We start from the raw sequence: 54,713 nt of genomic DNA, 5'->3' as shown, positions 1-54,713 counted from the left end.
ATGCGGTCCGGGATGGGCCAGTTGCGGTTGGCCAGCAGGGCGATGCCGATCCGCCGGGCCGGCACGAAGGCCAGATAGGCGCCGAAGCCCCTGGTCGAGCCGGTCTTGTTGAACAGCGTCTCCGGCGCGGCGGGGCCACGGCCGGGCAGGGGATGCGCCGGCTGCTCCTCCAGGGCCATGGCGGCGGAATTGCCGTCGAGCAGCGCCGCGAGCGGGACGGGCCAGGGATACTGCTCCCATCCCAGGCCCTGCACCATGGGGCCGACGCGGAACAGGCCGGTGCGGGTGGTGGCGATGGCCTGGCGCAGATCCGCTTCCAGGGCTTCCGGCTCCAGCTGCACGGCGAGGAAGTCCAGCAGGCTGTCGGCCGAGGCCTTCACGCCATAGGCCGCCGCGTCGAAGGCCCCCGGCGAGGCACGCGCGGGGCGGCCCTGCGCGTCCAGCCCCCAGGCCTGATCGCCGGCGGCGGCGGCGGGCACGCGGATATGGCAGCCGGTTAGGCCGAGGGCCGGGAACAGCGCCCCCTCCGCCGCCGCCGTATAGTCCGAACCCAGGGCCTGGCCGGCGAGGTGCCCGAGCAGCCCGATGCTGGGGTTGGAGTAGCGCCGGCGCGTGCCGGGCGGGGCGGAGGGGCGCCATGCCGCCAGGTAGCGCAGCGCCTCCGCATCGCTCGTGACATCGTCGGGGAACTGGAGGGGCAGGCCGCCGGCGGTGTAGGTGCCGAGCTGGCGCAGCGTGGCGGCGTCGATGGGCCGGCCGCGCAGCGCTGGCGCGTAGCGACCCGGATGCGCCCCGAGGTCGAGCCGCCCGCGCGCCTCGGCCCAGGCGGCCAGGGTGGCCGTGAACACCTTGCTGACCGAGCCGATCTCGAACAGCGTCCTCGCCGTCACCGGCGGCCCGTCGCCCGGCGCCGCGCGGCCGAAGGTGAAGACGTGACGCCGCCCCCCGGCGAGCAGGCCGACGGCCATGCCGGGCACACCATGCCGGGCGAGGAGCGGGCGCAGATGCCGCTCCAGGGCCTCGGCCCAGCCGGACGGTCGCGCCGGCGCCGGCCCGGCGGCTGCCGTCGCGATGGCGGTGGCGAGCAGGCCCCGCCGGCCCAAGGGTGCGCGCCTCATTCGGCCGTCGCCGCCCCGGGCAGCATCAGGGCCATCGCCATCCAGTCCCGCCTTCCGCGCATCGCGCGTCTCCCGTTGTCGTCAGGCGGCGGAGACTGCCGGCGCGGCCTGGGCTGGACAAACGGGCAATTCCCGGGGCAAGCCCAAGCAAAACTTATGGATCCGGCCCGTGGCGTCCCATCTTCCCCTGAACGCGCTGCGCGCCTTCGAGGCCGCGGCACGGCATCTCAGCTTCACCCGCGCCGGGCTGGAACTGCGTGTCACCCAGGCGGCGATCAGCCAGCAGGTCCGCTCGCTGGAGGATATCCTGGGGGTGCCGCTGTTCCGCCGGCTGCCGCGCGGCCTGGCCCTGACCGAGGAGGCGGAGGCGCTGCTGCCGGTGCTGACCGATGCCTTCCGCCGCATCGGTGCGACGCTCGACCGGTTCGAGGGCGGGCGGATGCGCGAGGTGCTGACACTGGGCGCGGTCGGCACCTTCGTCACCGGCTGGCTGCTGCCGCGCCTGCCGGCGTTCCGCGCGGCGCATCCCTTCATCGACCTGCGGCTGATGACCAACAACAACCGGGTGGACCTGGCGGGCGAGGGGCTCGACCTCGCCATCCGCTTCGGCGACGGCGCCTGGCACGGGACGTCGGCGCTGGCGCTGTTCGCGGCGCCGCTGACGCCGCTCTGCGCGCCGGAGATCGCCGCGCGGCTGCGCCAGCCGGCCGACCTGCGGCGCGAGGTGCTGCTGCGCTCCTACCGGCTCGATGAATGGCCGCGCTGGTGCGCGGCGGCGGGGCTGGCGCCGCCCCCGGTGCGCGGCTTCGTCTTCGATTCCTCGCTGACCATGGCGGAGGCCGCGGGCCAGGGCGCCGGCGTCGCCCTGCTGCCGGCGCGGATGTTCGGTCGGGCCCTGCGCGACGGCCGGCTGGCGCGGCCCTTCGGCACCGAGATCGCCCTCGGCGCCTACTGGCTGACGCGGCTGCATTCCCGCGCCGAGACGGTGGCGATGGCCGCCTTCCGCGACTGGCTGCTCGACGCCTGCCGGGACCCCGCCCAAGGCGCGGGGGGCTGAGCGTCCGCGCGGGGAGCCCCGCGGCCTGCCGCCGGCCGGACCCGGCGATCAGGGGCCGCCCCCTAGCGGGGCGGGGTGATCCCGCGCGCCACCGCCAGGAACTCCGCCTCCCGCGCGGCGAACTCCGCCTTCTCGCCGAGGCAGACCAGGGTGGTGCGGCCCTTCGGCGTCTCCTGGATGACGAAGAGGCTGCGAACCGCCCCGGCGCGGTCCGGCAGGCCCTGGCCGGGGCGGAAGTCCGCGACCAGGCTGAGGCCGCCGATGCCGGCATGGGCGTAGGGCGCGCTCCGCAGCGGCGTGTAGCGCGGCGCCAGGGTGGCCAGGACCAGCTCCTGCCAGCGCGGCGTGGCCATCAGCCGGTTGAGCTGCTCCTGGCTCATCGCGGCGTTCTGCGGCGCCGGAACATAGGCGACCTGGCATCCGGTGTCCCGGTCGGTCGGCCGGCGCAGGGCGAAGCGCGCCGTCTGGTCGCCCTGGGCGGGGATCGGCTCGGCGGTGTAGCCCGGCGGTGGCGCCACGCCGAGGCCGCTGGCGACATCCCGCAGGGGCGCCGCCACGGCCGGGAGCAGGGGCGCCATCAGGGACAGGCAGAGCAGGACGCGGACAAGGGCTGTTCTCATGCGGCGCAGGGAAGGCCGCCGCCGCCCCGCTGTAAAGCGCGGCGGGGCCTTCCCCACGGATCAGGCGGCACCGCGCAGCGGATCGTAGGGGGCGAGGTCCATCTCCGGCGCCTGGCGGAGAGCCAGCTGCGCCGCGAGCTTCCCGGCATAGGGGCCCATGGTCAGGCCGCCGGGCCCGAGGCCATTGGCGATCACCAGCCCCTCCCAGCCGGCCGGGCGGCCGAGCAGCGGCGCCAGGTCGGGGCCCATGGGGCGGAAGCCGATGCGCGTCTCGAGCAGGGTCGCCTGGGCGAGGCCGGGCGCCACGGACAGGGCGTTGTTCAGAACCTCGGCGATGCCGCCGGCGGTGAGGCGGTGGTCGAAGCCGGAGCCGGTCTCGCGGGTGGCGCCGACAACCACCCGGCCCTCGCCGAAGGCCAGCAAGTAATGGCTGCTCATCGGCAGCAGCACGGGCCAGGCCGAGGTGTCCTGCCCCTCCATCCGCAGATGGACGATCTGCCCCCGCTGCGGCACCACGGCGAGACGCAGGCCGAGTGGCTGCAGGAGGGGCGGCGCCCAGGCCCCGGCGGCCAGCACCACCTCGTCGGCATCGAGCCGGCTGCCGTCCTTCAGCATCACGCCGAGCACGCGCGTCCCGGCCGAGACCAGGGCCGCGACGCCGGCGATGCGGTCGGTCGCGCCGCGCCGGACCGCCGCGCGCCGGAGCGCCTCGGTCAGCCTGCGGCCATCCACCCGCGCCGCGCCGGCGATATGCAGCGCCGGCTGGCCCGGCCGCAGCGGCGGAAACAGGGCGCGGGCCTCGGCGGCGGAGAGGCGGGTGATGGCGCCGGCCTCCGGGACCGTGGCGGCGCGGGCCCGGGTGCGCGCCTCCGTCGCCGCGAGCTGGGCCGGATCGGCCGGCGCGCAGATGGCGCCGACGCGGCCGTAGCTGGTCTGCGTCTCGCCCAACCCGGCCAGCTCCTCGATCAGCGCCGGATAGGCGCGGGCGCTGGCATTGGCCATGGCGTACCAGGCCTCGTCCTCCCGCTCGGACGACCAGGGGTTGATGATCCCGGCCCCCGCCGCCGTGGCGCGGCCCGCGTGATCCTCGTCGAGGATGATGACCTCGGCGCCGGCGCCGGCCAGATGATAGGCGGTGCTGGCGCCGAAGATCCCGGCGCCGAGAACGATGATGCGCATGCTTCCGCTTCCTTTCCCCGGCCCGGCCGGGATGCTGTGAGCGGAGCCTAGAGCAAAGCCCGGCCGGATGAAGCCGTTCGGGTGAAAGCGGTTCCCCGTCGGATCCGGGCCGGCCGGGGCGGCGCCCGTCAGCCGCCGGTCAGCTCCAGCGCCTGCCGCTCGAAGAGGCGGCGGTACAGCCCGCCCGGCCGTGTCACCAGCGCCTCATGCCGCCCTTCCTCCACCACCGCGCCGCGGTCGAAGACCAGGATGCGGTCCATGGCGCGCACGGTGGAGAGGCGGTGCGCGATGACGATGGCGGTGCGACCCCTCAGCAGCCGCCCCATCGCCTCCTGGATCGCCGCCTCGCTCTCCGAGTCCAGGGCCGAGGTCGCCTCGTCCAGGATCAGGATCGGCGCATCGGCCAGGAAGGCGCGGGCCAGGGCCACGCGCTGCCGCTCGCCGCCGGAGAGCTTCACGCCACGCTCGCCCACCAGCGTGCGGTAGCCGCGCGGCAGGCGGGTGATGAAGTCGTCGGCATTGGCCAGCGCGGCGGCGCGGCGGATCTCCTCGGGCGTCGCGCCGGGCCTCGCATAGGCGATGTTCTCGGCCAGGGAGCGGTGGAACAGCACCGGCTCCTGCTGCACGATGGCGATCTGCCGCCGCAGCGAGGCCTGGGTGGCCTGCCGCACGTCCTGCCCGTCGATGACGACGCGGCCCTCCGTCACGTCGTGCAGCCGCTGGATGAGCTTGACCAGCGTGGTCTTGCCGGAGCCGGAGGGGCCGACCAGCCCGACATTCTCGCCGGCGCGGATCCGGAGCGAGAGGTCGCGGTAGAGCGGGGTGGTATGGCCGCCGTAGCGGAAGGTGACGCGCTCGAACGCGATCTCGCCCCGCGTCACGGCGATCGGCGTGGCGCCTGGCCCGTCCTCGATGCCGAGCGGCGTGGCGTGCAGCGCCACCATCTCCTCCATCTCGTTCACGCCGCGCTGCAGGTTGCTGATGTGGTAGCCGACATCGCGAAGATAGCCCTGCACCAGAAAGAACATGGTCAGCACGGTGGTGAGGTCGCCGGCGCTGGCCTCGCCGCGCCACCAGAGCCAGAGCGCGGCGCCGACGATGGCGGTGCGCAGCAGCGTCATGGTGACGATCTGCGCCCCCTCGGAGGCGGCGCTGCGGTTCCAGGTGCGGGCGGTGCGGCGGCGCCATTTCCCGATCATCGCGCCGAGCCGCGCATCCTCCCGCGCCTCGGCGCCGAAGGCCTTGACCACCGCATTGGCGCCGATGGCATCGGCCATGGCGCCGCCGAGCCGCGTGTCCCAGCTGTTGGACAGGCGCGCGGCCGGCGCCACCCAGCGCAGCGAGAGCAGCAGGGTCTGCGCGACGTAGATCAGCCCGCCCGCCGCCACCAGCGCCCCCATCAGAGGCCAGCGCCAGCCGAGCAGCAGCGTCGCGCCCAGCAGCATGATGACGGAGGGCAGCAGGGCGATCAGGATGGTGTCGTTCACCGTGTCGATCGCCCACATGCCGCGGCTGATCCGGCGCACGGTCGAGCCGGCGAAGCTGTTGGCGTGCCAGTCGGCGGAGAAGCGCTGCACGCGCTGGAAGGCCTCGGCGCCGGCGGCCGACATGAGGCGCAGCGACAGCGCGATGATCGCGAGGATGGCGCCTGTCCGGCCACCCAGCACCGCCAGCCCCAGCAGGGCGAGCATGCCGAGCGCGCGCAGCGCTTCCTCGAGCGCCGCCTCGCGCCCGGCGTCGCCGGCCCGTGCCAGGGCATCGACGAGGCGGCCGGCATAGAGCGGCACCAGCACATCGGCCAGGGTGGCCAGGAGCATGCCGGCCAGCACGGCGGCCAGCAGGACGGGATGGCGCAGCGTCCGGCGCGCCAGGAAGGTGAGGACGGCGCGGAACGGCCCCGCGCCCTGGGATTGAACGGTCACGATGTCTTATCGCCCGGCGATGCGGGCGGCCCTTCACGGAGGAAGCCGGCAGGCGGCCGCAGGCTGAAGCGGCCGCGCCGTCGGTCTCAGGGACAAGGGTTCAGGCGGGGGAGGGGCCCGGCGGGCGGGCCGCGCGCGAGTTAGCGGCGGCGGCGGCCGGGCGGCCCCGCGAAGCGCGGCTGCGGCGAGAGGGGCGCCTGCTGACGACGCGGATCTGTCATGGCGGCCCTCCTGCCGGGAAGATTGCGATAGATTAACCTATGCGAAGGGCGGGCGGGGCGGCAAGCCGGCCGCGGCACACGGCTGCGCGAGCGTCCCGCCTCAGGCCGCGTGCCTGTCCGGCGGCGGATCGCGCAGCGCCAGGGCCTCGCGCACCACCGAGCGGAACTCCCGGCGGTGCAACTCGCGCAGCACCAGCAGGCTGCTCAGGATCAGCGCCGCCGGATGCAGGATCCAGGCGAGGGCGGCGAGGCCGAAGTAATAGGCGCGCAGCCCGGTGTTGAAGTGGCGCGCGGCGCGGTTGGCGACCTCCGCGGCCACCAGCGCCTGCGGCACGCTGTCGGGCGTGCCGCCCAGGCCGCCGACGCAGATGCTGGTGTAGTTGAACTGCCGCAGCGCCCAGGTCAGCTCGAAGAAGGCGCGGACGAAGATGAAGATCAGGAGGAAGACGCGGATCTCCCAGGCGCTGTCCTCCGGCGGCACGGCGGCGAAGGGCACGGCGCTGAAGATGCGCCGGCCGAGGTCCGGCGTGCCCAGCATCGCCACCAGCGCGCCCAGGATGAAGATGCTGGTATTGGCCAGGAAGGAGGTCGAGGACATCAGGTTGCCGATGATGCTGATGTCGCTGATGCGGTTCTCGCGCGTGATGGCGGCGCGCATCCAGATCCGGCGGTGCTCGTCCATCGCGGCGATGACGCTGCGGGCGCGGATCGCCGGCACGCGGTCCACCACCGTGGCATAGCCCATCCAGCAGAGGACGAAAACGGCGAGGGCGATCCAGTCGAGCGGGGTGAGCGGCAGGGTCATGACCGCTGCATAGCATCAAGCCCGGGACCTGCGCGGTGATTCGCGCCATGGCCGCGCCGGCACGAAAAAGGCGGGCTCCTGGAGGGAGCCCGCCCGGTCCGGGGAGAGGCCGGCGCCTCAGCCCATCTTCTTCTTCAGGTTCTCGTCCAGCTTGGCCAGGAAGTTCTGGGTGTTCAGCCAGGGCTGGCCCTTGCCGATCAGCACCGCCAGGTCCTTGGTCATGTGCCCGCTCTCAACCGTCTCGACACAGACCTGCTCGAGCGCGTTGGCGAAGTCCACCACGTCCTGCGTGCCGTCGAACTTGCCGCGATAGGCGAGGCCGCGGGTCCAGGCGAAGATCGAGGCGATCGGGTTGGTCGAGGTCTCGCGGCCCTTCTGGTGCTCGCGGTAGTGGCGCGTGACGGTGCCGTGCGCCGCCTCGGACTCCACCGTGTTGCCGTCGGGCGAGAGCAGGACGGAGGTCATCAGGCCGAGCGAGCCGAAGCCCTGCGCCACGATGTCCGATTCGACGTCGCCGTCGTAGTTCTTGCAGGCCCAGATATAGCCGCCTTCCCACTTCAGCGCGGAGGCGACCATGTCGTCGATCAGGCGGTCCTCGTAGGTGATGCCGCGCTTCTCGAACTCGGCCTTGAACTCCTCGTCGTAGATCTTGCGGAAGATGTCCTTGAAGGTGCCGTCATAGGCCTTCAGGATCGTGTTCTTGTGGCTGAAATAGACCGAGTAGTTGCGCGCCAGGCCGTAATTGAAGGAGGCGCGGGCAAAGCCCTCGATCGACTTGTTGAGGTTGTGGATCATCATGCCCACGCCCGGGCCCTTGAAGACGAAGTCGCCGATCTCCTGCGGCGCGCCGCCCTCGGGCGTGAAGGTCATGCTGAGCTTGCCGGCGCCCGGCACCTTCATCTCGACCGAGCGGTAGATGTCGCCATAGGCGTGGCGGCCGACGACGATCGGCTTCGACCAGTGCGGCACCAGGCGGGGCACGTTCTGGCAGATGATCGGCTCGCGGAAGATGGTGCCGTCGAGGATGTTGCGGATGGTCCCGTTCGGGGACTTCCACATCTTCTTCAGGCCGAACTCCTTCACCCGGGCCTCGTCCGGGGTGATGGTCGCGCACTTCACGCCGACGCCGTACTGCTTGATGGCGTTGGCGGCGTCGACCGTCACCTGGTCGTCCGTCTGGTCACGGTACTCGATGCCGAGGTCGTAGTACTTCAGGTCGATATCGAGATAGGGGGTGATCAGCTTGTCCTTGATGAACCCCCAGATGATGCGGGTCATCTCATCGCCGTCGAGCTCGACGACGGGATTCTTCACCTTGATCTTGGCCATGCTGATCCTCGTCTGGACGCCTTGCGGTAGCAGCCGGAGGCCCGCTGGGCCCGCCCGGCGGCTGGGTCGGCCGGACAATCGCATCCAGGGCAGGGCTGGGCAAGGGCGGGGGCACAGGTCATCCGGCCGGCCAGCGGGAAGGCAGGAAAAACTTACGCCACTCCCCGGGCGTTAGCCGGGCGGTGAATGCGGGCCGCAGCGGTCCGGCAGGAAAGCCTTCAGGAGGGGCCTAGCCATGAGCGTCTTCAGTTCCATCATGTCCAGGATTTTCGGGCACAAGACGGCCGAGGCGGCGACGCCCGAGGCAGGGGCCGCGCCGGCCCCCGGCGCCGCGCCTGAAGCCAGTCCGGGCGCCACCGCGGGCACGCCCCCTGGTGCGACCCCCCCTGGTGCGACCTCCCCTGGTGCGACCTCGGGGGCGGCACCGGCCGCCGCGCCGGCGCAACCGGTCGATGTCTCCGCCGTGCTGAGCGACATGGCGGCGAAGAACCCGCAGAAGCTGAACTGGCGGGAGTCGATCGTCGACCTGATGAAGCTGCTCGGCCTGGACAGCAGCCTGGAGAACCGCAAGGAGCTGGCGAAGGAGCTCAACTACAGCGGCGACACCGGCGATTCGGCGGCCATGAACATCTGGCTGCACAAGCAGGTCATGACCAAGCTGGCCGAGAATGGCGGCAAGGTTCCGGAAGAGCTCAAGGGCTGAGCAACCACGTCGCCGGCCGGGGGGGCAAGGTGCCCCCCGGCCACGTCATGCGAAGCCCGGCGCCGGCCGTCTCACACCACCTGACGCGCCCGCAGCCCGGCGATCTCATCGGCGGAGAGGCCCATCTCCGCCAGGACGGCGTCGGTGTGCTCGCCCAGGGCGGGCGGGTGGCTGACGACCTCGCTGGGCGTCCGGCTCAGCCGGAAGGGCTGGCCGACATAGTCCTGCGCTTGGTTGCTGCCGCCGTTGAGATGGCGGGCGATGCCGAGGTGCTGCACCTGCTCGTCGGCGAAGACCTGATCGATGGTGTAGATCGGGCCGCAGGGCACGCCGGCGGCGTTCATCTTCTCCACCCAGGCCGCCATGTCGTCCGTGAGGGTGACCGCCTCGATCTCGGCGTTCAGCGCGTCCCGGTTGTCGCTGCGCGCCTGCCCGTTGGAGAAGCGCGGATCGGTGGTCCATTCCGGCTTGCCGAGGACCTGGCAGAGCCGCTCCCAGATACGCTGCCCGGAGGCGGCGATGTTCATGTGCCCGTCCCGCGTCTTGAACACGCCGGTCGGGATGCTGGTCGGGTGGTTGTTGCCGGCCTGCTTCGGCACCTCCCGCGCCTGCAGCCAGCGCGACGCCTGGAAGTCCAGCATGAAGATCTGCGCCTCCAGCAGGGAGGTCTGCACCCACTGGCCCTTGCCGCTGACTTCCCGCTCCAGCAGCGCCACCATGATGCCCTGAGCGGCGAAGAGGCCGGAGCACAGGTCGGCGATCGGGATGCCGACGCGCACCGGCCCCTGGCCGGGCAGGCCGGTGATCGACATCAGCCCGCCCATGCCCTGGGCGATCTGGTCGAAGCCCGGCCGCTTCGCATAGGGGCCATCCTGGCCGAAGCCGGAGATCGAGGCGAGGATGATGCGGGGATTGACGGCGGACAGGGCCTCGTAGTCGATGCCGAGGCGCTGCTTCACATCCGGGCGGAAATTCTCCACCACCACATCGGCCTTCTCGACCATCCGCTTGAACAGGGCGACGCCGTCGGGGTCCTTGAGGTTCAGCGTGATGGCGCGCTTGTTGCGGTGCAGGTTCTGGAAGTCGGGGCCGAGCCGGGGGCCGCCCATCGGGTCGCCGGCATCGAGGCCTTCCGGCATCTCGACCTTGATGACATTGGCGCCCCAGTCGGCCAGCTGGCGCACGCAGGTCGGACCGGAGCGGACCCGGGTCAGGTCCAGCACGGTGAAGCGCGCCAAGGCTTCCGAGGCTTTGGGGGCGGCTGACGGCATCGTGTCGGTTCTCCTCGCCTTGCGACGCCGAAGGATCGCGCCGGAAATGAAAACTGTCAACAGAACTCCTGCCCGTTCTGCTGACAGTAGACACGACGGCGGCGGACCGGGCATCCTGTGGCATGGCCGAGATCTCCGCTTCCCCCCTGCACATCGTGCGCACGCAATCCCTGGCCTCGCTGGTCGCGGGCGAGCTGGAGCGCATGATCCTGAGTGGCGAGCTGCCGCCGGGCAGCCGCCTCAACGAGCAGGCCCTGGCCGCCCGCCTCGGCGTCAGCCGCGGCCCGGTGCGCGAGGCGGTGCGCGGGCTGGACCGCAGCGGGCTGGTCGTCACCGTGGTGAACCAGGGTTCCTTCGTGCGCCAGCTGAGCGTCGAGGAGGCGCTGGACGTCTTCGACCTCCGCGCGGCCTTGATCGGCTATGCCTGCGAACGCCTCGCCGGCCGCGCCACGAAGGAGGAGTTGGAGGAGCTGTCCCGCCTGGTCCGGGAGATGGATGTCGCCGCCGAGGCCGATGCCGCGGCGCAGTACTTCGCGCTCAACATCACCTTCCACAATACGCTGATGAGCATGGGCGGAAGCCAGCGCGCGGTGCGGTTCTACGGCGACCTGGGCAAGGAGCTGACGCTGATCCGCCGCAAGGGGCTGGTGGCGCCGGAGCGGATGCGCGAATCCAACGGCGAGCACATGGCCATCCTGCGCGGGCTGCTGGCCGGCGACGCCCAGGCCGCCCGCGCCGCCGGCGAGGCGCATATCCGCGGCGGCAAGCAGCGCTTCCTGGCCCTGCCGCTGGACAACGGCGCGGCGCCGGCCACCGCCCCGCGCCGGCGGCAGCAGCCGGCCTGAGGCCTGACGCCGGAGAGGGATGCCGCGCGGCGTGGCACCGGACGGGGGTACCGGGCCACGCCGCCGACGGCCGGACCCGCTACCAGCGCGGGCCGTAGCCATGGCGGCGGGGCGGGCCGTAATAGCCGCCCCGGTAGGGTGAGCCGCGCCCATAGCCGTAGCCGTAGTCGCGGCGGTGGGAGCGGCGGCGATAGTGGCGGTCGTCATCGTCGCTCAGCGAGCCCGCGATCAGCGCGGTCGCCAGCCCCGCGCCGGCGCCAAGCGCCAGCGTGCTGCCCCAGTCGGTCGAGCCGTCGGGGTTCTGGCAGCCGCCGAGGATCAGGCCGGCGGCGAGGGCAAGGACGGGAAGCATGCGGCGCATGGGGGGAACCTCCTCCGATGCGGGGAGGCTGGGCCCCGGGCAAGGCGGCGCCATGGCGGGAATCCGGCCGCATGAGGGCAGCCGTCCCCCGCCCGGGCACGGCTCAGCGCAGGGGCGGGGCGTATTGCAGGCCGCCGTCGTTCCAGAGGCGGTTCATCCCGCGCGGCAGGCCCATGGGCTCGATGTTGCGGGTCCACATCTCGCCGTAGTTGCCGACCGCCTTGATGGCCAGGGCGGCCCAGCGCCGGTCCAGGCCGAGGGAGGGACCGACCTCGCCATCGGTGCCGAGCAGGCGGCGGATATCCGGGGAGGAGGACGTGGCCAGGCTGTCCACCTTCTCCGCCGTGACCTCCAGCTGCTCGGCGGCGATCAGCGCCAGCTGGGTCCAGCGCACGATGTCGAACCAGCGGTCGTCGCCCTTGCGGACGAAGGCGCCGAGCGGCTCCATCGAGATCACCTCCGGCAGCACCAGCAGTTCCTCCGGCTTCTCCCGCCTGTGGCGGAAGCCCGACAGGCCGGTGACGTCGCGCGTGAAGGCATCGCAGCGGCCGCTGAGGAAGGCGGACTGGATCTGGTTCGGATCGTCGATGATGACCGGCGTGAACTTCGCCCCGATGCGACGGAAATAGTCCTGCAGGATCAGCTCCGTGGTCGAGCCCGGCGGCACGCAGATGCTGGCCCCGTCCAGCTCCGCCACCTTGGTGACGCCCAGCGCGGTCTTCACGACGAAGCCCTGGCCGCTGAAATAGTTCGGCGCGGCGAAGCTGAGGCCGAGCGCGCTCTCCCTCGTCGTCACCCAGGTGGTGCTGCCGAACAGCACATCGACCTCGCCGCTCTGCAGGGAGGGGAAGCGCGTCAGTCCGGTGACCGGGCGGATGGTGACCTTGCTCGCGTCGCCCAGCGCGGCGGCGGCCAGGGCGCGGCAGGAATCGACGTCCATGCCGCGCCAGACGCCCTGGCTGTCGGGCAGCGAGAAGGGCGGATTGTCGTTCTGCATGGCGCAGATGACGCTGCCCCGCGCGCGGATGGCGTCGAGGGTGGCGGAGCCGCTGGGGGGCGCGGGCTGGGCCAGGGCCGTGCCGGTGCCGAGCAGGCCGGCGAGCAGGGCCGCGCCGCATCGCAGCGCGCGGCGGAGGGAGACGGCGGGACGCCGCGTCGGGGTCGTGAGGGTCATGCTTGGGTCGCGCCTCATGGCTGTCCTGGCCGGCCGGGACGGGCCGGCGGGGGAGGGCAGGCTAGAGCAGAAGCGCGCCGCGTGACACCGCACGCCAGGCGCTGTCCGCCGCGGAGCTAGCCGCGCGCGCCGGAGAAGGCGTTGAAGGTCTGCAGCGTATAGGTGTCCTTCACCCCGGCCACGGTCTGCACCCGCTCGACCACGAAGAGCCCGATGTCGCGGTCGCCCTCCAGGTAGAACTTGCCGAGCAAATCGTATTGCCCCGAGATGGAATGCATCTCGGAGAGTTCCTCGATGGTGTCGGCCATCTCCCGCGCCACCTCGTAGGCGCGGCCCATCTCGCACTTGATCATGACGAATATGGCGCGCATGGCTGGCCTCCCGCTGGTGCCCGGTTGCTCGGCCGGCACCATGACGTGGCCCCGGCCCCGGGGGAAGGGGGCGGCGGGATCCCGTGTCCCGATTCCCGGCGGGCCTGAATTCCGGCGGATTTGAATTCCCGTCGGGCGCGGGTAGCCGCGGCACGGCGCCTCGGCTAGCCTGCCGCCACTTGTGTGATGACTGCAACGAGGAACGGGCCGGGATGGACGGGATGAGCACAACGACACGCACGGGCGGCCAGCTTCTGGCCGATGCCTTGGTGGCCCAGGGCGTGACGCAGGCCTTCTGCGTGCCGGGCGAATCCTATCTCGACCTGCTGGACGGGCTCTATGCCAACAGCGACCGGATCGCGCTGACCACCTGCCGCTTCGAGGCGGGCGCGGTGAACATGGCGGAGGCCCATGGCAAGCTGACCGGCCGCCCCGGCGTGGCGCTGGTGACGCGCGGCCCCGGCGCCTGCCATGCCGCCATCGGCGTGCATGTCGCCTACCAGGACAGCACGCCGCTGATCCTGATCGTCGGCCAGATCCCCTTCGCCGAGACCGATCGCGAGACCTTCCAGGAGGTGGACTACCGCCGCATGTTCGGCTCCGTCGCCAAATGGGTGACGCAGATCGACGACGCCGCGCGCATCCCCGAGCTGATGGCGCATGCCTTCGACGTCGCCACCTCCGGCCGCCCCGGCCCGGTGGTGATCGCCATCTCCGAGGAGATGCAGAAGGCCCGCGTGGCCGTGCCGGATATCGGCCCGGCCGAGGTGGCGCCGGCCTCGCCCTCGCCGGCGGCGCTGGACAAGATGCTGGCCCTGCTCGACGCCGCGGAGCGGCCGCTGGTGGTGCTGGGCGGCTCGCGCTGGAGCGCGGAGACGCGGCGCATCATCCGCGCGTTCTGCGTGGCGCGCGACCTGCCGGTCGCCGTCGCCTTCCGCCGCCAGAGCCTCTATGACTGCACCCTGCCGAACTTCGCCGGCGACCTCGGCGTCGGCGCCGATGCCGGGCTGGTGGCCCGCGCGAAGCAGGCCGACCTGATCCTGGCCATCGGCACCCGGATCGGCGAGCCGGTCAGCCAGGGCTATACCCTGTTCGACATGGCGGGGCAGTCGGGCCAGAAGATCGTCCATATCCACCCCGACCAGGCCGAGATCGGCCGCGTCTACCGCCCGGCGCTCGGCATCACCGCCGAGATCAACGCCTTCGCCGAGGCCCTGGCGAAGCTGCCGGCGCCGGAGGGCGCGGCGAAATGGTCGGCCTGGACGCGGGAGGTGCACGCCGCCCGCGTGAAGCAGGCGGAGGCGCCGGACTATGCCGGGCCGCTGAACCTGGCGCGCGAGCTGCAGGCGCTGGAGAAGATCCTGCCGGCCGACACGATCTTCACCTGCGATGCCGGCAATTTCGCCACCTGGCCGAACCGCTTCATGCACATGACGGCGGAGCAGGAGTTCCTGGGCCCGACCAACGGCGCCATGGGCTATGCCGTGCCGGCGGCGATCGGCGCCAAGATCACCTTCCCGGAGCGCACGGTCATCGGGCTGGTCGGCGATGGCGGCTTCCTGATGACCGGGCAGGAGATCGCGACCGCCTTCCAGGATGGCGTGGCGCCGGTCATCCTGGTGTTCAACAACGGCATGTACGGCACCATCCGCATGTACCAGGAGCGAGCCTATCCCGGTCGCGTCTCCGGCACGAAGCTGACCAACCCGGACTTCACCAAATTCATCGAGGCCTTCGGCGGCCATGGCGCGGTGGTGGAGAAGGATGGCGAGCTGGTGCCGGCCTTCCAGCGCGCCGTGGCCAGCGGCAAGCCGGCGGTGATCGAGATCCGGATGAACCCCGAGCAGGTCACGAACCGCGCCACCATCGAGGAGCTGCGCCGGCAGGGCGGCGGCAAGCACTGAGCGAGGCCATGGCCGGGAGCGCCCGCTAGAGCGCTTTCCGTTCGCCCTGGCTCACGGCAAACGCTCCAGCCATTCGCTTTGACGAGCATCTTCACCCGACCAGGTGCTTCCACCTGATCGGGATCCGCTCTAGCCGTGGCGCGCCCGGCTGTCGGCCGGAGCCTCGTCGCGCTCCTCCAGCCCGTAGTCGCGGATCACGGCGGCCACCCGCAGCCGGTATCCGGCGAAGACCCCGCCACGCCCCGCCGCCTGCGCGGCGCGGTGCGAGGGCAGGTTGCGCCACGCACGCACCGCCGCCTCGTCCCGGAAGAAGGACAGCGACAGGAGCTTGCCCGGATCGCTCAGGCTGCGGAACCGCTCGACCGAGATGAAGCCGTCGATGGTATCCAGCTCGGCCCTGAGCCGGGCCGCGATCTCGAGATAGCGGTCCTGATGGCCCTCGGCCGGGCGGACCTCGAAGAGCACCGCGATCACGCTGAGCCTCCTGTCGGATGGAGGCCCCCTTGGCCGTCGGAGGCCGGGGCCGGTTTTCATGAAGCGCCACCCCTCCGGAGCGAAGCGGCGGCGACGGCTCAGTCACCGATCGCCACCCCCTCCCGCCGCGGATCGGCCCCGCCCAGCAATCCCCCCGGCGTGACCGTGATGGCCTGCAGCCCCGAGGTCATGGGCCGCACATCCACCTTGTGCCCGCGCGCCTCCAGCGCCGGCGCCAGGGCGGCCGCCGCGCTGCCCTGCTCCAGCTCGACCGTGGCGCCGAGGCTGCCGATGCGGGGCAGGGAGACCGCCGCCTGCGGGTCCAGCCCCCAGTCCAGCAGGCCGAGCAGCGTCTGCGCGACATAGCCGATGATGCGCGCCCCGCCCGGGGAGCCCAGCACCGCCACCAGCCTGCCGTCCCGGTCGAAGACGAGGCTCGGCGCCATGGAGGAGCGCGGCCGCTTGCCGCCCTCGACCCGGTTGGCCACCGGCCGGCCGTCGATCTCCGGACGGAAGGAGAAGTCGGTCAGCTCGTTGTTGAGGAAGAAGCCCTCGACCAGCAGCCGCGCGCCGAAGGCATCCTCGACGGTGGTGGTCATCGACACGGCATTGCCGGCGGCATCGACGATGGAAACCTGGCTGGTGCCGAACTCCGGCTGCATCGGCTGCGGCGCCAGCCGCCCCTCCCGCCAGCGCGGCAGGCCCGGGCGGGGCGCGGGATGCGCGCGGTCGCGGTCGATCAGCTGGGCGCGCAGGGTGAGGTAGCCGTCCTCCGTCAGGCCGCGCACCGGCACGGGGGTGAAGTCGGCATCGGCCAGGTAGAGGTTGCGGTCGGCGAAGGCGAGGCGGCTGGCCTCGGCCAGAAGATGCGCCGCGTCGGCCCCGCGCTGATCGAGCCGCGCCATGGGCAGATGCTCCAGGAGGCCGAGGATCTGCGCCACGGCGACGCCGCCGGAGGAGGGCGGCGGGAAGCCGCAGACGCGCCAGCGGCGGTAGGGCCGGCAGAGCGGCTCGCGCGGCTTCGGGACATAGGCCGCGAGGTCGGACAGGGTCATGCCGTTCCCCGCATCGCCATGCCGGGCGATGCCGGCGACGATGGCCTCGGCGATGGGGCCGCGTTGCAGGGCGGCGGCGCCCTGCTCCGCCAGGGCGCGCAGCGTGCGGGCCAGCGCCGGGTTGCGCAGGACATGTCCGGCCGGCCAGGGCGTACCGTCGGCGGCGAAGAAGTAGGCCCGCGCACCGGGGTCGCGCCGCAGCCTCTCCGCGTCCTCCCCGATCAGCGCGGCGAGGCGCGGCGAGACCGGGAAGCCCTCCTCGGCGAGTCGGATCGCCGGCGCGAAGAGCGTGGCCCAGGGCAGCCGGCCCTGCGCCTGATGGGCGGCCTCCAGCATCGGCATGACGCCGGGTGCGCCCACGCTGCGGCCGGACAGCACGGCCTCGTAGAAGCTGAGCGGCGTGCCGTCGGGGCGCAGGAACAGGGCGGGAGTGGCGGCGGCCGGCGCCGTCTCGCGCCCGTCCCAGGCGGTGAGGAGGCTGCCCTCGGCCCGCCAGTGCAGCAGCAGCGCGCCGCCGCCGATGCCGGAGGATTGCGGTTCCACCAGCGTCAGCACCGCCTGCACGGCCACGGCGGCATCCACCGCGCCGCCGCCCTGCCGCAGCATGGCGAGCCCGGCCTCCGCCGCCAGCGGATGCGCGGCGGCGACCATCTGGCGCTCGGCCCGCGCCGGCGGGCGCGGGGCCTCCTGCGCGGCGGCGGCGGGCGCCAGCAACAGCGCCATGAGGCCGAGCCTTCCGAGATGTCGCCGCATCGCCATTCTTCCTGCCGGGGGCGGCAGGATAGTCCGCGCCGGGGCGGTCTTGCATCCCGCCCCCCGGTGATGTGACCTCTCGTCGCGGCATGGCGGAAGGGAAGGGCGATGGCCCCGGAGGATGAGGCGCTGCCGGAGGGCGTCCGGCGCAAACTGGTGGAGAGCAAGCAGCGCTGGGCGCGCGAGGGCCGGCTGCTGACCGGGCAGGCCCCAGGGCAGGTCCCGGCAGGGGAGGGGTCGCGCCCGCGCCTGCCGCCGGGCCAGCGGCGGGTCGCGGACTTCCCGGTGCTCGATCTCGGCCTGCAGCCCGCGGTGACGCGGGAGGCCTTCCGGCTGAAGGTGGAGGGGCTGGTCGAGCGCCCGGTGACGCTGGACTGGGCCTGGCTGCAGGAACTGCCGCAGGAGGAGCGGGTCAATGACATCCACTGCGTCACGCAATGGTCGCGCTACGACAACCGCTGGAGCGGCGTGCCGGCTCCGGCCCTGCTCGACCTGGTGAGGCTGAAGCCGGGCGCCGCCTTCGTCAGCTTCGAGGCGCATGACGGCTACACCACCAACCTCCGCCTGGACGACTTCGCCCGCCCGGAGAACCTGCTGGCGCACAGCTGGGAGGGCCGGCCGCTGACGCGGCAGCACGGCGGACCCCTGCGCATCGTGGTGCCGCATCTCTATCTCTGGAAAAGCGCCAAATGGGTGCGCCGCATCACCTTCACCAACCGGAACCAGCCGGGCTTCTGGGAGGTGCGCGGCTATCACGACCGGGGCGACCCCTGGCTGGAGGAACGCTATGGCTGACCCGACCCGCCGCGCCCTGCTCGGCGCACCCCTGCTGCTGGCGGCGGCCCCCGCCGCGCCCGATCCCGCGGCGGCGCGGGGACACGATTTCCGCTTCCCCGCCATCGAGGGGGGCGAGATCGACCTGGGCGCGCAGCGCGGCCGGCCCCTGCTGGTGATCAACACCGCGAGCTTCTGCGGCTTCGCCAGCCAGTTCGCGGGGCTGCAGCGGATCCACGAACGCTACGGTCCGCGCGGCCTGTTCCTGCTGGCCGTGCCGTCCAACGACTTCAACCAGGAGAATGCCGACAGCACGGCGATCAAGGCCTTCTGCGAGGCCACCTGGGGGGTCGACTTCCCGATGGCGGCGCCCTGCCACGTGAAGGGGCCGGAAGCCCATCCCTTCTTCGCCTGGGCGGCGGCCCGCAGCACGGCACCGCGCTGGAACTTCTTCAAGTACCTGGTGGCGAAGGACGGGCGCCTGCTGCAGGCCTTCCCGAGCGCCACCGGGCCGGACGCGCCCTCCTTCCGCCAGGCGATCGAGGCGGCGCTGACGTGACGGCGGAATGGCGGCCGATGCGGCCCGTGGACCTGCCGGCGGCGGAGCGCATCGCCGCCGTGGTGCATCCGGACTTCCCGGAGGACGAGGCGGTCTTCGCCGAGCGCCTCGCGTTGTATCCGGAGGGCTGCCGCCTGCTGGTGGGGGAGGGCGGGGCGCTGGGCTACGCCATCACGCATCCCTGGCGGCGGGGCGAGCCGCCGGCGCTGAACAGCCTGCTCGGCGCCCTCCCCGCGCGGCCCGACACCTACTACATCCACGACCTCGCCCTGCTGCCCGGCGCGCGCGGCGGCGGCGCCGCCGGCCGGCTGGTGACGCTGCTGGCGGAGCAGGCGCGCGGCCTGCCGGGGATGTCCCTGGTCGCGGTGAACGGCTCGGTGCCCTTCTGGCGCCGGCAGGGCTTCTCGGTGGTGCGGGAGCCGCGCCTCGCCGCCAAGCTGCGGAGCTATGACGCGGAGGCCTGCCTCATGGAACGCCCGCTGGCCGGGTGAGGCGGCGCCGGCTCAGCGCAATCCGGGCAGCACCGCCGCGCGTTCGGTGCAGAAGCGCCGCACCGCCGCCGCCAGCCAGTCGCACTCGGCCTCGCCGATCGGCAGGCTCAGGGCGATCATGCCGCGCCGCGCCAGGTAGAGGCCCTCCGCCATCAGGTCGAGGAAGAGCAGCTCGCGCAGCTGCTCCTCCTCGGCCGTGGATGCATAGGGGCGGAGAAGCGGGCCGGGGCGGAAATGCGGCGCCATCATGCTGCCCGCGCCGGTGAAGTGCAGCCCGCTGCCCTCGGCCGCCTCGTTCAGCGCCGCGCGCAGCGCCTCGCCACGGTCATAGAGCGCGGCGGCCTCGCTGGCGCCGAAGACCTCGCCCAGCGCCACGACCCCGGCGGCCATGGAGAAGACGTTGTTGTTGAAGGTGCCGGCATGCGGCAGGCTGCCCGGGCGGTGGCCGTCGAACTGCGCCATGATGTCGGCCCGGCCGCCGAAGCCGCCGAAACTCATGCCGCCGGCCATGTACTTGCCGAGCGTCGTCATGTCCGGCGTGATGCCCAGCCGGGCCTGCAGCCCGCCCTCGGAATGGCGGCTGCACATCACCTCGTCGAGGATCAGCACGGCGCCGGTCTCGGAGGCGGCCTCGCGCAGCGCCTGCAGGAACTCGGCGCTGGCCGGGATGCAGCCGCCCGCGCCCATCATCGGCTCGACGATGACGGCGCCGATGCTGTCGGCATGGCGGCGGATCAGCGCGGCGGCACCCGGCCCGTCATTGTAGTCGGCCAGGGTGAAGGGCAGCGGCAGGGTCACCGCCTCGGCCCCCGGCGTGAACAGCAGGACCCCCCCGTGGTAGCCGCCGCGGAAGGCCAGGATGCCGGGGCGCCCCGTGAAGTTCCGCGCGGCGGTGAGGGCCATGATATTGGCCTCCGTGCCGCTGTTGGTGAAGCGCACGCGCTCGATCGAGGGGAAGCGCGCCTGGATCAGCGCCGCCAGCCGGCCCTCGTCGGCGCCGACCGCGGCGAGGTTCATCCCCCTCTCCATCGCGGCGCGCAGCGCGGCCTGGATGCGCGGCTCGGAATGGCCGAACAGCCCCGCGGAATACTCCCCGCAGAAGTCGATGTATTCATGCCCGTCCACATCCCAGAGCCGGCACCCCGCGCCCCGCGCCATGGCCGTGGGGAAGGGAGTGTAGAACAGGACGCTGCGGGTATTGCCGCCGGCCAGGCTCTGGCGCGCCGTCTCGTGCAGGGCGGCGGAGGCGGGTCTCGCCTGCGCATAGGCGTCCCGCGCCTCGGTCAGCAGGGCCGGGAGATCGCTGTTGCGCAGAGGCGCGGAGGGGCCTGCGGGCATGGTAAGGGCTTCCTTGGCGACGCTGCCGGTCAGGCTGCGGCGGGTCCCGCCCCGGGTCAAGCCTGGGCCTGGCCATGCCATGTCTATCCTTGCGTAACAACGGACTATCAAGGCTGGCGGTGAAGTGCCATGAACTGTAAGGAGGCGTGGATGCGCCGCAGAGATCTCCTTGCCCTGCTGCCGGCGGCGGCCGTGCCGGTCGCGCGGCCCGGCCGGGCGGCACCGCCGCAGACCTGGCCGGCCGATAGCGCGGCGTGGCTGCGCCTGGCGGCGCGGCTGCGGGCGGTGGACCAGGACGGGCTCTCGCCGGGTCACTACGCCATCCCGCCCGACAGCCGCGCGGCGGCCGATCCGTCGGGTCATGCCGCCGCGCTGCGGGCCGCGGCGCAGGCCGTGCTGGCGGATCTGGTGCTGGGCCGGGTGGTGGCGCCCGCCGGCCGTCCCGATCTGCGGCGCGACCCGGCGGCCTCGCTCCTACCCTCCTGGCAGGCCGCGCTGCGGGCCAGCGCCGAGCCCGCCGAGGTGATCGAGCGCGCGGCGCTGCAGCCGGCCGACATGCCCGCGCTCCGCCTGGCGCTGCGGGCGGCCCGCGCGCGGGTCGAGGCCGGCGGCTGGCCCTCCATCTCCCTGGGCGAGACGCTGGACCCCGGCATGGCCGACGCCGCGCGGGTGCCGGCGTTGCGCGCCCGCCTCGCCGCCGAGGATGCCGAGCTGGCGGCGCTGACCCCCGAGGCGCCGGAGCTCTACGACGCGGCCCTGGAGGCGGCGGTCCGCCGCTGGCAGGCGGCCCAGGGGCTGGAGCCGGACGGTCGGGTCGGCCGCGCCACGCAGCGCCTGATGAACCGTCCCGTCGAGGCGGTGGTCGGGCAGATCCGCGTCGCCATGGACATGCGGCGCGGACTGGCGCCGCCGCCGCCGGGCCGCCGCGTCGAGGTCAATATCCCGGCCTATGCGCTGCGGGTGATGGAGGGCGGCCGGGTGCTCCTGGCCATGCGGGTCATCGTCGGCAAGCCAGCGCGCGCCACGCCGCCGCTCGATGTCCGCATGACGGCGGTGCAGTTCAACCCGCCCTGGGGCGTGCCGGAGCGCAACGCGCGGGAGGACCTGCTGCCGCGCTTCCGCCGCGATCCGCGCGCCATGATGGAGAAGGGTTTCCGCGTCTACAGCGTGATCGGCGGCGAGCGCGTCGAGATCGACCCGACCACCATCGACTGGGGCGCCATCGGCGGCACCCGCTTCCCCTACATCATCCGCCAGGACGCCAGCGACGCCAGCGCCCTGGGCCGGCTGAAGTTCGTCATGCCCAATGGCGACGACATCTACCTGCACGACACGCCGGACCGCCATCTCTTCAACCGGGCGGAGCGGGCCCTCTCCTCCGGCTGCATCCGCCTCAGCCAGCCGATGGAACTCCTAGAGCTGGTGCTGGCCGGGGTGCCGGGCTGGGACCGGGCGCGCGCGCAGAAGGCCCTGGACAGCCGCCAGACCAGCTTCCTGGGCCTGCCCCGGCCGCTGCCGGTGCGCCTGGCCTACGAGACCGTCACGGTGGAGGAGGGCGAGGTCCGACTGCGGCCCGATCTCTACGGGCTGGATGCCGCCTATCTCCGCCTGCTCGACCAGCGCCGCGCGGCCCCGGCCGCCGAGCCGGCGCTGGCCACCGCGGCGCCGCGCCGGCCGGCCACTCCCGCCCGCGCTTCCGCGCCTGCCCCTGCCGGGCCTGTTCCAACCCCCACAGCCCAGATCGAGTGATGCGCTTCCGACGACATCCCGCCGATACCTGCCCCTGCTGCGAACCGGCCCTGGCGAGCCGGCGCGAGATCATCACCGCCGGCCTCGGCCTGCTGGCCTGTACCGCCGCGATGCCCGGCAGCGCGCGGGCGCAGCCGCCGCTGGCGCCGGTGCGGCGGCTGCGCGTCCAGCGGGTGCTCACCGAGGACAGCTTCGACGGCGTCTATTTCCGCGACGGCCGCTACGACCGGCAGGCACTGCATCAGCTCGACTGGGTGTTCCGGGATCTCTCGGCCGCCGAGGTCACACCGATGGACCCGCGCCTCTTCGACGTGCTGCACAGCGTGGCGGAGGCGCTCGACAACAGCGAATTCTACCAGATCTCCAGCGGCTATCGCACGCCGGAGCGCAACAGCGCGCTGCGCACCTCGCGCGTGTCCACCGTCAGCCTGCACATGTCGGGCATGGCGGCGGATTTCCGCCTGCCCGGCAGCAACGCCTATGGCGTCGCCCGGATCGCGGCCGAGATGCAGGTGGGCGGCGTCGGCCTCTACCGCCGGGACGGCTTCGTGCATCTGGACTGCGGCCCGCCGCGCCGCTGGTGAGGGCCCAGACCGCGCGGGTGGGAAGGCGCTTGCCATTTAGATAGCTGGCAAACTATCCATCCGGGATGCTCTCCCCGGACGATACCCTGCGCGCCGGCTTCGGCCTGCGCCTGCTCCAGCTGGGCCGCCTCTGGCGGCAGGCCGTGGATGCCGAGATCCGCAAGGATGCCTTCCCCGATGCCGGCTGGCGCGCCCTGCTCTGGCTGCATCGCGCGGGCGAGGAGCTGCGGCAGAAGGATCTCGCGGCGGCCATGGGCATCGAGGGGCCAAGCCTGGTCCGCCTGCTCGACGGCCTCTCGGCCGCCGGCCTGCTGCGCCGCGTGGCGGATGCCACGGATCGCCGCGCGCGCCGGCTGAGCCTGACGCCCGAGGGGCGCGCCGCCGCGGTGCGGATCGAGGCCCGGCTGCGCGGCGTGGAGGCGGAGTGGCTGCGGGATATCCCTGGCTCCGAACTTGCCGCCTGCACGGCGCTGATGGCCCGTCTGGAAGCCCGCCTGATGGCCCGGCGGGAGGAAGAGCGAGGCGGCGCGCGATGAGCCGGGACCGGATCGGCTACGGGCTGCGGCTCGGCCTGGCCGCCCTCATCGCGCTGGCGCTGGCGTTGGCGCTGGGCCTGCCCAATCCCTACTGGGCGGCGATGACGGTCTGGATCACGGCGCAGCCGACGCGCGGCATGCTGGCCGAACGGCTGGCCTTCCGCCTGCTCGGCACCGTGGCGGGCGCGGCCGTCGGCCTGTTGCTGTTGCGCGCGACGCATGAGCCGGTCCTGGTGGTGGCGGCGCTGGCGCTCTGGCTCGGCCTCTGCATCGCCGCCGGCAACCTGCTGCGGCACTCCCTCGCCTATGGCACATTGCTGGCCGGCTACACGGCGGGCATCGTCGTGCTGCCCGAGTTCATCCCCGGCCTGCCGCCGCATGACCTTCCGGCGGCGCGCATCCTGGCGACGATCCTGGGGGTCCTGGTCTCGGCCATCGTGACCTGGCTGCTGACGCCGGACTCGCCCCGCGAGGCCACGCTGCGCCGCATGGGCGAACTGGGCCGGGACGGCCTCGCCTGGGCCGCCGACTGCCTGCGCGGCACGCTGCCGGCGCCGGGTCTCGCGGCGCGCGAGCAGGCGCTGCTGGTGGAGCTGGCGCGGATCGAGGACGGCGCCGATCAGCTCGCCGCCGGCTCGCCCCGCGCCTATGCGCGCATCCGCGCGCTGCGCGGCGTGGTCGCGGCGTTGCTGTCGGTGATCTCCACCGCGCGGCTGCTGCAGGCACGGCTGGCGGAACTGCCGCCCGATCCGGGGCTGGCGGCCTGGTGCGAGGATCTGGCCTGCCGCCTGGGCACGGCGGCGCCGCCGGCGGCCTGTGCGCCTCCTCCGGCCGCGCGGCGCACCGCGGCGGCGCTGGCCGAGGCGGTGGTGGCGCTGCGCCAGGCCCTGGCGGCGCTGGACTCCGCGCCCGCCGCGCCGCCGCGCCGCATGCCCTTCCACCGCGACTGGCCCGCCGCCCTGGCCGCAGCCCTGCGCGGCGTGGCCGCCGTCGGGCTGCTGGGTGCCGCCTGGCTGCTCAGCGGCTGGAGCTTCGGACCGTTCCTGGTGATGGGCGGCAGCATCTTCGCCAGTGCCTTCTCAGGGCATCCGCAGCCGGTCGCGGCGCTGCGCGGCGTGCTGATGGGGGCCTGCGCCGGCCTCGCCGCGGCGCTGCTCTGCCGTCTGGTCCTGCTGCCGCAGGAGGCGGGGATGGGTCAGCTGCTGCTGACCCTGGCGCCCTTCATGGCGCTGGGCGGCCTGGCCCAGGCGCATCCGGTCCTCGGCAAGCCCGCCATGGACGCGAACATGGTCTTCATGCTGGCCGCGCAGCCGATGCTGCCCCTGCACGGCACGCCGGCCATGCTGGTGCAGGGCGGGCTGGTCATCCCCCTCAGCATCGCCGCCACGCTGTCGATCTTCTGGCTGCTGCGCGGGGACCGGCTGCGCGGCCTGCCGGTGGCGCTCCGGCGCGATCTGGCGGGCCTGGCAGCGGGACGCGATGCCGCCGCCCTGGCGCGGGGGCGGGCACGGCTCGATCACCGCGTGCTGCGGCTGACGCAGCAGGCTCCGGACCGGGCGGCGGAAGGGCTCGCCGTGCTGCGCCTGGGCGATGCGCTGCGTCTGCTGGGCGGCGCCGGCTGCGCGGCGGCGGCGGTGCTGCGCCAGCCGGCCGCGGCATGGGACGGGGCGCCGGCGGCCCTGCGCGGCGGCGCCGGCGCGGACGAGGCCGGCAGCCTCATGCGGTCCGCCGCCACGGCGCTGGAGGCGGCGGCGCCGGTCCTGCGCCCGGTGGCGCCCGCGCTCCGCCGCCTGCCGGGCTCCGCGGCCGCGCCGCCGGAACCGGCGCCCCGGCCATGACCGGGCGGGCGGCCCTCAGCCGACCAGCTTGAGCCCGATGATGCCGCCGGCGATCATGACGATGCAGGCGAGCCGCGCGGCGGTCGCCGCCTCGCCGAAGAGCAGGATGCCGAGCAGGGCCGTGCCCACGGTGCCGATGCCGGTCCAGATCGCGTAGGCGGTGCCGAGGGGCAGGGCGCGGAGCGCCAGGCCCAGCAGGCCGAGGCTGGCGGCCATGCAGGTCACGGTGAACAGGGTCGGCACCAGCCGCGTGAAGCCGTGCGTGTACTTGAGCCCGACGGCCCAGCCGATCTCGAGAAGTCCCGCGAGGAAGAGGGTGATCCAGGCCATGACGGTCCTCCGTCTCCGAAGGCCGGGCCGTCCCTGCCGCAGGCGCCGGAACCCTGTCCGGGGAGGGTCGTCCCTCCGGGGGCATCGCCCCTGCCACGATCCATATAGGACCCCATGCGGGGGTGGGGAAGGTCCGACGGCGAATTGTCGATGACCTCGCCGAGGGACCGACGACCTGGCCCAGGGCGCCCGGGCGCGGGGGGCCGGCGCCACCGGGGAGCCGGGGTCACGGCTCCCTGAAGCGGGTGCCGCGGCGGGAGCATGGCGGGGCGGTCTTGTGCATGGCAACATGCCAGGCCCGCACCCTCGCCGACAGGCCCCGCACCATGCCCGAACCGCTCGCCACCCTGGAGCAGGCCGTCCGCCAGCAACTGGCGCTGCTGGATTATCCGGCGCCGGACTGGATGCCGGCATCAGCGGAGGGTGTGCTGGACGTGGCCATCATCGGCGCCGGGCAGACCGGACTGGCCACCGCCTTCGGCCTGCGCCGGCAGAAGGTCGGCAATATCGCCCTCTTCGACGCCGCCCCGCCGGGCGGCACCGGTGTCTGGACCACCTTCGCCCGGATGCGCACGCTGCGCACGCCGAAGCACGTCACCGGCCCCGATCTCGGCGTGCCGGCGCTGACGCCGCGCGCCTTCTTCACCGCGCGCGACGGCGTCGAGGCCTGGGACCGGCTGCACAAGATCGGCCGCGCGGACTGGCAGCGCTACCTCGACTGGTATGCCGCCGTGCTCGACCTGCCGGTGCGGCACGAACACAGGCTGCTGGAGATCGCTCCGGCGGCGGCGGGGCCGGCGGTGCTGCTGGCGCTCCGCTTCGCCACGCCAGAGGGAGAGCGGGTGATCCGCGCCCGCCGGCTGGTGCTGGCCACCGGCATGGACGGGGCCGGCGCCTGGGCGGTGCCGCCGCCCTTCGACCGCCTGCCGAAGGACCGCGTGCTGCACACCGCCGAGGCCATCGACTTCGCGGCGCTGGCCGGGAAGTCCCTGCTGGTGGTGGGGGCCGGGGCCTCGGCCTTCGACAATCTGGCGGTGGCGCTGGAGGCGGGCGCGGGGAGCGCCACCATGCTGGTGCGGCGGCAGCGGATGCCACGCGTCAACCCGTTCCGCTGGATGGAGCAGGCCGGCTATCTCGGTCAGTACCATGCCCTGCCGGACCTGCTGAAATGGCGCTTCACCCGGCACATCTTCGAGCTGAACCAGCCGCCGCCGCAGGAGAGCTGGAACCGCGTCTGCGACGATCCGCGCTTCCGCCTCGTCATGGGCGCGCCTGTCGACGCCGTGCGCGAGGCGGAGGGGCAGGTGGTGCTGGAGACGCCGCGCGGCGCCTTCCGGGCCGATGCCGTCCTCCTCGGCACCGGCTTCGTCATCGATCACGCGCTGCGGCCGGAACTGGCACCCTTCGCCCGCCAGATCCGGCTCTGGTCCGACGCCTTCGCGCCGCCGCCGGGCGAGGAGAGCGCCGTCTGTGCCGCCTCGCCCTATCTGTCGGACGATTTCAGTTTCCAGGAGAAGACGCCGGGCGCCGCGCCGCTGCTGCCGCGCATCCACTGCATGACCTATGCGGCAACCCTGTCGATGGGCCTCTCGGGCGCCAGCATCAGCGGCATGAAGTACGGCGTGCCCCGGCTGGTGGACGGGATCTGCCGCGCCTTCTGGCGCGAGGATGCCGAGCGGCACCTGGCCGCCCTCCGGGCCTTCGACCTGCCGGAACTCACCTCCGCCATCCCCCAGGAGCTTCCCGATGCCCCCGATGCCACGGAATAGAGCATGAGCCAGAAGCCGAGCGCCCTTTCCACCCATGTGCTGAACACCGCCGAGGGCATCCCCGCGGAGGGGGTCACCGTGGAGCTGTGGCGGATGGGGCCGGAGCCGGAGCGGATCGCCGCCGCCGTCACCGATGCCGATGGCCGGACGGAGGGCACGCTGCTGCCCGCCGGCACCTTCCGCCCCGGCCGCTACGAGCTGCGCTTCGCCATCGGCGACTACTTCGCCGCCCGTGGGGCCTTCGCCAAGGTCGCGCCGCCGCCGCCGCCCTCGGAGACGGCCGAGTTCCGTCTCCTCGATCCCCTGGCCGAACCGCGTCGGGTGGACCCGCCGCCGGCCGAGCGCTTCCTCGACGTGGTGGTGCTCAACATCGGCCTCTCGGAAGGGCAGGGGCATTACCATGTGCCGCTGCTCTGCTCGCCCTGGTCCTACAGCACCTATCGCGGCTCCTGAGGGCCGCAGGCGTCGCGAATCCATGCAGGATGACGACAGGGCGGACTACGCGCGGAACGGCTTCGCCCTGGTCCGGGGCGCCGTGACCGGCCCGCTCCTCGCGGCGCTGGGCCAGGCCGTGGACGCGGTGCAGGCGGCCGTTCCCGGCCTGGCGCCCGGACTGCGCGAGCGCCTGACGCTGGAGCGGGACCTGACGGAGGACCGCCGCGACGGGATCGCCGCCTCGGAGGTGGGCGACGCCATCTTCATCCTGGGCGATCCCCCGGCTTTCGCCCCGGTCTTCGGGGCCCTGCTCGACCATCCGGCGGTGACCGGCCCGATCCGCGCCGCGCTGGGCGTGTCGGAGGCGGTGGCGCATTTCATGAACGTCACCATCAAGCATCCCGGCTTCGGCCGGAGCATCGGCTGGCACCGGGATTATCCGAACGGCTATGCCTGCCCGGAGGCCTCCTGCTTCCTGCGCGCGATGATCTGCCTGGATGGCATGACGGAGGCGGGGGGCGCGACCGCCTTCCTGCCCGGCTCGCACGCGCTGACCGACGCGGCGGCGCGCGCGGCGCCACGCCGGCCGGCGGGATGGAGCCCCGAAGGCGCCGTCACGCTCCCCTGCGCCCCGGGCGACATGGTGCTGATCCATCCGAAGGTGCTGCACGGGGGCGGCATGAACCGCTCCGCCCGGCCGCGCCGGAACATCATCCTGCAGGCGGGGGACGCCGCCGTGGCGCTGCGGGAGAGACCCGCCCAGGAGGCGGTGGCGGGGCGCCGGCTCGGCGGCCCGGCTCCGGCGCCGCCGGCCGGTCAATAGACCGGCCGGTCGTCCAGCTCGGGGGGCGGCGTCGCGGTCGGGTCGCGCGCCAGGAGCCCGGCATCGTTCTCGCTGAACTTGCCGACCCGCGCCGCCACCGGCCAGCAGGCCAACTCCTCCGGCGGGCAGGGCTGCAGGAAGTCGAGCAGCTCCTCCGCCGTGGCCTCCTCCTCGCCCAGCCAGGCCGGCCACAGCTCGGGCGGCAGGATCACCGGCATGCGGTGATGCACCAGGGCCTGCTTGGCATTGGCCTCGGTGGTGATGATGGTGAAGGTGCGAAGCCACGCGCCGTCCGGCTGCTGCCAGCCCTCCCAGAGGCCGGCGAGCGCCATCGGCTCGGCCGAGGCGAGGGCGACGGCATAGGGCTGCTTGCGCTCCCCCTCCTGCCGCCACTCATAGAAGCCGTCCGCCGGCACCAGGCAGCGCCGCCGGGCGAAGGCCTCGCGGAAGGAGGGCTTCCCGGCCACGCCCTCGGCCCGGGCGTTCATCAGCTTCGCCGCGCCGGAGGCGTCCTTGGCCCAGCGCGGCACCAGCCCCCAGCGCAGCGGGCCGAGATGCCGGGCGCCGGTCCCGGGGTGGCGGCGCAGCACCGGCGCCTCCTGCGTCGGCGCGGTGTTGAAGTTGGGCGGGAAGTTCGGGAAGGGCTCCACCGCCTCGAAGTACCGCACGAGCTCCTGCGGCGTGCGCTGGAGGAAATACCGCCCGCACATGCTCAGTCGACGATGAACAGGGTGCAGCCGCCCTCGGTGACGGAGCGGTGCGCCGCATCGCCGAAGTCGGACATCATGTAGCTCATGCCCGCCTTCAGCGCGTGGCGCCGCCCGTCCTTCAGCTCGCTGACCAGCTCACCGGCGACGACGTAGATGATGTGCCCCCGGTCGCACCAGTGATCGGCGACATAGCCCGGCGAGTACTCGACCAGCCGGACGCGGATGTCGCCGATGGTGAAGCTGCGCCAGAGGGCGAAGCCGGTCTCGCCCTCGTGCCGGCTCGGCTCGACCTTCGACCAGTCGGTGACGGTGAAGGGAAGGGGAGGGATCTTCACGGCCTCAGCCCCTGTCCGAATCGTCGCGGGGCAGGAGCTGCTCGGCCAGCGTGGCGAAGAAGCTGGCGCCGACCGGCAGGACCGCGTCGTTGAAGTCGTATCGCGGGTGATGCAGGCCCGGATCGCTGGCCGTCCGGCCGCTGCCCAGCATCAGGTAGGAGCCCGGCGTCCGGTTCAGCATGAAGGCGAAATCCTCCCCGCCCATGGTCGGCTTCGGCATCTCGTGGGTCCGCGCCTCGCCCACCACGGCGGCGGCGGCGCGGGCGGCGAGGTCCGTGGCCTCCGCCTCGTTGACGGTGGCGGGATACATGCGGGTGAAGCGCACCTCGGCCCGCGCGCCGAAGGCGATGGCGATGCCGGAGGCGATCTCCGTCACCTTCCGCTCCAGCACGTCGCCCACCTCGGGGCGGAACCAGCGGGCCGTGCCGCGCAGGTGCACCGTCTCGGGGATCACGTTGAAGGCGTTGCCGCCCTCGATCCTGCCGATGGTGACGACGCCCGCCTCCACCGGCTCCACGTTGCGCGCGACGATGGATTGCAGCGCGGTGACGATCTGCGCCGCGATCACCACCGGGTCGTTGCCCATGTGCGGCATGGCGCCATGCGCGCCATGGCCGGTGATGGTGATCTCGATATCGGCCACCGCCGCCATCACAGGCCCGGCGCGCCAGTGCATCTCGCCCGCCGGCAGGTTCGGCCAATTGTGCAGGGCGAAGACATGCCGCATCGGGAAGCGCTCGAACAATCCCTCCTGCACCATCTTCTCGGCGCCGCCGCCCATCTCCTCGGCGGGCTGGAAGATCACATGGACGGTGCCGGCGAAGTTGCGCGTCTCGGCCAGGTACCTGGCGGCGCCGAGCAGCATGGAGGTGTGCCCGTCATGGCCGCAGGCATGCATCTTGCCGGGCACGGTGGAGGCATGGGGGGCGCCGCTCTCCTCCAGGATCGGCAGCGCGTCCATATCGGCGCGCAGGCCGATCGCGCCGCCCTCCCCGCGGCCGCGGATGACACCCACGACGCCGGTGCCGGCGATGCCGGTCACCACCTCGTCCACACCGAAGGCGCGCAGCTTCTCCGCCACGATGCCGCTGGTCCGCGCCTCCTCGAAGGCCAGCTCGGGGTGGCGGTGGAAGTCCTGCCGCCAGGCGGTCATCTCCTCGTGGAAATCGGCGATGCGGTTCAGCACGGGCATGGCGGGGCCTTCCGGTCAGGTCTCGGGACAGGGGCAGCTTTGCGTCCGCGCCGCCGCCGCGGCAAGGGGGGCACCCTTTCCGGCGGACCGGACGGGGCCATCTGAGAGGGGATGTTCCGCCGCCTCCTGGTCCCGATCCTCCTGCTCGCGCCGCTGGCGCTGCTTGGCGCCTATCTCGGCGGCGCGCTTCAGCTGCCGCCGCGCTGGGACCCGCGCGCGCCCCTCGACTTCCGCGACGCGCCCAACCTGATGACCGGCTGGAAGCTGGCGCGGATGGAGTGGGAGGAGGGCGCCTGCGCTGCCGCCTTCGCCGCGTCGGGCCTGACGCTGGAGCGCCTGCCGGACCGTCCCTCCGAGGTGGGCTGCCCTCTGGAGAACACGGTGCGCCTGGCCGGGCAGGGGGCCAGGCTGCAGCCGAACCAGCCCGTGGTGACCTGCCCGCTGGCGGCGGCCTGGGCGCTGTTCGAGCGGCACGGGCTGCAGCCCGCCGCCGAGCGGCATTTCGGCAGCCGCGTCACCGCCGTGCGCCATCTCGGCACCTACAACTGCCGCAATGTCTATGGCCGCGCGGAAGGCCGGCGCAGCCAGCACGCCACGGCCAACGCGATCGACATCGCCGGCTTCACCCTGGCCAACGGGCGTGAGATCCGGCTGCCGCGGGACTGGGGCAGCGAGGACAGCGCCACGCCGGGGACGCCCGGCGGCTTCCTGCGCGAGGCGCGGGATGGCGCCTGCCGCTGGTTCAAGGCGGTGCTGGGGCCGGACTACAACGCCGCGCATGCCGATCACTTCCACCTGGACCGGGGGCGCTGGAGCCGCTGCAGCTGATGTGGTATCTTGATACCACCAAAGGAAAACCCGGCTTTTCCCTTGACCTGCGCGGGTTCTGCGGCGATAAGCCGCCACCGATTTCCAGACCGCCATTGTTCAGGATAGAGACCGTGCTGCAAACGCAGACCCGCTCGCTGAAGCCGGCGGAGGTGAAGAAGAACTGGGTGCTGATCGACGCGGAGGGCCTCGTGCTCGGCCGCCTCGCCGCCCTGGTCGCCAATCGCCTCCGCGGCAAGCACAAGCCGCAGTTCACGCCGCATGTCGACTGCGGCGACCATGTCGTGATCGTCAACGCCGAGAAGGTGAAGGTCACCGGCAACAAGGCCGAGCAGTCGGTCTTCTACTGGCACACCGGCTATCCGGGCGGCATCAAGGAGCGCACCCTGCGGGAGCGCCTCGAGAGCCGCTTCCCGGAGCGTGTCATCGAGAAGGCCGTGGAGCGGATGATCACCCGTGGCCCGCTCGGCCGCCGGCAGATGAAGAACCTGCACGTCTATGCCGGGCCCGAGCATCCGCATGCCGGCGCCCAGCCCGAGGCGCTGGACGTCGCCGCCCTGAACCGCAAGAACACGGTGGCCTGAGATCATGAGCGAACAGACGACCTCCAACAGCGTCTCCTCGCTGGCCGAGCTGAAGACCCTGGTCGCCGGCACCCCGGCCGCCGGCGAGGCCTCCGCCCCGCGCGAGCCGAAGAAGGACCAGTTCGGCCGCGCCTACGCCACCGGCCGCCGCAAGGATGCCGTGGCCCGCGTGTGGGTGAAGCCCGGCAAGGGCACGATCGAGATCAACGGCCGCGCGGCGTCGAAGTATTTCGCGCGCCCGGTGCTGCGGATGCTGATCACCCAGCCCTTCCTGGTGGCCGACCGCTACCAGCAGTTCGACGTCTACTGCACCGTCACCGGCGGCGGCCTCTCCGGCCAGGCCGGCGCGGTCCGCCACGGCATCAGCCGGGCGCTGACGAACTTCGAGCCGGCGCTCCGCCCCATCCTCAAGAAGGCCGGCTTCCTGACCCGCGATCCGCGCGTCGTCGAGCGCAAGAAGTACGGCAAGGCCAAGGCCCGACGTTCCTTCCAGTTCAGCAAGCGCTGACGCTGGGCGGACCGGCGTTCGGCGCCGGTCCGGGACACGGACTGTTTCATCGGCGAGGGCGGGTCCGCAAGGGCCCGCCCTTTCTGCTTTCGTGCTATCCTCATCATCCCCGAAGGAGGGCTCCAGATGGCCAAGGGCACCATTCCCGCGATCTTCATCGACGGCGAGGCCGGCACCACCGGTCTTGGCATCCGCCAGCGGCTGGAAGGGATCTCCGGCATCGCGCTGCGCTCCATCGACCCGGCGCAGCGCAAGGATCCCGCGGCCAAGGCGGCGCTGCTGGCCGAGGTGGATCTGGTGGTGCTCTGCCTGCCCGACGCGGCGGCGAAGGAGACCGCCGCGCTGGCCGCCAGCCTGGGCGCGGCCGCGCCGAAGCTGCTCGATGCCTCCACCGCCCATCGGGTCGATCCCGACTGGGTCTATGGCGTGCCCGAACTCTCCCCGGAGCAGCCCGGGCTGATCGCCGCCGCGCCCCGCGTGGCCAATCCGGGCTGCTACCCGACCGGCGGCATCGCGCTGCTGCGCCCGCTGGTCGCGGCCGGGCTGATCCCGGCCGACCACCCCATCACGGTCAATGCCGTCTCCGGCTATTCCGGCGGCGGCAAGGCGATGATCGAGGCCTATGAGAACCAGGCGGCGCCGAAGTTCGAGCTCTACGGCCTTGGCCTGGAGCACAAGCATCTGCCGGAGCTGCAGCAGTATTCCGGCCTGACCCGGCGGCCGATCTTCGTCCCCAGCGTCGGCAACTTCCGCCAGGGCATGCTGGTCTCCATCCCGTTGCACCTCGACACCCTGCCGGGCCATCCTTCCCCGGCCGAGCTCGAGGCGGTGCTCTCCGCCTATTACCGGGGTTCGGACTATGTCTCCGTGGTGCCGGCCGAGGGCAGCGGGAAGCTGGAGCCGGAGGCGCTGAACGACACCAACCGGCTGGAGCTCAGGGTTTTCGGCAATGCCGGGCGGCGGCAGGCCGTGCTGGTGGCGCGGCTGGACAATCTGGGCAAGGGCGCCTCGGGCGCCGCGGTGCAGAACATCGGCCTCATGCTCGGCATCCCGGTGGAGGATGCCGCCAGCCGTGCCGTCCCGTCCTCCCCCCCTCTGGCCAGCGGGAGCGGGAAGGCGCAAGCTGCCTGAAACCAGGGATGCGCGGCGGCGACGACCGCCGCGCCGCAGCAGGAGGATGACGACAGGACCATGGCACCGCTCTTTCCCTTCGAGGGCCGCCTGCCCAGCATCGATCCCACCGCCTTCGTGGCGCCCAGCGCAGCGGTGATCGGCGATGTCGAACTCGGCGCCGATTCCAGCATCTGGTACCACTGCGTGCTGCGCGGCGACACGAACTTCATCCGCATCGGGGCACGCACCAACGTCCAGGACGGCACCATCGTCCACGTCAATGCCGGCGATCAGCAGGCCATCCTGGGCGACGACGTGACGGTGGGCCATGCCTGCATTATCCACGCCTGCACGCTGAAGAACCGCGCCTTCGTCGGCATGGGCGCCACCGTCCTGGACGGCGCGGTGATCGAGGAGGGCGGCATGCTCGGCGCCGGCGGGCTGCTGGCGCCCGGCAAGCGCATCGGCCCCAACGAGCTGTGGCTCGGCGCTCCGGCGCGGCTGGTGCGGGTGATGGACGCCGAGGAGCGCGCCCGCTGGGACCGCACCGCGGCGCATTACGTCGAGCTGGCCAAGCGCCACACCACCTCGCTGACGCCGGCGCTGATCCTCAATCCGGCCGGCTGAGCGGGCGGCGGCGGCGCGTGGCTTTGGCCGCCGCCCGGCCTGCGGCATCCTCCCGCCGACCTGTCTGGAGTGCCGCCGCCATGCGCCGATTCGCCGCCGTCCCGCCGCCCCTTCGCCTGTCGCTCTGCCTTCCGCTCTGTCTTCCCTTGGCGCTGGCCGCGCTGCTGCTGCCCGCCTGCGCCGAGTTGCGCACGCCGCCGCCGCGCACCGAACTGCCGCTCGATCTGGTCCCCGCGGCGCAGGACCCCTTCCGCAGCGCCGTGCGGCTGGCGGCGCGGGACTTCGCCGACCAGGCCGCCGGCCTGAACGGCCGCCCGGCCGAGACGGCGAGGGCCGCCGCCCGGCTGGAATTCCTCGCCCAGGCCATCGCCACCGATCCGCGCTACAGCGACTTTCCGCCCGGCATGGTGATGGCGTTGCGCGGCGCGGTGGCCGAGGTGCGGCAGGCCATCGGCCTGTCCGAGACCGCCCTGCCGGACCAGGCCATCGGCGCCCTGGCCGCCGCCGCCCGCGCCATCGAGGCGGGCGGCGGGAGCGGCGGCGCCTTTCCCGAGACGCTCTTTCCGGCCGGTCCGGAACGCACGCGGCAAAGGCTGGCCGAGCCGGGCCCGCTGCCGGAGGCCGCGATCGCGACAGGGCGCCTGGAGGAGGCGGTGGCGGCGATGGACCGCGAGGGCGGGTGGGGCCGCCGGCCGGGCGGACTGTCGCCGCTGGGGGCCATGTCAACCTCCCCTTAAGGCGGCGACGGCACTCTGGCGGCTCGGAAAACGGGTCGGGAAAGCCAGGATGCCCAACTTCAACTCGGTGCGGATCAGAATCGCGGGCGCCATCATGGCGGCGAGCCTCGGGGCCTCGGCCCTGCTGTTCGGGCTGAATGCCGTGCAACGGGCGGGCGAGGCCCGTGCCGAGCTGGAAACCTCCGTGGCGCGCCAGGCCGCCGCCGTGCGCAACGCGCTGGAGGAGGAGAAGCGCCTCGCCGCCGCCCTGGCCGAGAGCCTGGCGCGCAGCCCGGCGGTCGCCTCCGCCATCCTGGACGGCGACCGCGCGGCGCTGCTGGCGCAGCTCGCCCCGGTCCACAAGGCGCTGGCGCAGAGCCTGGGCCGCATCATCCTGACGGTGTCACAGGCGCCGGGCGTGGTGCTGCTGCGCGCGCACGACCCGGCGGCGCATGGCGACCGCTATGTCGACCGCCGGACCGTGGTGCGCGAGGCTTATCGCCAGGGCAGGTCGGTGGTCGGGCTGGAGCCGGGCCGGGACAATATCAGCGTCTTCGCCGGCGCGCCCGTGATGCGGGACGGCCGGGTGGCGGCGGTGGTCGATCTGGGCCTGGCCATCGGCGAGGGGCTGGCGCGCCGCGCGGGTGAGGCGGGGCAGGCGGAACTGACCTTCTATCGCCGCGACGGCCAGTCCCTGGCGTCGATCGGCTCGACCACCGGCGGTCAGCCGCTGCTGAGCCCGGCCGAGCTGGAGGCGGCCTTCTCAGGATCCCAGGGTGGCGCGGCGCAGTATCGCGGACGGCGCTTCCAGGCCGCCGCCGAGCCGCTGCTCGGCATCGACGGTCAGGTGCTGGGGCTGGTCGAGATCGGCGTCGATATCGAGGACCGCCTGACCCGGGCCGAGAGCGCCGACCGGCAGGCCCTGCTGGCGACGCTGGGCGCGGCGCTGATGGCGCTGCTCGCCGGTCTGCTGCTGGCGGCGCGCCTGGCGCGGCCGTTGCAGGCCCTGGCCGCCGCGGCGCGGGATCTCGCCGGCGGCCGCGTCGACATCACCGTACCCGGCCAGGAGCGGCGGGACGAGATCGGTGCCGTGGCCCAGGCCATGGAAGTGCTGCGCCAGGGCAGCGCCGAGGCCGAGGCCCTGCGCCGCGCGCAAGCGGCCGCCCGGGCCGAGGCGGAGCAGGCGCGGCGCGAGGCCACGCTGGCCCTGGCCGAGCAGGTCGAGCACGCGATCGGGGGCGTCGGCGGCGAGCTGGCCCGGAGTGCCGCGCTGCTGCGCCAGCGCGCCGACGATCTGGCGGCCGGCATCGCCACCGCCGGGCAGCGCGGCCTGGGCGCGGCGCGCGGAGCGGAGGACGCGGAGGGCAATGTGCAGACCGTCGCCGCGGCGGCCGAGCAGCTCTCCGCCGCCATCGCCGAGATCACCCGCCAGGTGGCCGAGGCCGCGGCGGTGGCGCGCCGCGCGCTGGAGCGCAGCAGCGCTGCCGATGCCACGGTGCAGCTTCTCTCCAACAGCTCCGAGCGCATCGGCGAGGTGGTGCGCCTGATCGGCGACATCGCCGGGCAGACCAACCTGCTGGCGCTGAACGCGACGATCGAGGCGGCGCGGGCGGGCGAGGCCGGCAAGGGCTTCGCGGTGGTGGCGAGCGAGGTGAAGTCGCTGGCCGCGCAGACCGCGCGGGCGACCGACGAGATCGGCGCGCAGATCGGCGCCATGCAGCAGGCGGCGCGCGACGCGGCCGAGGCGATCGGCGGCATCGCCGGGGTCATCACGGAAGTGGACCATATCGCCGGCAGCATCGCCGCGGCGGTGGAGGAGCAGGGGGCGGCGACGCGCGAGATCGCCCGCAATGTCGGCGAGGCCGCCGCCGGCACCGGCCGGGTGACCCAGGAAGTGGCGGCGGTCAGCCAGGCGACGCGCGAGGCGACGCAGGCGGCGGAGGGGCTGACGGCGCTGAGCCAGGACCTCGCCGCCCAGGGCGGGCGCCTGCGGCAGGAGCTGGACGGGCTGCTGGGCCGGCTGCGCGCCGCCTGAGACGGGCCGGCCGGCGTTTCCTCTCCGCTCCTGATGTGCAGAATGCCATGAGGTCACAGGGTGGAGGGATCTATGCAGCGACGGAGCTTCTTGACCAGTGCGGCGGGGCTAGGCGCCGCCGCCCTGGCCAGGCCGTCCCTGGCGCAGGGGCAGGGGGCGCATGTGCTGCGCTTCATCCCGCAGGCCGATCTCAGCATCCTCGATCCGCTGAACACGACCGCCTACCCGACGCGCAACCACGGCCATCTGTGCTGGGACACGCTGTACGGCCTGGATCTCGACTTCCGCCCGCAGCCGCAACTGGCGGCCGGGCATGTGGTCGAGAATGACGGGCGGCGCTGGACCTTCACCCTGCGCGTTGGCCCGACCTTCCATGACGGCGAGAAGGTCCTGGCGCGCGATGCCGTGGCCTCGATCCGCCGCTGGATGCTGCGCGACACCCACGGCCAGACGCTGGCGCAGCGCCTGGACGAGATCCGCGCGCTGGACGATCGCCGCTTCGAGATCCGGCTGAACCGGCCCTTCGGCCCGATGCTGGACGCCCTGGCCAAGGTCTCCTCCTACCCCTGCTTCATCTATCCGGAGCGCTTCGCGAGCCAGGATCCCGGCCGGGCCCTGACCGAGGTGGTCGGCTCCGGCCCGTATCGGTTCGTGGCGGAGGAGCGCGTTTCGGGCAGCCACGTGGTCTACCGGAAGTTCGACGGCTACAGCCCCGCCTCGGGCGCGGTGAGCCTGACCGCCGGCCCCAAGCTGGCGCATTTCGAGCGGCTGGAATGGCGCAACATCCCTGACCCCGCGACGGCCGCCGCCGCCCTGCAGGCGGGGGAGGTGGACTGGTGGGAGCAGGTCGCGCCCGATCTGCGGCCGCTGCTGCGGGGCGATCGCGGCCTGGTTGTCGAGCGGCTGGATGTCGGCGGCCTCGTGGCCATGCTCCGCCCGAATCACCTGCACCCGCCCTTCAACGACCCGGCGCTGCGCCGCGCGCTGTGGCCGGCGATCCGGCAGGCCGATTTCATGACCGCCATCATGGGCGACAACCGCGATCTCTGGCGTGACGAGATCGGCTGCTTCCCCGAAGGCAGCCCGATGGCCTCCACGGCCGGCATGGCGGCGCTGACCGGCCCGCGCGACAGCGAGGCGGCGCGCCGGGCGGTGAAGGCCGCAGGCTACCGTGGCGAGAAGGTGGTGATGCTGCATCCGACGGATGTGGTGAACAACAACAACCTGACCGCCGTCGCCACCGATATGCTGGAGAAGGTGGGCATGTCGGTGGAGAGCGCCACCTCCGACTGGGGCACGCTGCTGCAGCGCCGCTCCAACCGCAATCCGCCCGCGCAGGGCGGCTGGAGCGCGCTGATCGTATTGTTCGGCGGCATCGACCTGGCCAATCCCGGCGGCCATCCGCTGCTGCGCGCCAATGGGGAGAAGGCCTGGTTCGGCTGGCCCACCAGCCCGCGGCTCGAGGAGCTGCGCGATGCCTGGTTCGATGCGCCCGACCTGTCGGCGCAGCAGGAGATCGCGCGCGACATCCAGGCGCGCTTCTTCGAGGATGTGCCCTTCTATCCGCTCGGGCAGTACCTGATCGACAGCGCCTGGCGCAGCACCCTCACCGGGCACCGGCGCGGCATGGCGCTGCCGCTGAACGTGCGCCGCGCCTGACGCGAGGGCGGCTCAGCAGGGCTCGGGGCGGAAGACGCGGCTGGGCGCCACGAACTCCTCCTGCGCCGCCACGGTGAGGATCTCGCGCGAGGCGGCCTCGGCGGTGCGGCGCAGCAGGCCGTAGATCGACGAGGCCGCGGCGCCGAGGGCCGCCTCGGCCTGGCCCGAGCGCAGCCGGTGGAACAGGTAGAGCGCCGCGATGGCATCTCCGGCGCCGTTCACCGAGAGCGGCAGCATCGGCGTGCGGATGCGGTGGAAGGCGCCCCCCTCGGCGGCCAGCATCTCGATCTGATCCTCCGGCGTCTCGGCCACCTGCAGCGAGGTGACGAGGATGCTGCGCGGCCCGCCCGGCGCCATCCGGGCCTGCAGCGCCGCCGCCGCGGCCTTGGCCTCGGCCAGGGTCGTGACCTTGCGGCCGGTCAGCCATTCCAGCTCGAACTGGTTGGGCGTCAGCAGGTCGGCGGCGGGCAGGGCGCGGTCGCGCATGAAGTCCGGGATGCCGGGGCGGACGAAGACGCCGCGTCCGACATCGCCGATCACCGGGTCGCAGCAATAGACGGCGCCGGGATGGGCCGCCTTCACCCGCGCGGCGGCGTCCAGGATGGCCTCGCCGATGGCCGCGTCGCCCATATAGCCGGAGAGCACCGCGTCACAGCCGGGCAGGGCGCCGCGGTCCTCGATGCCCTGCACCAGATCCCGCACCAGATCGGCGCCGAAGACCTGGCCGCGCCAGGAACCGTAGCCGGTGTGGTTCGAGAACTGCACCGTGTTCACCGCCCAGACCTCGGCCCCCAGCCGCTGCAGCGGAAACACCGCCGAGGCATTGCCGACATGGCCATAGGCGACCCAGGACTGGATGGAGAGGATGTTCATGCGGCCTCCGGCGGCGGGTGGTTGCTCTAGGCGGTGCGGCCGCCATCCACCGGCAGCAGCACGCCGGTGATGAAGCTCGACTGCTCCTCGCCCAGCCAGACGCAGGCATTGGCGATGTCGTGCGGCGTGGACATGCGGCCGAGCGGAATGGTGCCGACGAAGCGGGCGCGGTTCTCGGGCGTGTCCTCGACGCCCATGAAGTCCGTCAGCAGGGCGGTCGCGCCCATCACCGGGCAGATGGCGTTGACGCGGATGTTGTCCTTCGCCAGCTCCTGCGCCATCGCCTGGGTGATGGTGTTCACCGCGCCCTTGGTGCCGTTGTACCAGACAAGGCCGGGCCGCGGCCGGATGCCGGCGGTCGAGGAGATGTTGATGATCGAGCCGCCGCGCCCCTGCTGGCGCAGCAGCGGCACCGCCGCCTTGGTCATCCAGAAGATCGACTTGACGTTGACGGCATAGACCTTGTCGAAGGTCGCCTCGTCCACGTCGAGGATCGGGCCGTTGCGGTGCGTGGTGCCGGCGTTGTTCACGACGATGTCCAGGCCGCCGAAGGCCTTCGCCGCCGCGTCCACCATGGCCTGCACGTCCGGCCCCTTGGAGACGTCGCCGCCGACGGCGATGGCGCCGTGGCCGATCGAGCGGGCCACCGCCTCGGCGCCCTCCCGGTTCATGTCGGCGACGACCACCCGGGCGCCCTCGCGCCCGAAGCGTTCGGCGATGCCCTGGCCGAAGCCGGAGGCCGCGCCCGTCACGAGGGCGATCTTGTCTTTGAGGCGCATGAGGCTTCCTTCCCTTCCGCCCTGGAATCCGCCGCGATGCCGGCGTCGAGGCGGGGGAGGGTCGGGGATCGGCGGCGCGCGGTCAATCCGGGCGCCGGCGAGGGCGCTTCTGTTGCTTCGGCGCGCGCTTCTGGCTACAAGCCCGCCTTCACGCGCGGCCGGTCGGCATCGGCTGCTCCAGACAGAAAGCCTCCACGATGAAGCCCGATATCCATCCGGACTACCACGAGATCACCATCATCATGACCGATGGGACCACCTACAAGACCAAGTCCTGCATGGGCAAGGAAGGTGACACCCTGCGGCTGGATATCGACCCGAAGTCGCACCCCGCCTGGACCGGCCAGCAGCGCATCATTGACACCGGTGGCCAGATCGCCAAGTTCAACAAGAAGTTCGCCGGCATCGGCGCGCGCAAGAAGGCCTGAGCCGCCGCCTCCCGCGCGAAAGAGCCAGGCTCTGGGCGCCACTCCCTTGAAAAGGGGGGTGGCGCTTTCCATATGCGATGATGCCAGCGGCGCCCGGTTTTCGGGGCCGCCGGCGTGATCCCGCTGCGAGAAGGTCGCCCGATCGGGGGCCTGAAGCCGCGCCGGATCGCAACGCAACGGACCCTTGCTTCGCTTCGAGGAGGCTCTCCATGATGACGTCGTTCGACACCACTCCCCTGTTCCGCACCGCCATCGGCTTCGACCGGCTGGGCCGGTTGCTGGACACCGCCCGCGCCGCGGCGGAGGGGCCCGCCTATCCCCCTTACAATATCGAGAAGACCGGTGAGGACTCCTATGTCCTGACCATGGCGGTCGCTGGCTTCGCGCCGGAGGATCTGGAGATCACCGCCCAGGACAATGTCCTGCTGGTCAGCGGCAAGGCCAGCCCGCAGCCCGAGCAGGAGCGCCGCTATCTGCACCGTGGCATCGCCGGCCGTGCCTTCGAGCGCCGCTTCGTCCTGGCCGACCACATCCAGGTCGAGGGCGCGGATCTGGCCAATGGCCTGCTGCATGTGGCGCTGAAGCGCGAGGTGCCCGAGGCTCTGAAGCCCCGCCGCATCGAGATCGCGACCGGCCGCTCCGCGCAGCCGGTCCTGGAAGGCCAGGCGGCGCCGCTGGCTGCCTGATGGCGGGGACTGCCTGACACGCCGGGCCGGCCTCATGGCCGGCCCGATCCTTGGCCGGGGCGGAGATGCCCCGGCTTTTTCATGCCCGGATGCCCGGGCTCAGGCGTTTCGGCGCAGCGCTTCCGGATTGATCATGGCGTCCGGGTCCGGCGCGCCGGCCAGGAAGTCGATGACATTGCGCGCCGCCGCGGTGGCCATCCGCTGCAGCCCCTGGGCGGTGCTCGCGGCGACATGCGGCGTCATCACGACATTGGGCAGGGAGAGCAGCGGGATCGGCGCCGGCATCGGCTCCACCGCCACCACGTCCAGCCCCGCGCCTCCGATCCGGCCCGAGCGCAGCGCGGCCTCCAGCGCCGCCTCGTCCACCAGCGTGCCCCGGGCGGCATTGATCAGCTGCGCGCCCGGCTTCATCGCCGCCAGGAAGCCGGCATCGACCATGCCGCGCGTCTCCGCGTTGGAAGGGCAGTGCAGGGTCACGATATCGGCCTCGGCCAGCGCGGCCGCCCGGTCCCGCGCCGGCTCGTAGCCCAGGCCGCGGATCGTATTGGCCGGGATGAAGGGGTCGTGCACCAGCACCCGGAGGCCGAAGGCGGCGCAGAGCCGCGCCACCCGCGTGCCGATCCGGCCGAAGCCCAGGATCAGCACGCTGCGGCCGGCGAGATCGAAGGTCTGCGACTGGCCGGGCACCCGCCACTCGCCGCGTCGCACCCCCGCGTTGAAGGCCACCACCTGGCGCGCCAGGGTCAGCATCAGCATCAGCGTGTGCTCGGCCACCGAGCCCGCATTGGCCTCCGGCGTCACGGAGAGCAGGACGCCACGCGCGGTCAGCGCCGGGACATCCACATTGTCGTAGCCGACCCCGTGGCGGCAGACGAAGCGCAGCCGCGGCGCGCGGTCGAGCAGGGCCTGATCGACCGTCAGGCCACGGACGATCATGGCCTCCGCCTCGGCCAGCTCCGCCTCCAGCGCCGCCGGCGGCAACTCCTCCGGCGTCAGGAGCAGGACGCCCGGCTCGGCGCGCAGCAGGGCCAGCCCGTCGGCGTGGATGGGATCGGGAACCAGGACCTTGCTCGGCATGGTGCTCACTGGTCCCCCCAGGGGCGGCGCCGGAACAGGTCCCGCACGACCGCCGCCTCCTGCAGCACGGCCTCGCGATACTCGGCGCCGACGAAGGGACGCAGCGGCAGGTTGAGCTCGGCCGCCTCCTTCTGGAATCCGGGGTCCGCGAGCAAGGCGCGGAAGGCCTCCACCAGCCTGGCCTCCATCTCGGCCGGCAGGCCGGGCGGGCCGACGAAGCCGCGCGCCGAGCCGCCCAGCACGTCGAAGCCCTGCTCGCGGAAGGTGGGCACCTCGGCCATGGCCGGCCAGCGCTCCGGCGCCGCCGCGCCCAGACAGCGGGTGCGGCCCTCGCGCAGCAGGGAGAGCCCCTCGCTCAGATTGTAGGAGGCGACATCCAACTGCCCGCCCAGCAGGTCGCGGATGGCGACCGCGGTGCCGTTATAGGGGGCGTGGAGGGTGCGGATCCGGGTGGCTTCCTCGAAGGCCAGCAGCAGCAGGTGATCGTCCGATCCCACGCCCGCCGCAGTGCCGACGGACACCGTCTCGGCACCCTTCCTGGCGGCGGCGACGAGATCGTCCAGGGTCCTGAGCGGCGAATCGGCGCGCACCCAGAAGGCGCAGGGATCGTCGACCAGCTGCGCCAGATAGGTGAAGGATTCGAGCGTCCAGCGCACGGGACGTTCGAGCGGCTTGGCGCTGAGCCCGAGGCTGGCGATGGCGCCCAGGGTCAGCCCGTCCGGCCGCGCGGCATAGATCACTTCCGTGCCGGTCTGCCCGCCGGCGCCGACGCGGTTGGTGATAACGAAACGCGCGCCCGGCAGGTGGTTCGGAAGATGCTTCGCCGCGAGGCGGGCCATGATGTCGATGCCGCCGGCCGGCGGATAGGGGACGATCATCTCAATCGGCCGGGCCGCGGGCCATTCGGCGGCGCCACCGGACTGGGCGAGAGCCGGGCGGGCCAGGAGGGCGGCCGGGGCGGCGGCCAGGGCGAGCCCCGGCAGCAGCATGGTGTTCAAACCGCGACGGGTCGGCATCGGGAACGTTCCTTGGAGATCCTGTGGCCCGTGAGCGACGGGCCCGGCGCAGCCTAGACGCCGGGCCGCGGCCTGGCCATGGCGCGGGCGCGGCGCCTTCGCGCTTGCATCATGGCCCCAAGGCGCGCATATGAGCCCCGCCGGCCCGGCTTCCCGGGTTTGGTCTTGAGTCCTGGTTGCGTGAATGACCGGCCCGATCGCGGGCACCGGTCCAGGCCAGGACCCCGGGCGAGCCTCCCGGAACCTCTTCCTCCCGGTACGACCCATCCACGCGGGGCGTCCTGACCCGCAACCGGTGCGGCCGTCATGGCGCGCGCCGAAGACTGGATGTGTCCTGAATGACCGATTTCACTGCCCTTGGCCTGGCCGAACCGCTGCTGCGCGCGCTGGAGCAGGAGGGCTACACCACCCCGACCCCGATCCAGGCCCAGGCGATTCCGCTGGTGCTGGAGGGGCGCGACCTGCTGGGCATCGCCCAGACCGGCACCGGCAAGACGGCGGCCTTCGCGCTGCCCATGCTGCACCATCTGGCGGCACGCCGGGCGCAGGCGCCGCGTGGCGGCTGCCGGGCGCTGATCCTCTCGCCGACGCGTGAGCTGGCTTCGCAGATCCACGACAATATCCGGGCCTATGGCCGCTTCCTCGGCCTGTCCACCACCGTCATCTTCGGCGGTGTCGGCGCGCGGCCGCAGATCCAGGCGCTGAGCCGCGGCGTCGATATCCTGGTGGCGACGCCCGGCCGCCTGCTCGATCACGTGCAGACCGGCGCCGCCCGCCTGCAGGGTGTCGAGATCCTGGTGCTGGACGAGGCCGACCAGATGCTGGATCGCGGCTTCTGGCCGGCGATCCGCAAGCTGACCGGCCTGATGTCCTCGAAGCGGCAGACGCTGTTCTTCAGCGCCACCATGCCGGCCGAGATCGCCCGGATCGCCAACGAGCTGCTGAAGGATCCGGCCAAGGTCTCCGTGACCCCCGTGGCCTCGACGGCCGAGCGGGTCGAGCAGCGGCTGATCCATATCGACGCCGCGCAGAAGCGCGTGCTGCTCTCGGAGATGCTGCGCCAGCCGGGCATCGGCCGGGCCCTGGTCTTCGCCCGCACCAAGCATGGCGCCGACCGCGTCGCCAAGCACCTGGTGCTGGACGGCATCAACGCGCACGCCATCCATGGCGACCGCAGCCAGGGCCAGCGCGAGCGCGCCCTGGCCGAGTTCCGCACCGGCCGCGCGCCGATCCTGGTGGCGACCGATATCGCCAGCCGCGGCATCGACGTGGATGGCGTGACGCATGTCTTCCAGTTCGACCTGCCCGACACGCCGGAGGCCTATGTCCACCGCATCGGCCGTACCGCCCGCGCGGGCGCGAGCGGCGAGGCCATCGCCTTCTGCGCGCCGGACGAGATTGCGAAGCTGAAGGCGGTGGAGAAGCTGATCTCCATGAAGATCCCCGCCGAGGACCGGCGCAGCGATGCGGGCCGGGCCGAGGCCGCGCAGCAGGCGCCGAAGCCGCAGCCGCCGCGTGGTGGCCGGGGGCGGCCCGCGTCGCAGGGGCAGCCCCGTGGCGGCCGCGATGGCCAGCGCCAGGGCCGGCCGGCCAATGCCCCGGGCGCGCCGCGCGGCGCCGGGCGGAGCGCCGCGCCGGTCCGTGACGGCGCGGGACGCAAGGACCGCAACTGGCGCGACGGCGACTTCCGCGACCCGCGCTGAGCGTCCCACGACCCGCGCCGGCGCGAGTGCCGGCGCGGGGCGGCCTCAATCCGTCGCCATCACCTTCACGTAGCTGCCGGGGGCGTCCTCCAGCACCGGCAGGGCGCCGTCGCCGGGCTGGCGCGCCGGCACCTGGGCCTTGTCCTGCGCGGTGATCCAGCGCTGCCAGTCCGGCCACCAGGAGCCGGCCAACTCGGTCGCGTTGCCGAACCAGTCCTCGGGGCGGGGCGGCATCTCCTCGCCGGTCCAGTGGCTGTACTTGCCGGAGTCCGGCGGATTGACCACGCCGGCGATATGTCCCGAGGCGGCGAGGACGAAGCGCACCGGCCCCTGATAGATCTGCGTCGCGCGGTAGGCGCTGGTCCAGGGCGCGATATGGTCCTCGCGCGTCGCCAGGATATAGGCGGGGGTCCTGATCTTCCCGAGGTCGAGCGGCACCCCGGCCAGTGTGATGGTGCCGGGCTTCACCAGGTCGTTCTGCTGGTACATGCGGCGCAGGTAGAAGCTGTGCATGGCCGCCGGCATGCGCGTGCTGTCGTCGTTCCAGTAGAGCAGGTCGAAGGGGAAGGGCTCCTGCCCGAGCAGGTAGTTCTGCACCACGAAGGACCAGATCAGGTCGTTGGCGCGCAGCATGTTGAAGGTCGTCGCCATCTCGCGGCCCTCGAGATAGCCGCGCTTCTGCATCCGCTCCTCGAGCGACTTCAGCTGCTCCTCGTCGATGAAGACGGAGAGCTCGCCCGCCTCCGCGAAGTCCACCATGGTGGTGAAGAAGGTGGCGGACCGGATGCGGGTGTCGCGCTTGACGGCCATGTGCGCCAGGGTCGAGGCCAGCAGCGTGCCGCCAAGGCAGTAGCCGATGACGTTCACCCCTTTCTCGCCGGTCGCCTTCTCGATCGCGTCGAGCGCCGCGTAGGGGCCTTCGAGCATGTAGTCCTCGAAGGATTTCTGGGCCAGCCGCTCGTCGGGATTGACCCAGGAGACGACGAAGACGGTGTGCCCCTGGGCCACCGCCCAGCGCACGAAGCTGTTCTTCGGCCGCAGGTCGAGGATGTAGAACTTGTTGATCCAGGGCGGGATGATCAGCAGCGGCCGCTTCAGCACCTTCTCCGTGGTCGGCGTGTACTGGACGAGCTGCATCAGATCGTTCTGGTAGACCACCTTGCCCGGCGTCACGGCGATGTTCTCGCCGATCCTGAACTTGCTCTCGTCGGTCATGCGGATGCGCAGCTTGCCCTTGCCGCGCTCCAGGTCGGACAGCAGGTTCTGCAGGCCGCGCAGCAGGTTCTCGCCGCCGCTCTCGGCGGTCTTGCGCAGGACCTCGGGGTTGGTCATCAGGAAGTTCGACGGACTCATCGCATCGACGAACTGCCGCGTATAGAAATCGACCTTCTGCGCCGTCTTGGGGTCGAGATCGTCCGCCGCGTGCGCGACGTTGGTGAAGTAGCGCGCCGAGAGCAGATAGGACTGGCGGATGAAGTCGAAGACCTCGTTCTCGCGCCACGCCTCGTCCTTGAAGCGGCGGTCCTTGCTGTCCTCGGCGATGACCGGCGGCACCTCCTCGCCCCACATGCGGCGCGCGGTGTTCTGCCAGAGCGTCAGATAGTCCTGCCAGAAGCCGAGTTGCGCCTGCATCAGGCGGGCCGGGTTGGCCATCAGCCGCGCCGTCATCTCCATGAAGGCGGCGCCGATATGCGCGGGGTCCGGGCCTTCCGGGCGGCCAGGCGTGTCGCCGGACTGGCGGCGCAGGAAGTCGGCGACGATGCGCTGGCCCCGCTCCGCCACGTCCGCCATGGTGCGCGAGACCACGGCGGGGTCGGGCATGCGGAAGGCAGCGGGGTCCGGGGGGGTGTCGTCGTGAGCCATGCGTCCCTCCGCGCCGTCATCTGCATGAAGGCGGCGCCTCTGTGTTGGCCCCGCGCCCCCGCCGGATCGCCGGCCGTGGGTGGAGGGCTGAGCATATCTGGGGCATGACGCGGCCCGCCGCCAGATCCGGTCCGTCTCGGCGCTCCGGGTCCCGCGCGGCGCCGCCGCCCCGGCGGAAGTCTCCGCCGAGTTCCCGGCCACGGCAAGCGGGCATGCCGCGCCGGCGCCTCTCCCCGGGGGGCTTTCCCGGGGCGGCCTTTCCCCCGGCTGGCGATCCGGGGTAATGCCGGGGGAGCGGATCGGAGGTGGATGGATGCGGCAGCGGAGCGAGCGCGAGGGAAACGGGTGCCCCGGTCCGGCCCGGCGCGCCGGCGGATGGCCGGTGCTGCTGCTGGCCCTGGCGTCTCTCGGCGGCTGCGTCGGCTCGCCGGGCGAGGGGCCGGTGGAGTTCTACCGCAACGCCTTCGGCGAGCCGTTGCAGGGCCGCCCGCTGCCGCCCGGCAGCGATGGCGGCTATCCCAACCTGGCCTCGGTGCCGCCGGCCCCGGCCCGCGGCGCGCCCTCCGCCCGCGAGGCGCTGAGCCGCAGCCTGGCGGAGGCCCGCGGCCAGTCGCGCGATCCGGTGGTGCCCGGGCAGCCCGTGCCGCCGCCGCCGACCGGCGCCGTTGGGGCGGAGATCATCCCGCTGAGCCCGCCGGCGCCTGCCCGCCTCGCCGCCGCCCCGCCCGTCGGCCGGCAGCCGGCCTCGCCGGACACGCCCGCGGCACCGCTGCCGGAGGACCCCGGCGCCGCCCCGGCCCCGCCGCCGGCGGAGTTCCTCGCCCCGGCCCCGCCGGCGCCGGAACTGCTGGCGCCGGCGCCGCCCCGGCTGTAGCACGGCATCTCCGTCCCGCCATTCCGCGCCGCGGCCGGCCGCTCTATCCTGCCCCCTTCGCCACTCCGGACCCAAGAAGGCCATGACCGAGGAATTCCACCGCATCCGCCGCCTGCCGCCCTATGTCTTCGCCGAGGTCAACCAGGCGAAGGCCCAGGCCCGCGCCGCGGCCGAGGACATCGTGGATCTCGGCATGGGCAATCCGGACAGCCCGACGCCGCCGCACATCGTGGCCAAGCTGGTCGAGGCGGTGCAGAACCCGAACACGCACGGCTATTCGGCCTCCAAGGGCATTCCCGGCCTGCGCCGCGCCCTGGCCAACTACTATGCCCGCCGCTTCGAGGTGACGCTGAACCCCGACACCGAGGTGGTGGCGACGCTGGGCTCGAAGGAGGGGCTGGCCAATCTCGCCGCCGCCATCTCCTCGCCGGGCGACACCATCCTGGTGCCCAACCCGTCCTACCCGATCCACCAGTTCGGCTTCATCATCGCCGGCGCCTCGGTGCGCTCGATCCCGCACACGCCGGACGAGGAGATGCTGCGCGCCCTTGACCGCGCGGTGCGTCACTCGGTGCCGAAGCCGACGGCGCTGATCATCAACTACCCGTCCAACCCGACCGGCCTGATGGCCGATCTCGACTTCTACCGCGAGATCGTCGCCTTCGCGAAGCAGCACGAGATCTACGTGCTCTCCGACCTCGCCTATGCCGAGCTGTACTACGGCGCGCGCGTGCCGCCCTCGATCCTGCAGGTGCCGGGCGCGCGGGACGTGGCGGTCGAGTTCACCTCGATGTCCAAGACCTACAACATGGCCGGATGGCGCATGGGCTTCGCCGCCGGCAATCCGAAGCTGATCGCGGCGCTGACACGGGTGAAGTCCTATCTGGACTACGGCGCCTTCACGCCGATCCAGGTCGCCTCCACGGCGGCGCTGAACGGGCCGCAGGACTGCATCGACGACATGCGCCGACTCTATCGCGAGCGCCGCGACGTGCTGGTGAAGGGATTGCGCCAGGCCGGCTGGGACGTGCCGGTGCCCGAGGCCGGCATGTTCGTCTGGGCCGAGATCCCCGAGCGCTTCCGCCATCTCGGCAGCGTCGAGTTCTCCAAGCTGCTGCTGGCCCGCGCCAAGGTGGCGGTGGCGCCGGGCCTGGGCTTCGGCGAGCACGGCGACGGCCATGTGCGCATCGCCATGGTCGAGAACACGCAGCGCATCCGGCAGGCGCTGCGCGGCATCCGCACCTTCCTCCAGGCCGACAATGGCGGGCCGGCCGCCGAGCCCCTCGGCCTGACCTCCTCCGATCTGGTGAACAACGCATGACGCGCCCGCTTTCCGTTGCCGTCGCCGGCCTGGGCACGGTCGGCGCCGGGCTCCTGGTCCTGCTGCGGCAGAACGCCGAGCTCATCGCGGCCCGCGCCGGGCGGCCCATCGTCGTCACCGCCGTCTCGGCCCGGGACCGCGGCCGCGACCGGGGCGTCCCGCTCGAGGGGTTGCGCTGGTACGACGACCCGGTGGCCATGGCCGCCGAGGCGCCGGCCGATGTGGTGGTGGAGCTGATCGGCGGCAGCGCCGGCCCGGCCCGTGCCACGGTGGAGGCGGCGCTCGGCGCCCGCCGCCCGGTGGTGACGGCCAACAAGGCCCTGCTGGCGCTGCACGGCGTCGCGCTGGCCGCCCAGGCCGAGGCGGCGGGCGTGCCGCTGGCCTACGAGGCGGCGGTCGCCGGCGGCATCCCCGCCATCAAGGCCTTGCGCGAAGGGCTGGCGGCCAACCGCATCGATCGCGTCACCGGCATCCTGAACGGCACCTGCAACTACATCCTGACCTGCATGCAGGCCGAGCGGCAGGGGGCGGGCCGCGAATTCGCCGACGTGCTCGCCGAGGCGCAGAAGCTCGGCTACGCCGAGGCCGATCCCTCCTTCGACGTGGACGGCATCGACGCGGCGCACAAGCTCGCCATCCTGGCGGCGCTGGCCTTCGGCCGGCCGGTCGCCTTCGAGGCGGTGCATGTCGAGGGCATCCGCGGCGTCTCCGCGCTCGACATCAGCCTGGCGCGGGAACTCGGCTACCGGATCAAGCTGCTCGGCATCGCCGAGCGGGCCGAGGGCGGCATCGCCACGCGCGTGCATCCCTGCATGGTGCCGGTCGACCATCCCATCGCCAAGGTCGACGGTGTGTTCAACGCCGTGGTGGCGGAGGGCGACTTCGTCGGCCGCGTCGTGCTGGAAGGACGCGGCGCCGGCGCGGGGCCCACAGCCAGCGCCGTGGCCGCCGACCTGATCGACATCGCGCGCGGGCGCCACACACCGGTCTGGGGCGCGAGCACGCTCTCCGCGGCGCCGGCGCAGCCGATGAGCGCGCATCGCGGCGCCTACTACCTGCGCCTGATGGTGCTCGACCGGCCCGGCGTCATCGCCGATGTCACGGGCGTGCTGCGCGATCATGGGGTGAGCCTCGAATCCATGATCCAGCGGGGCCGCGCGCCGGGCGAGGCCGTGCCGGTCGTGCTCACCACCCATGACTGCCAGGAATCGGCCATGCGCGCGGCCTTGCAGCGGATCGTCGCCCTGGAGGCGGTGCTGGAGCCGCCGGCGCTGATCCGCATCGAAACCTTCTGAACAGGCGTTGGGGCAGGCGAAGCCCCGGACAGGGTACAAACAGGAGCCCATCATGCGCGACAGCACACCCGTTGACCGCAACCTCGCCCTGGAACTGGTGCGTGTGACGGAGGCGGCGGCGCTGGCCGCCAGCCGCTGGATCGGGCGGGGCGACAAGAACGCCGCCGACGGCGCCGCCGTGGACGCCATGCGCAAGGCCTTCGACACCATCGCCATCAGCGGCACCGTCGTCATCGGCGAGGGCGAGATGGACGAGGCGCCGATGCTCTACATCGGCGAGAAGGTCGGCACCGGCGGCCCGAAGGTCGATATCGCCGTCGATCCGCTGGAAGGCACCAACATCTGCGCCACCGGCGGGCCGAACTCCATCGCCACCCTGGCCGTGGCCGAGGATGGCGGCTTCCTGCACGCGCCCGACATCTACATGGACAAGATCGCCGTCGGGCCCGGCCTGCCGGCCGGCATCGTCGACCTGGACGCGACGCCCGGCGAGAACCTGCGCGAGCTGGCCAAGGCCAAGCAGGTCGAGATCAACGACCTGGTCGTCTGCATCCTCGGCCGTGACCGGCACAAGGACATCATCCGCCAGTGCCGCGAGGCGGGCGCGCGCATCATGCTGATCCCCGATGGCGATGTCGCGGGCCTGATCGCCGTCTCCCAGGCGGACACGGGCGTCGACATGTATCTCGGTTCCGGCGGCGCGCCGGAGGGCGTGCTGGCGGCGGCGGCGCTGCGCTGCATCGGCGGCCAGATGCAGGGGCGGCTGCTCTACGAGGACGAGACGCAGATCGAGCGCGCCCGCGGCATGGGCCTGACCGATCCGCACCGGAAGCTGACCGCCGAGGACCTGGCGCATGGCGAGGTGATGTTCGCCGCGACCGGCGTGACCGGCGGACCGATGCTGCACGGCGTGCGGCGCAAGGGCGGGCGGGCCTACACCCATTCGATCGTCATGCGCAGCAAGACCGGCACCGTCCGCTACATCGAGGGCCACCACAACTTCTCCCTCAAGCCGAGCGCCTTCGTTGACTGACCTGCCGGCGGAGGTGGCGGCGCCCGGGCTGGTCCTCGGCGTGGCCCGCTCCGCCCTCGGGCGGCGCTGGCTGTGGCGGCAGGGGGACGCGCGGACCGGCCTGGCCATCGCCCAGCGCCTCGACCTGCCCGAGCTTGTCGGGCAGCTCATGGCGGCGCGCGGCATCGATCTCGAGGCGGCGCCGCTGTTCCTGGAGCCGACGCTGCGGGCCCTGCTGCCCGATCCTTCCGTGCTGCTCGACATGGACCGCGCCGCCGAACGCCTGGCGGCGGCGGTGCGGCGCGGCGAACCGGTCGCGGTCTTCGGCGATTACGACGTGGACGGCGCCTGCGCCGGCGCGCTGATGCTGCGCTTCCTGCGCGAGCTGGGCTGCCCGGTGCGGCATTACGTGCCGGACCGGCTGAAGGAGGGCTACGGCCCCAATCCCGCCGCCATCGCCGCCCTCTGCGCCGAGGGCGCCACGCTCGTCGTCTGCGTCGATTGCGGCATCGCCGCCCATGAGGCGCTGCGCGCGGCCGAGGGCCGGGCGGATGTCGTGGTGCTCGACCATCACAAGGCCGAAGGGCCGGTGCCGGCGGTGGTGGCGGCGGTCAATCCGAACCGCCTCGACTGCGGCTCGGGTCTGCGGCACCTCTGCGCCGCGGCGGTCGGTTTCATGGCGGCGGTGGCGACGCTGCGCGAACTGCGGCGCTCCGGCTTCTTCTCCGGCCGGCCGGAGCCCCGGCTGCTCGACCTGCTGGATCTCGTGGCGCTCGCCACCGTGTGCGACGTGATGCCGCTGACCGGCCTGAACCGCGCCTTCGTCACCCAGGGGCTGAAGGTGATGGCCCGCGGCGCCAGGCCCGGCATCGCCGCGCTGCTCGAGGTGGCGCAGGCACGGGACGCCCCTTCGGCCTATACGCTCGGCTTCCTGCTGGGGCCGCGCATCAACGCCTCCGGGCGGATCGGCGAGCCGGATCTCGGCCTGCGGCTGCTGGCCTGCGACGACCCGGTGGAGGCCCGTGCCATGGCCGAGCGCCTCGATGCCGTGAATCGCCGCCGCCAGGAGGTTGAGGGCGAGGTGCTCGCCGCCGCCTTCGCCGAGGCCGAGGCCCAGGTCGAGGCCGGGCATCCGGTGCTGCTGCTGGTGGGGGAGGGGTGGCATCCGGGCGTCGTCGGCATCGTCGCAGGCCGGGTGAAGGAGCGCTTCAACCGCCCGACCTGCGTCGCCGGCCTGGCCGATGGCCTGGCCAAGGGCTCCGGGCGGTCCGTGCCCGGTGTCGATCTGGGCGCGGCGGTGATCGCCGGGCGGCAATCCGGCCTGTTCGAGACCGGCGGCGGGCATGCCATGGCCGCCGGCTTCTCCTTCCGCCCCGAGCAGCGGGAGGCGGTGCACGCCTTTCTCAACGAGCGCCTCGCGCATGCCGCCGATCTGCCGGCCAGCGCCGACCTCCTGCTGGACGGTACCCTGCTGGTACCGGCGGCGACGGCGGCCCTGGCCGAGCAGATCGCGCGCCTCGGACCGTTCGGCGCCGGCCATGAGGAGCCGCTCTTCGTGCTGCCGCGCGTGCGCGTGGCGCGGGCCGACCGGGTGGGGAAGGAGGGCAACACCGTGCGGGCCTTCCTCGAGGGCGAGGGGGGTGGCCGCCTGAAGGCGGTGTGCTTCCGCGCCAAGGAGGGGCCGCTGGCGGAACTGCTGCTGAACAGCCGGGGCGCGCCGCTGCATCTGTGCGGTGCTTTGCGCGCCGAGGCCTGGAATGGCGCGGTGACGGCCAGCCTGCATGTGCAGGATGGCGCTCCGGCGGCGTGAGGCCGTTGTTCTCATGAAAGAAAACAGTACCGATAGTCTGGACGCCCTGCCGGGCCTGGGCTAGTAACCGCCCGCCCGCGCTGCCATGGCCGCGCGTCGCGTTCGGGTCCCCATCGTCTAGAGGCCTAGGACACCAGCCTTTCACGTTGGTAACACGGGTTCGAATCCCGTTGGGGACGCCAGGACGCGTTTAAATACAAGAGTTTAGGGGATATTCAGCCCCTAGACCCCACAGTTACCCGCACAATCGTTCACGAGTGGCTGTCGGATACCTGTCCAAGGCATCCGGGCGCAGGGGGTTTGACTCCAGGCAGTTTGCTACCGCCTAGCCCCGAGAGGTGTTCCTGGTCCTCAGGTCTGCTCGCTGGGTTTCGACTCCGACGAAAACAGCCTCTCCCAGTTGGTCCGATCCTTCCAGCCCATGACCATGTCGCTTTGCGCCAGGATCGGTCCGCCCTCATCGCACTTGTCGACGCGAACAGAAGGAACTGGGAGTCGACGGAGGTAGACAGGCGCCTCTGACCACCCGGCCGAAGCGTCTGGCTGCGGCGGCAGGCACCCCAACCTCTGGGTGCGCCTGAAGGAATGGCGCCGTTGCCACTCGCCACGAGAAGGATGTCCACCTTTCCTCGGCGTTCTTTAACCTGACAGCCACCCTCATGCTCGTCCGGCGAATGCCACGACCATTATGAAGCGGGCCCTGAGCATTTCCGGCTTCAGCTTATATCGATTCCATGATATTACCATTTATATAAAGCAACCGGTGGTGCTATGGCGCCGCGGTAGGAGGACAATGTCCTACGGCATTCGCTTGCACGTCTGGGGTCCCCGCGCCTTCTTTACCAGACCTGAGATGAAGGTCGAGCGCGTCTCCTACGACGTGATGACACCCTCCGCCGCGCGCGGAATCCTGGAAGCCATTCACTGGAAGCCTGCATTGCGCTGGGTGGTGGACCGCATCCACGTGCTGCGGCCCATCCGCTTCCAGTCCTTCCGCCGCAACGAGGTCAGCGCCAGGGCCAGCGCCGCGACGGCCGAGCGGGCCATGCGCGCCGGCACCACGCAAGGGCTGGGTCTGGTGGCGGAGGAGGTGCGGCAGCAGCGCGCCACAACCCTGCTGGTGGACGTGGCCTATGTGATCGAGGCACATTTCGAGATGACGCCGCGCGCTGGGGTGGAAGACACGCCTGCCAAGCACGCCGCCATGTTCAACCGCCGCGCGGCCTCCGGGCAGTGCTTCCACTGCCCCTGCCTGGGCACCTGGGAATTCGCCGCCGACTT

At 72.6% G+C, this 54,713-nt stretch carries 53 protein-coding genes and 1 tRNA gene (2 of these 54 running past the window's edge); 32 read left to right on the top strand and 22 right to left on the bottom strand.

Annotated features, from left to right (window positions below; all coding sequences use genetic code 11):
- Nucleotides 1–1,103: the 5' portion of a class C beta-lactamase gene (ampC, locus tag D9598_RS14930; RefSeq protein WP_198367333.1), read on the bottom strand. 46 nt of this gene lie to the left of the window's left edge; 1,103 of the gene's 1,149 nt are visible here — the first part of the coding sequence; the start codon lies at nt 1,101–1,103; its stop codon lies beyond the left edge, outside the window.
- A 184-nt stretch (nt 1,104–1,287) separates the two neighbouring features.
- Between ampC and D9598_RS14925 the strand changes: the two genes are divergently transcribed.
- Nucleotides 1,288–2,175 carry a LysR substrate-binding domain-containing protein gene (locus D9598_RS14925; protein WP_370592044.1) on the top strand — a complete coding sequence of 296 codons (888 nt, stop codon included), beginning with the start codon at nt 1,288–1,290 and terminating at the stop codon, nt 2,173–2,175.
- Between the two features lie 62 nt (nt 2,176–2,237).
- Here D9598_RS14925 and D9598_RS14920 read toward each other — a convergent pair whose 3' ends face one another.
- The 5 genes from D9598_RS14920 to D9598_RS14900 form a co-directional block, all read right to left on the bottom strand.
- Nucleotides 2,238–2,795, bottom strand: a complete 558-nt coding sequence (locus D9598_RS14920) for a hypothetical protein (protein ID WP_198367332.1) — start codon at nt 2,793–2,795, stop codon at nt 2,238–2,240.
- A gap of 60 nt (nt 2,796–2,855) precedes the next feature.
- On the bottom strand, nt 2,856–3,974 hold the full coding sequence (locus tag D9598_RS14915; protein ID WP_198367331.1) for an FAD-binding oxidoreductase: 1,119 nt from the start codon (nt 3,972–3,974) through the stop codon (nt 2,856–2,858).
- 128 nt (nt 3,975–4,102) lie between these two features.
- Nucleotides 4,103–5,896 carry an ABC transporter ATP-binding protein gene (locus tag D9598_RS14910; protein WP_370592042.1) on the bottom strand — a complete coding sequence of 598 codons (1,794 nt, stop codon included), beginning with the start codon at nt 5,894–5,896 and terminating at the stop codon, nt 4,103–4,105.
- A gap of 321 nt (nt 5,897–6,217) precedes the next feature.
- A complete protein-coding gene (locus D9598_RS14905) occupies nt 6,218–6,922 on the bottom strand; it encodes a DUF599 domain-containing protein (RefSeq protein ID WP_198367330.1) in 705 nt (234 codons plus the stop codon).
- A 117-nt stretch (nt 6,923–7,039) separates the two neighbouring features.
- The gene (locus D9598_RS14900) at nt 7,040–8,251 is read right to left on the bottom strand and encodes an NADP-dependent isocitrate dehydrogenase (protein ID WP_198367329.1); all 1,212 of its coding nucleotides are present in this window, start codon (nt 8,249–8,251) and stop codon (nt 7,040–7,042) included.
- A 235-nt stretch (nt 8,252–8,486) separates the two neighbouring features.
- Here D9598_RS14900 and D9598_RS14895 point away from each other — a divergent pair, with 235 nt between their 5' ends.
- Nucleotides 8,487–8,954: a DUF3597 domain-containing protein gene (locus D9598_RS14895; RefSeq protein WP_198367328.1), complete on the top strand. Its 468-nt coding sequence runs from the start codon at nt 8,487–8,489 to the stop codon at nt 8,952–8,954.
- 71 nt (nt 8,955–9,025) lie between these two features.
- On the opposite strand, the gene D9598_RS14890 is transcribed toward D9598_RS14895, so the two are convergent.
- Nucleotides 9,026–10,225 (bottom strand): CaiB/BaiF CoA-transferase family protein, encoded by a 1,200-nt coding sequence (locus D9598_RS14890; protein WP_198367327.1) that lies wholly within the window; start codon nt 10,223–10,225, stop codon nt 9,026–9,028.
- Between the two features lie 122 nt (nt 10,226–10,347).
- On the opposite strand from D9598_RS14890, the gene D9598_RS14885 reads away from it, so the two are divergent.
- On the top strand, nt 10,348–11,070 hold the full coding sequence (locus D9598_RS14885; protein WP_198367326.1) for a GntR family transcriptional regulator: 723 nt from the start codon (nt 10,348–10,350) through the stop codon (nt 11,068–11,070).
- A gap of 79 nt (nt 11,071–11,149) precedes the next feature.
- Here D9598_RS14885 and D9598_RS14880 read toward each other — a convergent pair whose 3' ends face one another.
- The 3 genes from D9598_RS14880 to D9598_RS14870 all read right to left on the bottom strand — a co-directional run bounded on the left by D9598_RS14880 (nt 11,150) and on the right by D9598_RS14870 (nt 12,976).
- Nucleotides 11,150–11,431 carry a hypothetical protein gene (locus tag D9598_RS14880; RefSeq protein ID WP_198367325.1) on the bottom strand — a complete coding sequence of 94 codons (282 nt, stop codon included), beginning with the start codon at nt 11,429–11,431 and terminating at the stop codon, nt 11,150–11,152.
- Nucleotides 11,432–11,534: 103 nt separating this feature from the next.
- A complete protein-coding gene (locus tag D9598_RS14875; protein WP_198367324.1) occupies nt 11,535–12,605 on the bottom strand; it encodes an amino acid ABC transporter substrate-binding protein in 1,071 nt (356 codons plus the stop codon).
- 116 nt (nt 12,606–12,721) lie between these two features.
- Nucleotides 12,722–12,976, bottom strand: a complete 255-nt coding sequence (locus D9598_RS14870; RefSeq protein ID WP_198367323.1) for an Lrp/AsnC ligand binding domain-containing protein — start codon at nt 12,974–12,976, stop codon at nt 12,722–12,724.
- A gap of 221 nt (nt 12,977–13,197) precedes the next feature.
- Here D9598_RS14870 and D9598_RS14865 point away from each other — a divergent pair, with 221 nt between their 5' ends.
- On the top strand, nt 13,198–14,880 hold the full coding sequence (locus tag D9598_RS14865) for a thiamine pyrophosphate-dependent enzyme (RefSeq protein ID WP_232477266.1): 1,683 nt from the start codon (nt 13,198–13,200) through the stop codon (nt 14,878–14,880).
- A gap of 129 nt (nt 14,881–15,009) precedes the next feature.
- Here the strand turns inward: D9598_RS14865 and D9598_RS14860 are convergent, their stop codons facing one another.
- Nucleotides 15,010–15,354, bottom strand: a complete 345-nt coding sequence (locus D9598_RS14860) for an antibiotic biosynthesis monooxygenase (RefSeq protein WP_198367321.1) — start codon at nt 15,352–15,354, stop codon at nt 15,010–15,012.
- Nucleotides 15,355–15,452: 98 nt separating this feature from the next.
- Nucleotides 15,453–17,162 carry a gamma-glutamyltransferase gene (gene ggt / locus D9598_RS14855; protein WP_198367320.1) on the bottom strand — a complete coding sequence of 570 codons (1,710 nt, stop codon included), beginning with the start codon at nt 17,160–17,162 and terminating at the stop codon, nt 15,453–15,455.
- 108 nt (nt 17,163–17,270) lie between these two features.
- Here ggt and D9598_RS14850 point away from each other — a divergent pair, with 108 nt between their 5' ends.
- The 3 genes from D9598_RS14850 to D9598_RS14840 are packed head-to-tail and all read left to right on the top strand — an operon-like array spanning nt 17,271 to nt 18,986.
- Complete coding sequence (locus D9598_RS14850; RefSeq protein ID WP_198367319.1) at nt 17,271–17,957, top strand: sulfite oxidase-like oxidoreductase; 687 nt, start codon at nt 17,271–17,273, stop codon at nt 17,955–17,957.
- Nucleotides 17,950–18,495, top strand: coding sequence for a glutathione peroxidase (locus D9598_RS14845; RefSeq protein WP_198367318.1), 546 nt, complete (start codon nt 17,950–17,952; stop codon nt 18,493–18,495). Before D9598_RS14850 ends, D9598_RS14845 begins: the two co-directional genes overlap by 8 nt.
- A gap of 17 nt (nt 18,496–18,512) precedes the next feature.
- The gene (locus D9598_RS14840) at nt 18,513–18,986 is read left to right on the top strand and encodes a GNAT family N-acetyltransferase (RefSeq protein ID WP_198367317.1); all 474 of its coding nucleotides are present in this window, start codon (nt 18,513–18,515) and stop codon (nt 18,984–18,986) included.
- Between the two features lie 12 nt (nt 18,987–18,998).
- Here the strand turns inward: D9598_RS14840 and D9598_RS14835 are convergent, their stop codons facing one another.
- On the bottom strand, nt 18,999–20,324 hold the full coding sequence (locus D9598_RS14835; RefSeq protein WP_198367316.1) for an aspartate aminotransferase family protein: 1,326 nt from the start codon (nt 20,322–20,324) through the stop codon (nt 18,999–19,001).
- Nucleotides 20,325–20,474: 150 nt separating this feature from the next.
- Here D9598_RS14835 and D9598_RS14830 point away from each other — a divergent pair, with 150 nt between their 5' ends.
- The 4 genes from D9598_RS14830 (at nt 20,475) to D9598_RS14815 (ending at nt 25,031) form a co-directional block, all read left to right on the top strand.
- On the top strand, nt 20,475–22,073 hold the full coding sequence (locus D9598_RS14830; protein ID WP_232477265.1) for a murein L,D-transpeptidase: 1,599 nt from the start codon (nt 20,475–20,477) through the stop codon (nt 22,071–22,073).
- On the top strand, nt 22,073–22,657 hold the full coding sequence (locus D9598_RS14825; RefSeq protein WP_198367314.1) for a DUF882 domain-containing protein: 585 nt from the start codon (nt 22,073–22,075) through the stop codon (nt 22,655–22,657). Before D9598_RS14830 ends, D9598_RS14825 begins: the two co-directional genes overlap by 1 nt.
- Nucleotides 22,658–22,722: 65 nt before the next feature.
- On the top strand, nt 22,723–23,193 hold the full coding sequence (locus tag D9598_RS14820; protein ID WP_198367313.1) for a MarR family winged helix-turn-helix transcriptional regulator: 471 nt from the start codon (nt 22,723–22,725) through the stop codon (nt 23,191–23,193).
- On the top strand, nt 23,190–25,031 hold the full coding sequence (locus tag D9598_RS14815; protein WP_198367312.1) for an FUSC family protein: 1,842 nt from the start codon (nt 23,190–23,192) through the stop codon (nt 25,029–25,031). Before D9598_RS14820 ends, D9598_RS14815 begins: the two co-directional genes overlap by 4 nt.
- A gap of 15 nt (nt 25,032–25,046) precedes the next feature.
- Here the strand turns inward: D9598_RS14815 and sugE are convergent, their stop codons facing one another.
- Nucleotides 25,047–25,361 (bottom strand): quaternary ammonium compound efflux SMR transporter SugE, encoded by a 315-nt coding sequence (sugE, locus tag D9598_RS14810; protein WP_198367311.1) that lies wholly within the window; start codon nt 25,359–25,361, stop codon nt 25,047–25,049.
- A 326-nt stretch (nt 25,362–25,687) separates the two neighbouring features.
- Between sugE and D9598_RS14805 the strand changes: the two genes are divergently transcribed.
- From D9598_RS14805 to D9598_RS14795, 3 genes are read left to right on the top strand one after another with little or no spacing between them, the layout of a single operon-like run.
- Nucleotides 25,688–27,130 carry a SidA/IucD/PvdA family monooxygenase gene (locus D9598_RS14805; protein WP_198367310.1) on the top strand — a complete coding sequence of 481 codons (1,443 nt, stop codon included), beginning with the start codon at nt 25,688–25,690 and terminating at the stop codon, nt 27,128–27,130.
- A gap of 3 nt (nt 27,131–27,133) precedes the next feature.
- On the top strand, nt 27,134–27,583 hold the full coding sequence (locus tag D9598_RS14800) for a hydroxyisourate hydrolase (RefSeq protein ID WP_198367309.1): 450 nt from the start codon (nt 27,134–27,136) through the stop codon (nt 27,581–27,583).
- 22 nt (nt 27,584–27,605) lie between these two features.
- Complete coding sequence (locus D9598_RS14795; protein ID WP_198367308.1) at nt 27,606–28,388, top strand: phytanoyl-CoA dioxygenase family protein; 783 nt, start codon at nt 27,606–27,608, stop codon at nt 28,386–28,388.
- Here D9598_RS14795 and D9598_RS14790 read toward each other — a convergent pair.
- Genes D9598_RS14790 through D9598_RS14780 form a run of 3 tightly spaced genes read right to left on the bottom strand, consistent with a single transcriptional unit; the run spans nt 28,382 to nt 30,625 of the window.
- On the bottom strand, nt 28,382–29,056 hold the full coding sequence (locus D9598_RS14790; protein ID WP_370592041.1) for an SOS response-associated peptidase: 675 nt from the start codon (nt 29,054–29,056) through the stop codon (nt 28,382–28,384). The genes D9598_RS14795 and D9598_RS14790 overlap by 7 nt on opposite strands.
- 44 nt (nt 29,057–29,100) lie before the next feature.
- Nucleotides 29,101–29,433 (bottom strand): DHCW motif cupin fold protein, encoded by a 333-nt coding sequence (locus tag D9598_RS14785; protein WP_198367306.1) that lies wholly within the window; start codon nt 29,431–29,433, stop codon nt 29,101–29,103.
- 4 nt (nt 29,434–29,437) lie between these two features.
- Nucleotides 29,438–30,625 (bottom strand): M20 aminoacylase family protein, encoded by a 1,188-nt coding sequence (locus tag D9598_RS14780; protein WP_198367305.1) that lies wholly within the window; start codon nt 30,623–30,625, stop codon nt 29,438–29,440.
- 111 nt (nt 30,626–30,736) lie between these two features.
- Here D9598_RS14780 and D9598_RS14775 point away from each other — a divergent pair, with 111 nt between their 5' ends.
- The 8 genes from D9598_RS14775 (at nt 30,737) to D9598_RS14740 (ending at nt 38,695) form a co-directional block, all read left to right on the top strand.
- Nucleotides 30,737–31,453, top strand: coding sequence for an extensin family protein (locus D9598_RS14775; RefSeq protein WP_198367304.1), 717 nt, complete (start codon nt 30,737–30,739; stop codon nt 31,451–31,453).
- Between the two features lie 113 nt (nt 31,454–31,566).
- Entirely contained in the window at nt 31,567–32,037 is a 471-nt protein-coding gene (gene rplM, locus D9598_RS14770) for a 50S ribosomal protein L13 (protein ID WP_198367303.1), read from the top strand.
- Nucleotides 32,038–32,041: 4 nt separating this feature from the next.
- A complete protein-coding gene (rpsI, locus tag D9598_RS14765; protein ID WP_198367302.1) occupies nt 32,042–32,545 on the top strand; it encodes a 30S ribosomal protein S9 in 504 nt (167 codons plus the stop codon).
- Between the two features lie 126 nt (nt 32,546–32,671).
- Nucleotides 32,672–33,676 carry an N-acetyl-gamma-glutamyl-phosphate reductase gene (gene argC, locus D9598_RS14760; RefSeq protein ID WP_198367301.1) on the top strand — a complete coding sequence of 335 codons (1,005 nt, stop codon included), beginning with the start codon at nt 32,672–32,674 and terminating at the stop codon, nt 33,674–33,676.
- Nucleotides 33,677–33,736: 60 nt separating this feature from the next.
- A complete protein-coding gene (locus D9598_RS14755; RefSeq protein ID WP_198367300.1) occupies nt 33,737–34,285 on the top strand; it encodes a gamma carbonic anhydrase family protein in 549 nt (182 codons plus the stop codon).
- An 80-nt stretch (nt 34,286–34,365) separates the two neighbouring features.
- Nucleotides 34,366–35,022 carry a hypothetical protein gene (locus D9598_RS14750; RefSeq protein ID WP_198367299.1) on the top strand — a complete coding sequence of 219 codons (657 nt, stop codon included), beginning with the start codon at nt 34,366–34,368 and terminating at the stop codon, nt 35,020–35,022.
- 49 nt (nt 35,023–35,071) lie between these two features.
- Complete coding sequence (locus D9598_RS14745; RefSeq protein ID WP_198367298.1) at nt 35,072–37,036, top strand: methyl-accepting chemotaxis protein; 1,965 nt, start codon at nt 35,072–35,074, stop codon at nt 37,034–37,036.
- Nucleotides 37,037–37,108: 72 nt separating this feature from the next.
- Nucleotides 37,109–38,695, top strand: a complete 1,587-nt coding sequence (locus D9598_RS14740; RefSeq protein ID WP_198367297.1) for an ABC transporter substrate-binding protein — start codon at nt 37,109–37,111, stop codon at nt 38,693–38,695.
- A gap of 12 nt (nt 38,696–38,707) precedes the next feature.
- Here D9598_RS14740 and pdxY read toward each other — a convergent pair whose 3' ends face one another.
- A complete protein-coding gene (gene pdxY / locus D9598_RS14735; protein ID WP_198367296.1) occupies nt 38,708–39,568 on the bottom strand; it encodes a pyridoxal kinase PdxY in 861 nt (286 codons plus the stop codon).
- A gap of 26 nt (nt 39,569–39,594) precedes the next feature.
- Nucleotides 39,595–40,347 (bottom strand): SDR family oxidoreductase, encoded by a 753-nt coding sequence (locus D9598_RS14730; protein WP_198367295.1) that lies wholly within the window; start codon nt 40,345–40,347, stop codon nt 39,595–39,597.
- Between the two features lie 197 nt (nt 40,348–40,544).
- Here D9598_RS14730 and rpmE point away from each other — a divergent pair, with 197 nt between their 5' ends.
- Together rpmE and D9598_RS14720 are read left to right on the top strand one after the other, a co-directional pair.
- Nucleotides 40,545–40,775: a 50S ribosomal protein L31 gene (rpmE, locus tag D9598_RS14725; RefSeq protein ID WP_160939158.1), complete on the top strand. Its 231-nt coding sequence runs from the start codon at nt 40,545–40,547 to the stop codon at nt 40,773–40,775.
- A 212-nt stretch (nt 40,776–40,987) separates the two neighbouring features.
- Nucleotides 40,988–41,461 carry an Hsp20 family protein gene (locus tag D9598_RS14720; RefSeq protein ID WP_198367483.1) on the top strand — a complete coding sequence of 158 codons (474 nt, stop codon included), beginning with the start codon at nt 40,988–40,990 and terminating at the stop codon, nt 41,459–41,461.
- Between the two features lie 99 nt (nt 41,462–41,560).
- Here the strand turns inward: D9598_RS14720 and D9598_RS14715 are convergent, their stop codons facing one another.
- Nucleotides 41,561–42,538 (bottom strand): hydroxyacid dehydrogenase, encoded by a 978-nt coding sequence (locus tag D9598_RS14715; RefSeq protein WP_198367294.1) that lies wholly within the window; start codon nt 42,536–42,538, stop codon nt 41,561–41,563.
- Between the two features lie 5 nt (nt 42,539–42,543).
- Nucleotides 42,544–43,554 (bottom strand): tripartite tricarboxylate transporter substrate binding protein, encoded by a 1,011-nt coding sequence (locus tag D9598_RS14710; protein ID WP_232477263.1) that lies wholly within the window; start codon nt 43,552–43,554, stop codon nt 42,544–42,546.
- A 338-nt stretch (nt 43,555–43,892) separates the two neighbouring features.
- Between D9598_RS14710 and D9598_RS14705 the strand changes: the two genes are divergently transcribed.
- Entirely contained in the window at nt 43,893–45,257 is a 1,365-nt protein-coding gene (locus tag D9598_RS14705) for a DEAD/DEAH box helicase (RefSeq protein WP_198367293.1), read from the top strand.
- Nucleotides 45,258–45,302: 45 nt separating this feature from the next.
- Here the strand turns inward: D9598_RS14705 and D9598_RS14700 are convergent, their stop codons facing one another.
- On the bottom strand, nt 45,303–47,120 hold the full coding sequence (locus D9598_RS14700) for an alpha/beta hydrolase (RefSeq protein WP_198367292.1): 1,818 nt from the start codon (nt 47,118–47,120) through the stop codon (nt 45,303–45,305).
- A gap of 382 nt (nt 47,121–47,502) precedes the next feature.
- On the opposite strand from D9598_RS14700, the gene D9598_RS14695 reads away from it, so the two are divergent.
- The 7 genes from D9598_RS14695 to cas5c form a co-directional block, all read left to right on the top strand.
- On the top strand, nt 47,503–47,994 hold the full coding sequence (locus D9598_RS14695; protein ID WP_232477315.1) for a hypothetical protein: 492 nt from the start codon (nt 47,503–47,505) through the stop codon (nt 47,992–47,994).
- An 82-nt stretch (nt 47,995–48,076) separates the two neighbouring features.
- Nucleotides 48,077–49,315: an LL-diaminopimelate aminotransferase gene (locus D9598_RS14690; protein WP_198367290.1), complete on the top strand. Its 1,239-nt coding sequence runs from the start codon at nt 48,077–48,079 to the stop codon at nt 49,313–49,315.
- The gene (locus D9598_RS14685) at nt 49,312–50,610 is read left to right on the top strand and encodes a homoserine dehydrogenase (protein WP_198367289.1); all 1,299 of its coding nucleotides are present in this window, start codon (nt 49,312–49,314) and stop codon (nt 50,608–50,610) included. Before D9598_RS14690 ends, D9598_RS14685 begins: the two co-directional genes overlap by 4 nt.
- A 52-nt stretch (nt 50,611–50,662) precedes the next feature.
- Nucleotides 50,663–51,643 (top strand): class II fructose-bisphosphatase, encoded by a 981-nt coding sequence (gene glpX / locus D9598_RS14680; RefSeq protein WP_198367288.1) that lies wholly within the window; start codon nt 50,663–50,665, stop codon nt 51,641–51,643.
- The gene (gene recJ / locus D9598_RS14675) at nt 51,636–53,432 is read left to right on the top strand and encodes a single-stranded-DNA-specific exonuclease RecJ (protein ID WP_198367287.1); all 1,797 of its coding nucleotides are present in this window, start codon (nt 51,636–51,638) and stop codon (nt 53,430–53,432) included. Before glpX ends, recJ begins: the two co-directional genes overlap by 8 nt.
- Before the next feature lie 106 nt (nt 53,433–53,538).
- A tRNA-Glu gene (locus D9598_RS14670) sits at nt 53,539–53,614 on the top strand.
- Between the two features lie 611 nt (nt 53,615–54,225).
- Nucleotides 54,226–54,713 carry the 5' portion of a type I-C CRISPR-associated protein Cas5c gene (gene cas5c / locus D9598_RS14665; RefSeq protein WP_198367286.1) on the top strand. It continues 190 nt past the right edge of the window, so 488 of the gene's 678 nt are visible here — the first part of the coding sequence; the start codon lies at nt 54,226–54,228; the stop codon falls past the right edge of the window.

This window comes from Roseomonas sp. KE0001, assembly GCF_016107285.1.
Taxonomy (GTDB): Bacteria; Pseudomonadota; Alphaproteobacteria; order Acetobacterales; family Acetobacteraceae; genus Pseudoroseomonas.
This window is presented reverse-complemented; position numbering and strand designations above follow the sequence as displayed.

What these genes read in the sequence shown, in the direction of transcription:
- D9598_RS14920 (WP_198367332.1), bottom strand. Translation starts at nt 2,795, where the DNA reads ATGAGAACAGCCCTTGTCCGCGTCCTGCTCTGCCTGTCCCTGATGGCG.
- D9598_RS14915 (WP_198367331.1), bottom strand. Translation starts at nt 3,974, where the DNA reads ATGCGCATCATCGTTCTCGGCGCCGGGATCTTCGGCGCCAGCACCGCC.
- D9598_RS14905 (WP_198367330.1), bottom strand. Translation starts at nt 6,922, where the DNA reads ATGACCCTGCCGCTCACCCCGCTCGACTGGATCGCCCTCGCCGTTTTC.
- D9598_RS14900 (WP_198367329.1), bottom strand. Translation starts at nt 8,251, where the DNA reads ATGGCCAAGATCAAGGTGAAGAATCCCGTCGTCGAGCTCGACGGCGAT.
- D9598_RS14895 (WP_198367328.1), top strand. Translation starts at nt 8,487, where the DNA reads ATGAGCGTCTTCAGTTCCATCATGTCCAGGATTTTCGGGCACAAGACG.
- D9598_RS14890 (WP_198367327.1), bottom strand. Translation starts at nt 10,225, where the DNA reads ATGCCGTCAGCCGCCCCCAAAGCCTCGGAAGCCTTGGCGCGCTTCACC.
- D9598_RS14885 (WP_198367326.1), top strand. Translation starts at nt 10,348, where the DNA reads ATGGCCGAGATCTCCGCTTCCCCCCTGCACATCGTGCGCACGCAATCC.
- D9598_RS14880 (WP_198367325.1), bottom strand. Translation starts at nt 11,431, where the DNA reads ATGCGCCGCATGCTTCCCGTCCTTGCCCTCGCCGCCGGCCTGATCCTC.
- D9598_RS14875 (WP_198367324.1), bottom strand. Translation starts at nt 12,605, where the DNA reads ATGACCCTCACGACCCCGACGCGGCGTCCCGCCGTCTCCCTCCGCCGC.
- D9598_RS14870 (WP_198367323.1), bottom strand. Translation starts at nt 12,976, where the DNA reads ATGCGCGCCATATTCGTCATGATCAAGTGCGAGATGGGCCGCGCCTAC.
- D9598_RS14865 (WP_232477266.1), top strand. Translation starts at nt 13,198, where the DNA reads ATGAGCACAACGACACGCACGGGCGGCCAGCTTCTGGCCGATGCCTTG.
- ggt (WP_198367320.1), bottom strand. Translation starts at nt 17,162, where the DNA reads ATGCGGCGACATCTCGGAAGGCTCGGCCTCATGGCGCTGTTGCTGGCG.
- D9598_RS14850 (WP_198367319.1), top strand. Translation starts at nt 17,271, where the DNA reads ATGGCCCCGGAGGATGAGGCGCTGCCGGAGGGCGTCCGGCGCAAACTG.
- D9598_RS14845 (WP_198367318.1), top strand. Translation starts at nt 17,950, where the DNA reads ATGGCTGACCCGACCCGCCGCGCCCTGCTCGGCGCACCCCTGCTGCTG.
- D9598_RS14840 (WP_198367317.1), top strand. Translation starts at nt 18,513, where the DNA reads ATGCGGCCCGTGGACCTGCCGGCGGCGGAGCGCATCGCCGCCGTGGTG.
- D9598_RS14835 (WP_198367316.1), bottom strand. Translation starts at nt 20,324, where the DNA reads ATGCCCGCAGGCCCCTCCGCGCCTCTGCGCAACAGCGATCTCCCGGCC.
- D9598_RS14830 (WP_232477265.1), top strand. Translation starts at nt 20,475, where the DNA reads ATGCGCCGCAGAGATCTCCTTGCCCTGCTGCCGGCGGCGGCCGTGCCG.
- D9598_RS14825 (WP_198367314.1), top strand. Translation starts at nt 22,073, where the DNA reads ATGCGCTTCCGACGACATCCCGCCGATACCTGCCCCTGCTGCGAACCG.
- D9598_RS14820 (WP_198367313.1), top strand. Translation starts at nt 22,723, where the DNA reads ATGCTCTCCCCGGACGATACCCTGCGCGCCGGCTTCGGCCTGCGCCTG.
- D9598_RS14815 (WP_198367312.1), top strand. Translation starts at nt 23,190, where the DNA reads ATGAGCCGGGACCGGATCGGCTACGGGCTGCGGCTCGGCCTGGCCGCC.
- sugE (WP_198367311.1), bottom strand. Translation starts at nt 25,361, where the DNA reads ATGGCCTGGATCACCCTCTTCCTCGCGGGACTTCTCGAGATCGGCTGG.
- D9598_RS14805 (WP_198367310.1), top strand. Translation starts at nt 25,688, where the DNA reads ATGCCCGAACCGCTCGCCACCCTGGAGCAGGCCGTCCGCCAGCAACTG.
- D9598_RS14800 (WP_198367309.1), top strand. Translation starts at nt 27,134, where the DNA reads ATGAGCCAGAAGCCGAGCGCCCTTTCCACCCATGTGCTGAACACCGCC.
- D9598_RS14795 (WP_198367308.1), top strand. Translation starts at nt 27,606, where the DNA reads ATGCAGGATGACGACAGGGCGGACTACGCGCGGAACGGCTTCGCCCTG.
- D9598_RS14780 (WP_198367305.1), bottom strand. Translation starts at nt 30,625, where the DNA reads ATGCCCGTGCTGAACCGCATCGCCGATTTCCACGAGGAGATGACCGCC.
- D9598_RS14775 (WP_198367304.1), top strand. Translation starts at nt 30,737, where the DNA reads ATGTTCCGCCGCCTCCTGGTCCCGATCCTCCTGCTCGCGCCGCTGGCG.
- rpsI (WP_198367302.1), top strand. Translation starts at nt 32,042, where the DNA reads ATGAGCGAACAGACGACCTCCAACAGCGTCTCCTCGCTGGCCGAGCTG.
- argC (WP_198367301.1), top strand. Translation starts at nt 32,672, where the DNA reads ATGGCCAAGGGCACCATTCCCGCGATCTTCATCGACGGCGAGGCCGGC.
- D9598_RS14755 (WP_198367300.1), top strand. Translation starts at nt 33,737, where the DNA reads ATGGCACCGCTCTTTCCCTTCGAGGGCCGCCTGCCCAGCATCGATCCC.
- D9598_RS14750 (WP_198367299.1), top strand. Translation starts at nt 34,366, where the DNA reads ATGCGCCGATTCGCCGCCGTCCCGCCGCCCCTTCGCCTGTCGCTCTGC.
- D9598_RS14745 (WP_198367298.1), top strand. Translation starts at nt 35,072, where the DNA reads ATGCCCAACTTCAACTCGGTGCGGATCAGAATCGCGGGCGCCATCATG.
- D9598_RS14740 (WP_198367297.1), top strand. Translation starts at nt 37,109, where the DNA reads ATGCAGCGACGGAGCTTCTTGACCAGTGCGGCGGGGCTAGGCGCCGCC.
- pdxY (WP_198367296.1), bottom strand. Translation starts at nt 39,568, where the DNA reads ATGAACATCCTCTCCATCCAGTCCTGGGTCGCCTATGGCCATGTCGGC.
- D9598_RS14730 (WP_198367295.1), bottom strand. Translation starts at nt 40,347, where the DNA reads ATGCGCCTCAAAGACAAGATCGCCCTCGTGACGGGCGCGGCCTCCGGC.
- rpmE (WP_160939158.1), top strand. Translation starts at nt 40,545, where the DNA reads ATGAAGCCCGATATCCATCCGGACTACCACGAGATCACCATCATCATG.
- D9598_RS14720 (WP_198367483.1), top strand. Translation starts at nt 40,988, where the DNA reads ATGACGTCGTTCGACACCACTCCCCTGTTCCGCACCGCCATCGGCTTC.
- D9598_RS14715 (WP_198367294.1), bottom strand. Translation starts at nt 42,538, where the DNA reads ATGCCGAGCAAGGTCCTGGTTCCCGATCCCATCCACGCCGACGGGCTG.
- D9598_RS14710 (WP_232477263.1), bottom strand. Translation starts at nt 43,554, where the DNA reads ATGCCGACCCGTCGCGGTTTGAACACCATGCTGCTGCCGGGGCTCGCC.
- D9598_RS14705 (WP_198367293.1), top strand. Translation starts at nt 43,893, where the DNA reads ATGACCGATTTCACTGCCCTTGGCCTGGCCGAACCGCTGCTGCGCGCG.
- D9598_RS14700 (WP_198367292.1), bottom strand. Translation starts at nt 47,120, where the DNA reads ATGGCTCACGACGACACCCCCCCGGACCCCGCTGCCTTCCGCATGCCC.
- D9598_RS14690 (WP_198367290.1), top strand. Translation starts at nt 48,077, where the DNA reads ATGACCGAGGAATTCCACCGCATCCGCCGCCTGCCGCCCTATGTCTTC.
- D9598_RS14685 (WP_198367289.1), top strand. Translation starts at nt 49,312, where the DNA reads ATGACGCGCCCGCTTTCCGTTGCCGTCGCCGGCCTGGGCACGGTCGGC.
- glpX (WP_198367288.1), top strand. Translation starts at nt 50,663, where the DNA reads ATGCGCGACAGCACACCCGTTGACCGCAACCTCGCCCTGGAACTGGTG.